This window comes from Streptomyces venezuelae (genome assembly GCF_008642315.1).
Taxonomy (GTDB): Bacteria; Actinomycetota; Actinomycetes; order Streptomycetales; family Streptomycetaceae; genus Streptomyces; species Streptomyces venezuelae_D.
In genome coordinates this window covers 7,556,220-7,610,630 of sequence record NZ_CP029192.1, presented here as the reverse complement: position 1 = coordinate 7,610,630, position 54,411 = coordinate 7,556,220, and the positions used below count along the sequence as shown (strand labels likewise).

Here is a 54,411-nt window from a genome sequence, read left to right as displayed (position 1 = left end):
TTCGCGGGCTTCCTCCGCAGGCAGGCGAGCGCGGTCGCCGGGTCGGGGCAGCCCGCCTTCTTCGCGAAGGCGGCGCCGTCGCGGACCGCGGGCCCGCGCTCGCGGGCCGCGCAGTCGCCGTACGCCCCGCTCTCCACGATGCCCGCGCCGTACAGGCCGCGGGCGGTGGGCGAGGCGAGCAGGGTGCAGACGGAGCGGCCGCCTGCGGACTCGCCCGCGATGGTGACGCGGTGCGCGTCGCCGCCGAACCGGCCGATGTTGGCGCGCACCCAGCGCAGGGCGGCCTGCTGGTCGAGCAGTCCGTAGTTGCCGGAGACGCCGTCGGACGCCTCGCCGTCGAGGCCCGCGGCGGCGAGGAACCCCATGGCTCCGAGGCGGTAGTTGACGGTCACGACGACGGTTCCGGTCCGGCGGGCGAAGGTGTCGGGCACGATGTCCTCGCCCGCGCCCGCGGTGAGCCCGCCGCCGTGCAGCCACACCATCACGGGCCGCGGTCCCGCCGTGCGGCCCGCGGGCGCGTACACGTTCAGGTCGAGGCAGTCCTCGGTGTGGCTGGGGTTCTCGTACCCGGGGTCCCAACTGGCGCTCTGCACACAGCGGTTGCCGAATGACGCAGCCCCGCGCACGCCGCCCCAGGGCTTCACGGGGCGGGGTTCCTTCCAGCGCAGGTCGCCGACGGGCTGCCGCGCGTAGGGGATGCCGAGGAACTGCCTTCCCTCGTCCGTGGTTTCACCCCGCACCCAGCCCGCGTCAGTGCGCACCAGCGTGGAGTCCGCGGCCCGGGCCGGGAGCGGGACGAGTGAGGACGCGGCGGCCGCCGCCAGGACGGCGACGGCGGACGCGGCGCGACGTATCGCGATTCTCATGAACCGGCTCCCTTGACGACGGTGTGCGCGGAGAGGACCGACTCGCCTGCCGACACACCCACTTGGATGGCGCGCCGACCGGTCCCGAGGACCCAGCCGTGGCGTTCGGCGTCCCAGGCCGACAGGGTCCTGCGGTCGACATGGACGGTGACGCGCCGCCGCTGCCCGGCGCGCAGCGCGACCCGTTCGAAGCCGCCGAGCACCCGCTCGGCCTGCTCCATCGCGAGGTCCGGCGAAGGACCGACGTACACCTGGGCGACGGTGACGCCGTCCCGCCTCCCGGTGTTGCGCACGGTGAAGGTCACGTCCAGCCCCCGGCCCACCCTGCGCACCGACAGATCCCGGTAGTCGAAGGTGGTGTACGAGAGCCCGTGCCCGAAGGGGAAGAGCGGCCGCACCCCTTCGGCGTCGTACCAGCGGTAGCCGACGAGGACGCCCTCCGAGTACTCCTCCACACCGCCCACCCCGGGATAGCGCAGCGGATTGCCCGCCATCGAGTGGTGGTCGTCGTCCACCGGGAAGGACTGGGTGAGCCGGCCGCCGGGGTCGCAGTCGCCGAACAGGACGGCGGCGGTGGCGGCCGCGCCCTCCTGCCCGGGGTAGTACATCTGGAGCACGGCGGCGGTCCGCTCCAGCCACGGCATGGAGGTGGCCGACGACGTGTTGAGGACCACGGTGGTCCGGGGATTGGCGGCGGTCACCGCCCTGATCAGGTCCTCCTGGTGGCCGGGGAGCGCGACGGTCGTGCGGTCCTGGCCCTCGGTCGCGTCCTCGTACGCGAAGAGGACGACGCTGTGCGCGCCCCGTGCCGCCCGCACCGCCGCGGCGACGTCCGCGGCACGGGTTGCGCCGGTGATCCTGCGCAACCGGAACGTCTGGCCGCGGTCGCCGCCCTCGGCCCTGATCCGCAGCCGGTGCCCGGCGGAGGTGAGGGGCAGCGTCGCGCGCCGGACGTTCAGCCCGTCGGGCGCGGAGGAGACGAGGCCGCCGGAGAAGAACTCGCCGACGCCGGGCTGCTTCGGATAGAGCTCGACGCCGTCGAGCTCGACCTTCGGCCGCTCGCCCGAGTAGTGGATGACGAGCGTCCACTCGTCCGACTCGGCCGGGGTCAGCGTCCCGTCGTACGTCCACTCCTTGCCCGCGGCGACCCGCTGGCCCTCGGCGTCGAGACCGGGGCTGAGTTCGCGCCGCGGGATCGCCTTGCCGTAGAGGTCCTCGCCCAGCGCGTACGTGACGTCGGCGCCGCGTCCGGCACGTGCCCTGATGGCGTGGAGGGGGCTGTCCGCCCGGTCGGGGACCACGTGGGCGCTGCCGCCGCCGCTGACGAACGGGTGGCGTCCGGTGGGCCCGATGACGGCGATGTCGCGGGCGGCCCGGCCCTTCAGCGGCAGGGTCCCGTGGGCGTTGCGCAGCAGGGTGGCGCCCGCCTTCGCGACGTCGAGCGCGACCGCCGCCCCCGCCTTCGGATCACGTGCCGGACGGGGCGGGGCGCTCTTGTCGAGCAGGCCGAACCGTTCCATGACGCCGAGGACACGGCGGACGGAGCGGTCGACGTGCGGTTCGGGAACGGTGCCGTTCCTGACGGCCTTCTTGAGGGCGGCGCCGAAGTAGACGCCCTCGGGCATCTCCATGTCGAGGCCCGCGGCGAGGGCGGCGGCCGTGCTGTGCTGGGCGGTCCAGTCGGTCATCACCCACCCCTCGAAGCCCCAGCGCTCGCGCAGGATGTCGCTCAGCAGCGTCCTGTTCTCGCAGGCGAAAGTGCCGTTGACCTTGTTGTACGCACCCATGACGGCGCCGGTGCCCGCGGCGACGGCCGCCTCGAACCCGCGCAGCTCCGTCTCGTGCATGGTGCGCTCGTCGACCCGCACGTCGATGGACATGCGGTCCTTCTCCTGGTTGTTCAGGGCGAAGTGCTTGACGGTGGCGATGAGGCCCTCGCCCTGGATTCCCTTGATCTCCGCGGACACCATGTCGGCGGCGAGCAGCGGGTCCTCGCCGAAGGTCTCGAAGTTGCGTCCCGCGTACGGGGTGCGGATCAGGTTGACCATCGGGGACAGCAGGACGTCCTGTTTCAGGGCGCGCCCTTCGCGGCCGATGACCTGGCCGTACCTGCGGGCGAGGGCCGGGTCGAAGGCGGCGGCGAGCATGACGGGGGCGGGCAGCGCGGTGGCGCGGGCCGCGACGCGCACGCCCGCGGGCCCGTCGGCGAGCCGCAGCGGCGGGATGCCGAGCCGCGGCACGCCGGGAACGTAACCCGCCTGCCCGAGGGCCTCGGGGTCGGTGGCGCCGTGCAGCAGGGAGATCTTCTCGTCGAGGGTGAGCCTGCCGACGAGGGACTCGACGCGGGGGCCCGCGCCGGGGCCCTGTCTTGTGCGGGCGGCCGCGTGCGAGGGCACCGCCACTCCGGCGGTGGCCGCGGCGGCCACGGCGATCGCACCGCCGGCCAGCCCGAGGGCCGACCGCCGGGACACGGAACGGGACATGAGCCGTCACTTCCTTCTGTGCCTGGTGCGCGAACACGACTGTGCGAAACGAAGCGTGTACACGTGCCAATGGCGGGTCGTCGTTCGCCCTTTGAACGCACTATGCGACAGAAGGACTTGACACGCCGTTAGACACCACGAGGGGCGGCGGGAAAACTATGTCCGTGGATGACTCGTGTCAATGAGTTGAACAAGGCCCGTGGTTGCGTCCGGGGGACACAACCACGGGCCTGTGCGCATCTGTTCGAGTGAGCGGGGCGCTCAGCTGGGATTGTTGGGCCGCAGCGTCCACACCACCGTCATCTCGCCGGTGACGGCGCCGTCCTCGCGGCGGATCTCGATCGTGACCGGGAACTCGGGGCGCTCGCCCGCGTCGAGTTCGGCGATCACGTCGGTGGCCGGGCGGCCGAGGGTGGCGGTCGCCGTCACGGGGCCCATGGCCAGCTTCTTGTACGCGATCTCGGCGCTGACGGCCAGCGGGACCGCCCGCGACAGCTCCGCGCCGAACGCGGCGAGGACGATGGCCCCGCTCGCGGACTCGCCCAGCGTGAACATGGCGCCGGCGTGGGGTCCGCCGACGTGGTTGTGGTAGTCGCTCTGGTCGGGCAGGGCCACCACGGCCCTGTCCGGAGAGGTCTCCCGGAACTCGAGGTTCAGGGTCCGGGCCATCGGAACCGTGGCGGCGAGCATCTCGCCGATCGACATCTGGTCTGCGCTCATGGCCGCGATGTTACCCACGGGTAGCGATCCTTGGCCAGGACCTGCGCGCACGTGGATCACCGTCACCTAAGGTTGACGCCCATGTGGCATGGAGAGCAGCCGCCCGGGGGCGAGCAGGGACAGCACCGGCAGGGCCGGGACCAGCAGGAGCAGAACCCGTACCGGCAGCCGGGGTACCAGCAGCCCACCCCCTACGGGCAGCAGGCCCCGTGGAACGCCCCGACGATGCCCGGGGGCCCGCGGGGAGCGGCGCCCGAGCCTCCCGGCGGCGGCAGGGGCGGCGGCGACCGCACGAAGCTGATCGCCCTGGTCGCGGCCGGCGTCGTCGTCGTCGCCTCGGGCGTCACCGGCGCCCTGCTCCTGGGCGGCGACAAGGACGACTCCGCGAAGCCCGGCCCTGCGAAGTCCAGCGCCTCGCCGGACCCCACCGCCACGGCCACCGCCACCGCCAATCCGCGCACCGGGGACGGCATGCCCGAGCCGACCGTTCCCGGCTGGAAAGTCGTCGTCAATCCCAAGCTCGGCATCGCGTTCGACGTGCCCGCCGACTGGTCCCTGGAATCGCGGGACTGGGCCGGCGGAGTCGTGGAGGACAAGGACGCCGAGGACGACACGGCGCCGTTCCTCGCCGCCTACGCCGCTCCCGCCTACTTCAAGGAGAAGTGGTGTGTGAGCGACGACGACAAGGACGGCATCAAGGAGGACACGGCACTGGCGGCCGCGGGCACGCGCGGCGGGCGCGGGGTGAAGAGCACCGAGGAGGCCGCGCGGCACGACGCGGTCAACTGGGTCTACGGCGTCTACACGCAGCCGGACCGGAAGAAGGTGACGATGGGGCCGACCGAGACGTACACCACGGAATCCGGCCTCAAGGGCACGCTGGTGAGGGCGAGTTCGGCGGGCGCGAAGAAGCGGGGCACGTGCGGCTCGGACGGCAAGGCCACGGTGTTCGCCTTCAAGAACTCCGACGGCCGGTTCGCCTCCTGGTCCTTCCACGGCGCGACCGGGGTCAAGGGCGAACTGCCGGACGAGACGGTACGGGAGATCACCGCGACGGTGCGTCTGTACGAGCCCGTCCAGGACTGATCCCCGGGGAGTCCGGCGTGCATCCGGGGCCGTTGTGATCTTGTATGACCGGTCCCCGTATCGTGTCCGGCCATGTGGTCAGGACAGCAGCCGCCCGGGGGCGAGCAGAACCCGCAGGAACAGGGTCAGAACCCGAGTCAGAACCCGTACCAGCAGCCGGGGTACCAGCAGCCGAACCCCTACCAGCAGCCGGGCTATCAGGCGCCGAACCCCTACCAGCAGCCCAACGCGGCGCAGGCGGGCCAGTGGAGCGCTCCGACCGCGCCCATGGGGGTCCCGCAGGCGAGCGGCAGCGGTGGCGGCGGCGACCGCGGCGGACGCAACAAGGTCAAGATCGTCTCGATGGTGACGGCGGCCGCCGTCGTCGTCGCCGCGGGCGTCACCGGATACCTGGTGCTGAGCGGCGGGGACGACAAGGACACCAAGGCCGACTCCCCCGCGTCCGGCTCCCGGCAGCCGAGCCCCACGACCGGCGAAGGCTCCGACAGCGGGCGCGGCACGGACGACGGTCCGAAGCCGACCATCAAGGGCTGGCACGTCGTGGTGAACCCGAAATGGGGCACCGCTTTCGACGTGCCGCCGGAGTGGGAGGTGCAGAACCCCGGCTCGGCGATCGCCTTCGAGGACAACGAGACCGGCAAGCCGCTGATGACCATGTCGGCGCCCGCGTACCTCAAGTCCAAGTGGTGCGTCACGGACGACGACAAGGACGGCAGGACCGAGGACCACGAACTCGCCGCCGTGGGCACGAAGGGCGCCAACGGCGCGAAGAACACCGACGAGGTCGCGGTCAACCAGGTCGGCTGGTGGATATTCGCCGGCTACACCCAGCCGGACAAGAAGAGCTTCACGTCCGACGAGAAGGCACAGCCGTACACCACCAAGTCCGGCATCAAGGGCAGCATCGCCCGCGCCCGGTCGACGGACACCCCGATGAAGGGCAAGTGCGCGACGGACGGCAAGGCGATCACCTTCGGGTTCAAGAACGCGGCGGGCGAGTACGTCGCCTGGAGCCTCTACGGCGCCAGGGGCGTGAAGGACGAGATCCCCGAGGAGACGGTGATGAAGATCCTCAGCACGGTGCGCACCCACGGGGACCCGACGGAATCCTGACGCATTCCCCCCTTGCGCTCCGGTTCCTCCACGTTCTGCACGGGTTCTCCCCGTGTCGCCCGGCAGAGGCCCGTCCCACCGGGGCCGCGCATGGCACCAGGTCCCCCGCCCCTCTATGGTTACTGGCCATGTGGCCAGAAAATCAGCCGCCCGGGGGCGAGCAGAACCCGCAGGACCAGAGTCCGAACCCGTACCAGCAGCCGGGGTACCAGCAGCCGAACCCGTATCAGCAGCCGGGATACCAGCAGTCCGCGGGTGGCTACCAGCAGCAGGCGGGGGGCTACCAGCAGCCTGCGGGCGGCCAGCAGCCGCAACCGGGCGCGTACTCGCAGCCCGAGCAGTCGCACTGGGCGGTCCCGACGCCGCCGCCGGTGCCGCAGCAGCAGCCCGTCGGCGGGCCGGGCGGGGGCGGCGGGAACAAGACGAAGGTCACCGCCATCGTGGCGGCGCTCGCCGTGGTGGTGGCGGCGGGCGTCACCGGTTTCCTGGTCTTCGGCGGCGATGACGACAAGAACGACGAGGCGGGCCCGTCGAAGCCCGCGAAGTCCGAGAAGAAGGACCCGAGCCCGGCGCCGAGCGACGACGGGAACGCGCGCGACGCCGACGACGAGAAGCCCATGATCGACGGGTGGCAGGTCGTCGTGAACCCCAAGTGGGGCACCGCGTTCGACGTCCCGCCGGACTGGAAGGTCCAGACGCCGGACACCTTCATCGCCTTCGACGACCGCAAGGACGACGGCGCCAAGACCATCATCGGCATGTCCGCGCCGGCGATCCTCAAGGACAAGTGGTGCACGTCCGACGACGACAAGGACGGCGAGCCCGACGACACCTCGCTCGCCGCGGTCGGCACGAAGGGCCAGAACGGCGCCAAGAACACCAAGGACATCGCGCGCAACGACTCGGCGTGGTGGGTCTTCGGCGGCTACACCGAGCAGACCAAGGCCGACAAGAAGAAGATCAAGATCGGCGAGATCAAGGACTTCACCACCAAGGCCGGGATCAAGGGCAGCGTCGCCACGTCGACGACGTCCGGTGCCGCCACGTCGGCCAAGTGCGACTCCGAGGGCAAGGCCACCACGTTCGCCTTCAAGAACGGCGCGGGTGAATTCGTCGCCTGGACCCTCTACGGCGCGAAGGGCGTCAAGGAGGAGGTCTCCGACGATCTCGTGCAGCAGATCCTCGGCACGGTGCGGCTGAGCAAGGAGACACCGGAGGAGTCCGGCCGCTGAGGACGCCTCACCCGCGCGGGAGGTGCCTGAAACGGTTTGGCAAGTCGGCCGCCCGCCGGGGATAGTCCCGGGGTGACGACTCCCGCCTCCGCGCCGCGCCGCAAGCCCTCCTGGGCCGGCCGCAACTACACACTGCTGACCGCCGCCGCGATCGTGACGAACCTCGGAAGCCACGGGGCGTTGATCGCGGCGGCGTTCGCGGTCCTCGACGCGGGCGGCGACGGCGGGGACGTCGGCCTCGTCGCCGCCGCACGGACGCTGCCGCTCGTGCTGTTCCTGCTCATCGGCGGGGCGATCGCCGACCGGCTGCCGCGCCACCACGTGATGGTCGCCGCCAACGTCCTCAACTGCGTGTCGCAGGCGGCCTTCGCCGTGCTCGTCCTCGCGGGCGAGCCGCAGCTGTGGCAGATGATGCTGCTCGGCGGGCTCGGCGGCGCCGGCCAGGCCTTCTTCGGTCCCGCCGCCGAGGGCATGCTGATGTCGTCGGTCAGCGGCGAGCAGGTGGGCCGCGCGTTCGCGCTGTACCGCATGGCGATGCAGGGGGCCGGGCTCGGCGGGGCCGCCCTCGGCGGTCTGCTGGTCGCGGCGATCGGTCCTGGCTGGGTGCTCGCGGTGGACGCCGCGGCGTTCGCGCTCGCGGGGGCGCTGCGGTCCTTCCTCGACGTGAGCCACATCCCCGAGCGCGCGCCGGGCGAGGGGCTCATCGCCGACCTGCGGGACGGCTGGCGCGAGTTCACCGGGCGGCCCTGGCTGTGGTCCATCGTGGCGCAGTTCTCGGTGGTGGTGGCGGTGGTCGGCGCCGCGGAGTCGGTGTTCGGACCACTGGTGGCGCGGGACGAGCTCGGCGGTGCGGGGCCGTGGGGACTGGCCCTCGGCGCGTTCGGCGCGGGCACGGTCTGCGGGGCGTTCCTCATGATGCGGTGGAAGCCGCGGCGCCTGCTCTTCGCCGGCACCCTCTGCGTCTTCCCGCTGGCCGCTCCCTCGGCGGCGCTCGCCGTGCCGCTGCCGGTCGCCGGTCTCGCCGCGGTGATGTTCGTCAGCGGCGTCGCGATCGAGGTGTTCGGCGTCTCCTGGATGACCGCGATGCACCAGGAGATCCCCGAGGAGAAGCTGTCGCGCGTCGCCGCCTACGACTGGTTCGGCTCGATCGCGATGGTCCCGCTGGCCACAGCGCTCGCGGGACCGGCGGAGTCCGCGTTCGGCAGGACCCCGTCGCTGTGGGGCTGTGCGGCGCTGGTGGTCCTGGTGACGGCGGCCGTCCTCTTCGTCCCTGACGTACGCAACCTGACGCGGCGCACGACGCACGTCGCGTCGGCCGGGACACCGGCGGATGCCGTGCCGGACCCGGTCGCCGCCGCGGCCGAGGCGTCACCCGATGGAGAAGGCGCCGTCGGGCGGCTCGGGTGAGGGGACCGCTTCGCCGTCCCGCACCGGTCGCGCGTCCCCGATGAAGCGGCGCAGCCCATCACCGTGCTCGACCCGGGCGGGGAAGACGTCGGAGGCCGTCCGCCGGGCCAGGGTCCCGACGTCGATGGGGTGGTGCGCGGCGATCAGCACGGCGTTCCCGAAGCGGCGTCCGCGCAGCACCGACGGCTCGGCGATCAGCGCGAGCTCCTCGAAGACCTCGGCGAACGTGGCGAGTTGGGAGCGGAGGAAGGCGAACGGCGCGCCGTCGGCGAGGTTCGCGGTGTAGTGCCCGCCCGGACGCAGCACCCGGTCGGCGGTGCGCGCGTACGCCACCGTGGTGAGGTGCGCGGGGACGCGTGAGCCGCCGAAGACGTCGGCGACGACGATGTCGGCGCTGTCGTCGGGCGCCGCGTCGAGCCACTCCCTGGCGTCGGCGCCGTGTATGTCGACCCCGCTCCCCTTCTCCAACGGCAGGCGTTCGGCGACCAGTCGGAGCAGTCCCCTGTCGGCTTCGACCACCTGCTGCCGGGAGCCGGGGCGGGTGGCGGCGAGGTAGCGGGGCAGGGTGAGGGCGCCGCCGCCGAGGTGGGTGACGTCGAGCGGGGCGCCCGGCTCGGCCGCGGTGTCGAGGACGTGGGCGAGGCGGCGCGCGTACTCGAACTCCAGGTGGGTCGGGTCGTCCAGGTCGATGTACGACTGAGGCGCGCCGTCGACCGTGAGCAGCCAGGCGTGCTGCCGGTCGATGTCCGGCATGAGTTTGGCCGTGCCGTGGTCGACCTCCCGGGTCACCGGAACGGCCTCGTCGGCCTCCGTGCCCGCACTCCCGCCCGGGGCGTCCGCCCCGGCCCCGCCCTCGAACTCGTGCTCGTCCACGCCGTCCATTGTGCCCGCCCGCCCCGGGGGGCCGATCCCCCCGGGGCGGGCGTGACGGGCCGCGACCCGTCAGGCGACTCCGGTCACGGTGCCCGCGCCGACGGTACGGCCGCCCTCGCGGATCGCGAAGCCGAGGCCGGTCTCCAGCGGTACGTCACGGCCCAGCTCGACCGTCATCGTGACGGTGTCGCCGGGGCGGGCCACGGCGGCCTCGCCGAGGTCGACGTCGCCGACCACGTCCGCGGTCCTGATGTAGAACTGCGGCCGGTACCCGGTGGCGATCGGTGTCGTACGGCCGCCCTCGCGGGCCGACAGGACGTACACCTGCGCGGTGAAGCGCCGCCGCGGGGTGACGCTGCCGGGCGCCGCGACGACATGGCCGCGCCGTACGGCGTCGCGTGGCAGACCGCGCAGCAGCAGCGCCACGTTGTCGCCGGCCTGCGCCTCCTCCATCGGCTTGCCGAAGGTCTCCAGGCCGGTGACCACCGTCTCCGTGTCGGCGCCGAGGACCTCCACGCGGTCGCCGAGGCGGACGGTGCCGCGCTCCACGGCGCCGGTGACGACGGTGCCGCGCCCGGTGATGGTGAGCACGTTCTCGACGGGCAGCAGGAACGGCGCGTCGAGATAGCGCTCCGGCATCGGCACGTAGGTGTCCACCGCGTCGAGGAGGGCCTCGATCGCGGACGTCCACCGCGGGTCGCCCTCCAGGGCCTTCAGCCCCGAGACCCGTACGACGGGGACGGAGTCGCCTCCGTACCCGTTCGCGGAGAGCAGGTCACGGACCTCCAGCTCGACGAGGTCGGTGAGCTCCTCGTCACCGGCGTCGGCCTTGTTGAGCGCGACGACGATGTGGTCGACGCCGACCTGCCGGGCGAGCAGCACGTGCTCGGCGGTCTGCGGCATGATCCCGTCGAGCGCCGACACGACGAGGATCGCCCCGTCGAGCTGGGCGGCGCCGGTGACCATGTTCTTCACGTAGTCCGCGTGGCCGGGCATGTCCACGTGCGCGTAGTGCCGGGTGTCCGTCTCGTACTCGACGTGCGCGATGTTGATGGTGATGCCCCGCTGCGCCTCCTCGGGGGCGCGGTCGATGCGGTCGAAGGACACGTACTGGGTGCTGCCGCCGGTGCCGCGCTCGCTGAGGACCTTGGTGATGGCGGCGGTCAGGGTGGTCTTGCCGTGGTCGACGTGGCCCATCGTGCCGATGTTCAGGTGCGGCTTCGTACGGACGTAAGCGGTCTTGGACATGGTCGTTCCTTCTCCGGAACTCGAAGCTGTTGTCCCGGACCGGCGGATGCGCGCGGTCGGGACGGGGACCCCGGGGGCCGGACCGACCCTCCCCCTCGGGGGTCCGCCGGAATGTCCGGGGAGGGTCAGCTTCGGGTGCCGCCGAAGGCGTCGGGTGCGAGGACGGCCGACGTGGGGACGGCCGAGGTGGGGATGTCCGGCGTGGGGACGGCAGCCTTCGCAGCGCCCGCGACTGCGGGCGTGGCTGCGTGGAAGGCGTACCGGAACATGGACTGATCCTCACCGAAGAAATCGCCCACGTCGAATGATTTTCGCGCGAACCACGCGCTCTGCCGGACGAGTTGCCGTCCGCCGGGACGTCGTCAGCGCACCCGAGGGCTGCCCGCCCACACGGCGGGCGTGCGTCCGGCCCACGGGCTCGCCTGTTCGAGCTGCCCGGCGAGGCGGAAGAGCAGGCCCTCCTCCCCGTATCCGGCGGCGAACTGCATGCCGACCGGCAGCCCCGTCTCCGCGTCGGACGTCACCGGCACGGACATGGCGGGCGTGCCCGCGACGTTGAACGCCATCGTGAACGGCGAGCGCTCGTTGAGACGTTCGATCCAGCCGAACCCGTCCAGCGCCTCCGCGCCCTGCCCGTACTCGCCGAGGAACATGGGCGGTTCCGGCACGGTCGGGGTGAGCAGCAGGTCGTACGTGCCGAAGTACTCCGCCAGGCTTCGGGCGACGAGGTTGCGGACCGCGAGGGCGGCGACGAGCTGAGGGCCGGTGACCAGTTGCCCGTACCGGTGTCCGGCCAGCGTCACCGGTTCGAGGGTGGAGGTGTCGACGGGCCTGCCGGACGCGGCGGCCAGCCCGTCGACGGAGGCGGCGAGGTTCGACGCCATGATCCGGGCGTTGGCGAGCACGAACTCGTCCCAGCCGACGCCGAGCCCGACGCGCGCCTCGGTCACCCGGTGGCCGAGGGATTCGAGCAGTCGCACGGTCCGGGAGACGGCGTCGGCCACGGGCGCGGTGGTGCGGCGCCCGCCCCACGCCTGAGCGAGGACGCCGATGCGCAGCCGGCCCGGCGACCGGCCGACTTCGTCGGCGTACGGCCTGGACGGTCGGGGCGCGGAGTAGGGGTCGCCCGGTTCGGGGCCGCTGATCCGGTCCAGCAGGACCGCGCTGTCGCGCACCGTGCGGCTGACGCTGCCCTGCACGCCCAGGCCGTTGAAGATCTCGTCGAAGTCGGGGCCCGCGGAGACGCGGCCGCGGGTGGGCTTCAGCCCGAAGAGGCCGTTGTAGGCGGCGGGTATGCGGAGCGAGCCCGCGGCGTCCGTGGCGTGCGCGACGGGGACGATCCCGGCGGCGACGGCCGCGCCCGCTCCCCCGCTGGATCCACCGGCGCTGCGCCGCGGGTCCCACGGGTTGCGGGTCGGCCCGTGGAAGGCCGACTCCGTGGTGATGCTGTAGGCCATCTCCGGTGTCGTGGTACGCCCGAACGTCACCAGGCCGGCCCGCCGCAGACGCACCATCAGCGAGGAGTCGGCGCCCGGGACGTGTCCGGCCGCGAGCCTGCTGCCGAGCTCCATCCGCCTGCCGGCCATGGCGACCCCGAGGTCCTTGATCAGGAACGGGACGCCGGCCAGCGGCGCGCTGCCGTTGTCGGGGGAGGTCTCGTCGTCGGTGGCCCACGTCTCGACGACCGCGTTGATCTCCGGGTTCACCGCCCCCGCCGCCTCGCGTGCGGCCGCCGCCACTTCGGCGGGCGTCACTTCGCCCGCGGCCATCAGCTCCGCGAGCCCGACCGCGTCGTACTGCACGTATTCAGAAACTTTCATTGCGCACTCCTGATCGTCGACCGAACCACGGACTCCGTATGGATACCGAACAGAACCATACGATACCGATCGGTATCGCAAGGACCTGGCTGGTACCGTAGCAGCCATGACAGCGACCCCCAGCAGGCCGAGCAGGGTGGCCAAGCTCCCGCCTCGCGAGCGCATCCTCGACGCGGCGGAGGAGCTCTTCCAGAGCGAGGGCATCCTTCGGGTGGGCGTCCAGGCGATCGCCGACCGGGCCGAGACCACGAAGGCGGCGATCTACCGGCACTTCGAGACGAAGGACGCGCTGGTCGCGGAGTGGCTGCGGATCGTCGCCGCCGAGTACCGGGCCGCATTCGACCGGGTCGGGGCCGCGCACCCCGACGACCCCGGGGAGCAGATCCTGGGACTGGCCCGCTTCATCGCCGAGGGACTGCCCACGCTGTCGTACCGGGGCTGCCCGTTCATCAACTCCCTCGCCGAACTGCCCGACCGCTCGCATCCCGCCCGGCAGGTGATCGAGGAGCACAAGGCAGACCAGACCCGGCGACTGATCGCCCTGTGCGAGAGGGCCGGACTGCCCGACCCCGGACAGACCGCGGCCGAGATCACGTTCCTGCTGGAAGGCGCGCAGGTCAGCACGCAGAACGGCAGTGTCGACCAGGTCGGGGAGCGCCTGATGCGCATCGTGGAGGGACTGCTCGACCGGCGTCGGGCCCAGGCGGAGTCCTGACGTCAGACATTCTTCAGCTGTTCTTCAGCCGTTCTCAGCTGTTCTTCAGCGCTTCCCGCATCGAGAGCGGCGACAGCCGGTCCCCTTCCCGGGCCACGAAGGCACGCACGGCCTCCGGGTCGGTCTTCGCGTACTCCCGCAGACACCAGCCGATGGCTTTCCTGATGAAGAAATCGGGGTGCCCCGACTGGCGTACGCAGTAGGCGAAGAGCCGCTCCACGTCAGTGTCCGCCTTGTGACGCAGCTGGTGGAGGAGGGCCGTCCGGGCCACCCACAGGTCGTCGTCCTCGATCCATTCGTCCATGACGGTCCGCAGCTCCGGATCCGCCGCGACCAGGCCGCCGACGACGTGCGCGGCGAGCGCGTCGACCGTGTCCCACCAGGAGTGCGTCGCCACGAGCTGCCGGACGACGGGCAGGAAACCGGACGAGCAGCGCTTCACATGGCGGCGCAGATAGTCGACGGCGAAGTAGGCGTACTCCCGCTCCGGCAGTTCCCAGCAGCGCAGCGCGATCGCCGTGCAGTCTTTTTCGTCGGGACGCGGCGTACCCGCGAGGACCGTTCGGGACAGGTCGCGGCGCACCGGTGAGGTCAGGCCGAGGAAGGGGGCGATGTCCTTCATGTACGCCCTCATCTGCACGGACCGTTCCGGATCGGCCGCCTCCGAGTAGGTCGTGACGAGCCGTTCGAGCACCGTGTCGGCGAGGTCGCTGCTCGGCACGGCCGTCGGGACTGTGACGCTCATGAGACGCACCATACGGCGATCAGTCACATGAGCCGGTTACTCTTCCCGAATGTTCGAGACCGCCACCGCCCGCCCGCAGGGCCTCGCCGTGCGCTGCGCCAGGGCTCTGCTCTCGCCGTGGTCGCGGCTGTCGCTGCTCCTGGTGCTGCTGGCCGCGGCGGCCACCTGCGTCCTGGTCTTCGAGCCGCAGCGCGTCCTCTCCGACGGCTGGCCCGCGCAGTTGGGCGGCGCCACGGCGGTGGCCCTGTACGCGGTGGCGTACGGAGTCTGCACCGCCGCGTTCGTGCCGCGTCCGCTGCTCAATCTGGCGGCGGGCGCGCTCTTCGGCTCGCAGGTGGGCCTCGTCGCGGCGATCGCCGGCACGGTGTTCGGCGCCGGCATCGCCTTCGGCCTCGGCCGGATGCTGGGCCAGGACGCGCTGCGGCCACTGCTGCGGGGGCGCTGGCTGAAGGCCGCGGACGGCCAGCTCAGCCGGCACGGGTTCCGCTCGATGCTGGCGGTGCGGCTGTTCCCCGGCGTGCCGTTCGCCGCGGCCAACTACTGCGCTGCGGTGTCCCGCATGGGCTGGCTGCCGTTCCTGCTCGCGACGGGCCTCGGGTCGATTCCCAACACGGCGGCGTACGTGATCGCCGGGGCCCGCGCGTCGACGCCGACGTCGCCCGTCTTCCTGATCGCGATGGGATTCATCGCGGTGACGGGCCTTGGCGGGGCGGCCGTGGCGTGGTTCAAGCGCCACCACTTCCGCGACCGCTGAGCTGACATTCACCTCTCCTTGTGCCTGCGACGGGTCCTCTGCCTGCGACGGGTCCTCGAACACCTCTTCGGCCATGAACTGGTCCCGGTGGTCACCTGTTCGGCCTGCGGCGACACGGTCCAGCACGACGGTCTCACCGCGCATCCGCAGGCACCGGGACGGACGACGGCGGGCCCGGCGCCACAGCCGCCGGTCGGCCCTGCCGCCGTCCCGTAACCCTGGCCCGCTACGCTGCCCCCACGACGGGGACGTGATCGCCCCGCGCTCCCACGTCCGCGAGCTCTCGACCCACCCTTCGGCCCCGCTTCCTTCAGCCCTGCCTCAGCCACGCCCCTATATGACCGCTACGACCGCACTTGCGGCCTGATGATCAGTACTTGGACGGCGCAGTTTTCATGTCTTGGCTTGAATCCTTCATCCTCGGGCTCGTCCAGGGGCTGACCGAGTTCCTCCCGATCTCCTCCAGCGCGCACCTGCGCCTGACCGCGGCGTTCGCGGGCTGGCACGATCCGGGGGCCGCGTTCACCGCGATCACCCAGATCGGCACGGAGGCCGCGGTGCTGATCTACTTCCGCAAGGACATCGCCCGCATCCTGTCGGCGTGGTTCGGTTCGCTCTTCGGCAAGGTGCCGCGCTCGGACCACGACGCGCAGATGGGCTGGCTGGTCATCGTCGGCTCGATCCCGATCGGCGTCCTCGGCGTGACATTCAAGGACCAGATCGAGGGCCCGTTCCGCGATCTGCGCCTGATCGCCACGACGCTGATCGTGATGGGCATCGTCCTCGGCATCGCCGACCGCCTGGCGGCCCGCGACGAGACGGGCGGCAAGCACCGGGCGGTCCGGGAACGCAAGAGCCTCAAGGAACTCGGCGTCAGGGACGGCCTGATCTACGGCCTCTGCCAGGCGATGGCCCTGATCCCCGGCGTCTCGCGCTCGGGCGCCACGATCAGCGGCGGCCTCCTCATGGGCTACACCCGCGAGGCCGCGGCCCGCTACTCCTTCCTCCTCGCCATCCCCGCGGTCCTGGCGTCCGGAGTCTTCGAACTGAAGGACGCGGGCGAGGGCCACGTCTCCTGGGGCCCGACGATCTTCGCCACGATCATCGCGTTCGTGGTCGGCTACGCGGTGATCGCCTGGTTCATGAAGTTCATCACCACGAAGAGCTTCATGCCGTTCGTCTACTACCGCGTCCTGCTCGGCATCGTGCTCTTCGTCCTGGTGGGCGTCGGGGAACTGAGCCCGCACGCGGGCGAGTCGGCGGGCTAGGGCCTGTGTCCACGGTGCTCGCCGTGGTCAGGTCCGCCTCCGCGACCGGCGCCGCAGTAGCCGGGTACACCACGAAGGCAGTCGCGGCTTCGCGACGCTCGGACGGTTGTCGTGTCGAGATCGCGGCGTCGGCTCCGTCCTGGGTGTATCAGTGGCCATAGACAGGCCACACGAACCGAAAGGGGCATCACCATGACGCTTCAGCGGATGGACAACATCGCCATCGTCGTCGAAGACCTGGACGCCGCCATCGCCTTCTTCGGCGAGATCGGCATGGAACTGGAGGGCACCGCGCAGATCGAGGGGCTCTACGCGGACCGCACCGTCGGACTCGACGGCGTACGCAGCGACATCGCCATGATGCGCGTCCCCGGCGGTCAGGGAAGCCGACTGGAGCTGACGAAGTTCCACGCACCCGCGGCGGTGGGCGGCGGATCCCCCAGTCCGTCGCCCAACACCCTGGGCCAGCACCGCGTCATGTTCGCCGTCGACGACATCGACGACACCATCGCCCGCCTGCGCCCCCACGGCGCCGAACTCCTCGGCGAGGTCGTCCGGTTCGAGAACAGCTACCGCCTCTGCTACCTCCGCGGTCCCGTGGGCATCATGGTCGCCCTGGCCGAACAGATCGGCTGATGTCGCGGCGCTCATTCGGTCACGTGGCGCAGGTGTGCGGTAGCTGACAGTTCCGATTGTCGTAGCCATCCCCTAGGCTTGGCGCCATGCCCTTAACCCCTCAACCCCATGGTTCCGTGCGCTCTTCCGCCGAGCTGAACGAGCGGATCCGCGGCCTGTGGCTGCGCGCAGGCGGTCGGCTCTCCGCCGAACAGCGCAGAGAGTACGAGCAGTTGGTGACGGAGTGGGCCGCCGCTGTCCGCGAGGAGATCGTGAAGGCCGCGTAGCCGCTCCTTCCGCGCGTATCCCTGCGCCCATTCCTGCACGCCCCTTGGCTCCCCACCTCCCGTGCCCAACACTGAGCCGATGACGCAGCGCGTGGAACTCGCCGCCGTGATCGACCGGTTGGCCGTCGATGCCCTCATCACCGAGTACGCGGTGGCAGTCGACGACGGCGACTGGACCGCCTACCGACAGCTCTTCGCTCCCGAAGGACGCGCCGACTACCGCTCCGCGGGCGGCATCGAAGGAGGAGCCGACGAGATCACCGCATGGCTGTCCGAGACGATGCGGATGTTCCCGATGCGCCAGCACCTGATCACCAACCGCAGGCTGGAGTTCGGGACGCTGGAACAGGACATCGACGACGTCGCCCGTGTCCAGGCCGACTACGTGAATCCGATGCGGTTCGCGCAGCAGCATGCGGGCTCGACAGCGGCCGCCGAGCCCGCGACCGCGCCGGACTTCGTCTGCGGCGGCCGCTATGCCTTCACCCTGGTGCGTACGCACAGTGGCTGGCGGTTGCGCCAAGTGGTGGTCACGGAGAAGTGGCGCCGACTGGCTGCCCGGCCCCGGGAAGCAGCCTCCGAGGCCTGAACCGCCTCGTCGGTCCTCCACTTGCTCGACCCACTGTCCTAGATCGTCTACGTCGCGCACACTGGTCGTACGACCGGGCGTCGGGGACCGAGGGAGGCGCTGCATGGAGCTGTCCGGCGACGACCGGCGGGAGCCGAAGGACGAACGAGGCGGGCCGGACGGACGACGCGAGCGGTACCGGCAGCGCGCCGCCCGGCTGCTCGCGTCCCGCTGGTGGCGCGGCGGCATCGCCGTCACCGTGGGCGCGCTGCCCGCTCTCGCCTTCCCCGCCCCGTCGCTGTGGTGGTTCGCGTACGTCGCTCTCGTGCCGTGGATGCTCCTGGCGCGGTCGGCCCCGACTCCCCGCCGCGCCGCGCTCGACGGCTGGCTGGGCGGCCTCGGCTTCATGGTGGCCGTGCACCACTGGCTGCTGCCGAGCCTTCACGTGTTCACCGTCGTGATCGCCGCGCTGCTCGGGCTGCTGTGGGCGCCCTGGGGTTGGCTGGTGCGGCGGCTGCTCGGCGGCGGTGCACCGGGGCCGGGCCGGGCCGCCGCCGCGCTCGTCGTGCTGCCCTCGGGATGGCTGATGGTCGAACTGGTCAGGTCCTGGGAGGGGCTCGGCGGGCCGTGGGGTCTGCTCGGCTCCAGCCAGTGGCAGGTGCCGCCCGCGCTGCGACTCGCCTCGGTGGGCGGAGTGTGGCTGGTCAGCGCGTTCGTCGTGGTCCTGAACACGGGGGTCGCGCTGCTCGCCGTGGCGGGGGCGGCGCGGGTGGCGACACCGCGGTCGGCCACTTCTCCCGCACGGTCCGGCGTGCCGACCGGGCGCACGTCCACCACCCTCCCAGCACGGGCCGACGTGCCGACCGGGCCCACGTCCACCGCTTTCCCCGCCCTCGCCGGCATCCTCACCGTCGCCACCGCCGCGGCGGCCGCCTGGGCCTGGGCTCCCCGCCCCGAACCCGCGGGCCACACCCGCGTCGCCGTCGTCCAGCCCAGCATCATCGCGGACGGCATCGCGAGCGCCGACAAGCGCCTGGCGCGCGAGGAGGCACTGACCCGGACGCTGGTGGGCCGCGACCCCGACCTCGTCGTCTGGGGCGAGAGCAGTGTCGGGTTCGACCTGGCCGACCGGCCGGACGTCGCCCGCCGAATAGCCGCGCTCTCCCGCGAGGTGGGCGCGGACATCCTGGTGAACGTCGACGCGCGCCGCTCCGACCGGCCCGGGATATTCAAGAGTTCCGTCCTGGTGGGGCCGGACGGGCCGACCGGCGACCGTTACGACAAGATGCGGCTCGTGCCCTTCGGCGAGTACATTCCGGCCCGCTCCCTGCTCGGCTGGGCCACATCCGTCGGCAAGGCCGCGGGCGAGGACCGCAGGCGCGGCGACCACCAGATGGTGATGCGCACCGGCCGCGACATCCGGCACGAGGAGGGCCACGGCCGCGATCACGGCCTCCGCATCGGCCCCCTCGTCTGCTTCGAGTCCGCGTTCCCCGACATGAGCCGCCGGCTCACCCGGGACGGGGCTCAGTTGCTGCTCGCCCAGTCCGCCACGTCGTCGTTCCAGAACAGCTGGGCGCCCCGGCAGCACGCGTCGCTCGCGGCGGTAAGGGCCGCGGAGACCGGGCGCCCCATGGTGCATGCCACGCTCACCGGCGTCTCCGCGGTGTACGGCCCGGAGGGTTCGCGCGTCGGCAGCACGATCGGCACCTCCGCGAGCGCTGCGGCCCTCTACGACGTGCCACTGGCCACCGGCGAGACGGCTTACGTCAAGTGGGGCGACTGGCCCGTGCACACCGCGCTGCTCGTACTCCTCGCGCTGGGCCTGACCGAGGGCCTGCGAACCCTCAGGCGGAACTCCGGCAGGACCGCTCCCGGAGCCCCCGGAACCCCCGGAGCCGGAGCCCCCGAGCCCCCTACCCCCGGCCCCGCTCCTGAGCCGCCCGCACCACACGCTCGCACAGCTCATGGGTCGCCAGCGCGTCCCGGGCGCTGAGCAGCTTGCCCGCGCGCACGGCGTCCAGGAAGGACAGCACGACCTGCTCGATGCCGCGCTGACGCGCCACCGGGACCCAGTCGCCGCGCCGCCGCACGCTGGGCTGGCCCTTGTGGTCGACGATCTCGGCGAGGTTGATCACCTGCCGCTTGGTGTCCTGGCCCGAGACTTCGAGGATCTCCTCGGTGGAGCCGCTCAGCCGGTTCATCATGCCGATCGCGACGAACCCGTCGCCCGCGAGCTGCACGACCACGTGGTGCATGAGCCCGTCCTCGACGCGGGACCGCACCGTGACGTCGTCGATCGGTCCCGGCGCCAGGAACCGCAGCGTGTCCAGGACGTGGATGAAGTCGTCGAGCACGAGCGTGCGCGGGTCCTCGGGCAGCCCCACGCGGTTCTTCTGCATGAGGATCATGTCGCGGGGGTGCTCGACGCACTGCGCGTAGCCGGGCGCGAAGCGGCGGTTGAAGCCGACCGCGAGGCTGACGCCGCGCTCCTCCGCGAGGCGCACGAGACGCTCGGAGTCGGCGAGTTCGTACGCGATGGGCTTGTCGACGTACGTCGGCACGCCCGCCTCGACGAGCCGGGTGACGATCTCCGGGTGCACGGCCGTCGGCGCGTGCACGAACGCGGCGTCGAGGTCCTGGGCGAGCAGGGCGTCGAGGTCGGTGTGGCAGCGGGAGTCCGGGACGTGGTGGACACCGGCGACCCGGGCGAGGGTGGCGGGCGTGCGCGTCTGCAGGTGCAGTTCGACCCCGGGCAGGGTGGTGAGGACGGGCAGGTACGCCTTCTGCGCGATGTCGCCGAGTCCGATGCAACCGATCTTCACCACTGTTCTCCATTCTGCTGTCCGCCTACCGACGACTGTCGCCCGCCTGCTGTCGCTCGGCGGCTCCGGTCGTCGTTCCCGCAGCATACGGGGGTCGCGGGGGACGCCAGTCGGCGATGGAGGAGAAGCTGCGCAGGACGAAGTCGGGGCCGAGACGCGTCGCCGTCGAGATCAGGGCGTTCCGTACGCCGATGAGCGGGCCGCTCGTGAGGTGCGTGAGGCGGGCGGCCCGCGCGGCACGCCGGACGATCCCGGTGGTGCGGGGGACGCGGGCCGCGCTGTAGGCGGCGAGGCACGCGGCGAGGTCGGCGCCGGGCACCACGTGGTGGGCGAGGACGACGGCGTCCTCGATGGCCTGGTTGCCGCCCTGGCCGAGGCTCGGTGCCATGGCGTGCGCGGCGTCGCCGAGGAGGGCGACGCGGCCGCGGTGGTACGCGGGGAGCGGCGTCGTCAGGTGACGGACGTCGTTGCGCAGGATGTCCTCGGTCCTGACGGCGGCGATCAGGCCGGGGATCGGGTCGTGCCAGTCGGCGAAGCGGCGTCGGAGCTCCGCCTTCTCGCTGTCGGGCGCCTTGCCTCCCTCGGGCAGCCGGGCGGTGGCGTACGCGTACACCCTGCCGTCCTTCAGCGGGTGCGTGCCCCAGACACCCCCGCGCCCCCAGGTCTCGTGCGGGGTGAAGGGCCGGTCAGGGGCCGGGATGACGAATCGCCAGGCGGTGAAGCCCGCGTACACGGGCCCGGGGTGGGCCGGGAACAATGCCGTGCGGACGCCGGAGTTGATGCCGTCGGCGCCGACGACGAGGTCCGCCTCGATGTCGCCGGCGTCCGTGGTGACGACGGCGGGGCGGTCGGCGGAGCCGGGATCCGTGAGGCGGGCCGCCGTGCCCGTGCGCAACGATTCCTCGGGCAGCGCGGAGACCAGCAGGTCGACGAGAGTCGCGCGGTGCAGCATGACGAGCGATCCGCCGTACGTCCCCTCGGCCGCGGCGGCGCTCGTCCGCACCAGCCACCGGCCGTTCTGCGCGCGCAGCCCGCCGTCGCCCTCCCAGGCGGCGAGCGCGCGGACCCTGCCACCGAGGCCGAGGACGTCCAGGGCGCGCTGGGAGTTGGGCGCGAGGCCGATGCCCGAGCCGACGGGCTCCAGGGAGGCCGCGCGCTCCAGGACGGTGACCCGCCAGCCCGATGCGTGCAGCCCGATGGCCGCGGCGAGTCCGCCGATGCCGCCGCCGACGACGACCGCGTGGGGCTGGCGGTTCCGGGCCTGGTCCATGGCTCCTCCTGGGCACTGCGGGTGCGATGCGCCCACTACAGGTGTAGTGAGCGATGACATGACCGTACTACACCTGTAGTGAGCCGGGTAAGGTTTCCGCCATGCCCGTACGCAGCGCGGGAGCTCCCCGCACCGAACTCATCGCCGACGCCGCCCTCGCCCTGCTCGCGGAACGCGGCATGCGCGGCCTGACCCACCGCGCCGTCGACGAGGCGGCGGGCCTCCCCCAGGGCTCCACGTCCAATCACGCGCGCACCCGGCTCGCCCTCCTGGAGGCCGCGGTACGACGGCAGGCCGAGCGCGAGGCGGAGGTGCTGACCCCCGCGGAGATCCCCCACCCGTCGGCGGGGCGCGAACAGCTGGCCGCCGGCCTGGCCCTGGCCCTGCACCGGTACCTGACCGGTGACAACCGTCAACTCCTCGTATCGCGCTACGAGTTGGCCATGGAAGCGACCCGCAGGCCGGAACTGCGGGCCTTCTACGACGCGGCGGGCGCCCAGTTCCGGGAGCCCCTGGAGTCCCTGCTCCGCGCTGCGGGCTCCACCGCGCCGCGACGCCACACGCTGTCCCTGGTGGCCTGGTGCGACGGGCTGATGTTCTCGTGCGTGGCGGGCTCGTACCATGCCGCGACGCCGACGGAGGATGAGCTGCGGAGCAGCGTGGGGGAACTGCTGCGGGGGATGCTGGACGAGTGAGCCGCGGCGCGCCCGTCACCCGTGCGGGGCAACCTCACGAGGTTCCGTCGCCAACTTCACCCCGAACCAGCAGTGTTGCGCAGATGCATCGATCGACGACCACCGCCGCGCTCCTCGTCAGCGTGGCCGTCTCGGCCGCCGCCTCGGCCGCCGTCACCGGCTGCACGAGCGTGGAGCGGCCCTCGGGCCCCGGCCCGGCAGTGGCCACCGCACCGCAGCCCGCGCCCCGCACCGACGGAGAGCAGCGGCCGAAGGTCGTGCAGGCCCCGGCCCGCGAGGCCCTGCAACGCATGGACCCGCCCCGCGTCCCGGCCCCACGCAAGACGGACACAGCCGTCGGCACCGGCCCCGAGTCCACCCCCTCCGCCCCGTCCCTCCCCCGCACCGACCGCCGGAACCCCGCCTCCGCAGCCGCTCCCGCACGCAGGCCCTCGCCCGCACGCCCCGACGCGGGAGCCACCCGCCCGGCCCCGGCCGGGGTCCCCGCCGCCCCGGTCACCGACGTCTGCGCCCTCGGCGAGGCCTACGGCAAGTGGCGGCCGAACAGCCCCGAAGCGGTCATCTGCCGCGACACCTACGGCCACTGACCGCGCCACGCACGCCCCACCGCCCCGCGACACGCACGCCCCACCCCGCGACGGCGTCCGTTCACTCCTCCTCGCTCCCCTCCCCCACCTCCCCCTCCAGTCGGGCGATGGCGTCCTTGATGCCCCTGCCGTAGCCGTCGTCCTCCAGTGCGCCCACCGCGCCGCGGGCACGGCGCAGATGGCTGCGGGCCGCACCCGGGCGGCCCAGTTTCACGTAGTCCGCGGCGAGGTTCAGGTGCAGCGAGGGGTAGAAGCCGCGCACCGCGAGCGACTGGTGGTGTTCGTTCAGGCGCTCGTCCGTGAGCTCGTCCGCCGCCGACAACGCCCGCAGGTCCCACGCCAGTTCGTCTGAGGGGTCGGCCTGGGTGTCCGCCATGTAGTGCGCGAGCGTGCAGCGGTGCAGCGGGTCGCCGTCCTCGCCGATCTCTCCCCACAGACCGAGGAAGCGGCCCTGAGCCTCCTCACGGTCGCCGCCGTGATGCAGCATGACCGCCTGCCCGATCCGCGTCATCATCGCGTCCTCCGCCGTCTGCTCCTGCTGCTCCGTCACCGGGTCCTCCGTGGTCGTACGGCCGTCGCCCCCATCTCTCACGACGCTAGCCGCCACCACTGACAATCACGGTCAGGCACGATCGCGGGCGGCGCTCTCACCCGTACCGCTGGGCCAGCCCGGTGACGCTCCTGGTCACCTCAGCGCGGAGCTCGGGCGGTGCGAGGACCTCCGCCTCCAGGCCGAGCCGGAGGATGTCGCTCACCGCCACCGGCAGCTCCTCCACCTCGAGGTCCACCTCCGTCCAGCCGTCCGCGTCCGGAGCGCCCACCCCGTCGGCGGCCCGCGCCCCCGCCGCCCCGAACATCGCGGGCAGCAGCCGCCTCCCCGCCGGGGACACCCTGAGCCGCGCCGTGCCCCGCAGCACCCGCGCCTCCAGGCCGCGCGAGGCCTCCTCCCAGTACGCCGCGAGGTCGAAGCCGTCGGGACGCTCGCAGGGGTCGTCCGCCACCGTCGCCGACAGGCACCGCGAACCCGGTACGTCCGCACGGCTCCGTCGACGGACGCCGCCAGGTACCAGTTGCCCGCCTTGAGGACCAGGCCCAACGGGTGGAGCTCGCGCCGGACTTCGCCGCCCCAGCGCCGGTAGTGCGCCCGCAGGACCCGCTGCCGCCAGACGGCGTCGGCGACGACTACGCCGGGGCCATCGAGGCGGCGGGCGCCTCCTGCGAGTACACCATCGCGTACACGAACGAGACGACCGGCGCCTTCGTCGGGTACGAGTTCGTCGACGGCACGCTCGACGGCCGCAGGGGCTCCTTCGTCCTGGAGCAGCGCGGTTCCTTCGGAGCCGACGGCGTCATCGAGTGCTCCTGCTCCGTGCTGTCCGGTTCGGCCACCGGTGAGCTGGCCGGTCTCACCGGTACCGGCACGTTCACGGCGCGGGAGGGGCAGCCCGCCACCCCGTACTCCCTCGCCTACGCCCTGCCGGACTGACGTCAGCCGATGTCCGGGATCCGCCAGTCGATCGGCTCGTGCCCCTGCGCCGCGACCGCCTCGTCGATCTGCGTGAACGGGCGCGAGCCGAAGAACTTCTTCGCGGAGAGCGGCGAGGGGTGGGCGCCCTGCACGACGATGTGCCGCTCCTCGTCGATGAGCGGGAGCTTCTTCTTCGCGTAGTTGCCCCAGAGGACGAAGACGGCGGGGTCGGGGCGGTCGGCCACCGCCCGGATCACCGCGTCCGTGAACTTCTCCCAGCCCTTGCCCTTGTGGGAGTTGGCCTCGCCGGAGCGGACGGTGAGAACCGCGTTGAGCAGGAGGACACCCTGTCGGGCCCACGGCATCAGATAGCCGTTGTCGGGAACGGGGTGGCCGAGCTCCTCCTTCATCTCCTTGTAGATGTTCCGCAAGGAGGGCGGCGTCTTCACACCGGGCCGCACGGAGAAGCACAGGCCGTGACCCTGGCCCTCCCCGTGATAGGGATCCTGGCCGAGGACGAGGACCTTCACCTGGTCGTACGGCGTCGCGTCGAGCGCGGCGAAGACCTCGTCGCGCGGAGGATAGACGGGACCCTTCGCCCGCTCCTCCTCGACGAACTCGGTGAGCTCCTTGAAGTAGGGCTTCTGGAGCTCCTCGCCGAGGACTCCGCGCCAGGACGCGGGCAGCATGGCGATGTCGGTCACGTCAACAACCTCCGGTGTGCGGTCACTTCTCACCACAGAACCTACCGGCGACCACTGACAACCGCCCCGCCCCCCGCGGGTCACCAGCTGGTCTTGCGCTGCAGCTCCCACATCATCATGATCGCCGACGGGTCGAGGGCCCGTTCGCCGCCCGCGATCTCCTCGCTGGACATGATGTACTGCTTGCCCTGCCAGAGCGGCAGCAGCCGGACGTCGTCGACGAGGATCTCCTGGGCCCGCTCGAACTCGTCGATCACCGCACCCCGGTCGGCCTCCCTGCGTTCGCGCGGCAGCACCTCGTCCGTGATCTCCTTGGACGGGTAGGGCGTGTTGAGCACGTTCTTCGGGCCGACGAACGGGGCGATGAAGTTGTCGGCGTCCGGGAAGTCGGGGAACCATCCGCGGCCGAAGACGGGGTACTCACCGTTGCTGTACCCCTCCTGGAACTCCGTCCAGGGGCGGCTCTTGAGGGTGATCTTGAAGAGTCCCGAGCCCTCCAGCTGGCGCTTGAGCTCGGCGAACTCCGGCTCGGTCGCCGAGCCGTACCGGTCGGTGGTGTACCAGAGCGTGAGCGGCACCGGCTCGTTGATGCCGGCGTCGGTGAGGATCTTCCTGGCCTTGGTGACGCTCGGGTTTCCGTAGTCGTCGAAGAACCCGGTGGCGTGTCCGGTGAGACCCCTGGGGACCATCGAGTACAGCGGCTCGACGGTGTCCTTGTAGATCTTGTGGGCGATGGCGCCGCGGTCGACGATCTGCGCGAAGGCACGCCTGACCGGCAGTTTCCGTGCCCACGGGTCCTTGGTGTTGAACACCAGGTAGCGGATCTCGGTGCCTGAGCCCTCGACGAGTTCGATGTCCTGCTCGCGCCTGCCCCTGCCCTGCATGGCGACGATGTCCTCGGAGGCCAGGCCTCGGAAGGTCACATCGATCTGCTTGTCCTTGAGGGCGTCGACCATGGCCGAGGACTTCTTGAAGTAGCGGATGGTCACGGCGTCGTTCTTGACGTCGGCCGCGCCTTCGTAGTGGTCGTTCTTGACCAGCTCGGCCTTGTCGTTCGGCGTGTACGCGTCCAGGGAGTAGGGGCCCGAGCCGGTCAGCTGGTTGCCCTCGCGGAGCTTGTCCGCCGGGTACTCCTTCGGGTCGACGATCGACATGGCGGGGGTCGCGAGCACGAAGGGGAAGGTCGCGTCGGCCTTCTTGAGGCGGAAGACGACGGTCAGATCCCCCTTGGTCTCGACCTTGTCGAGCGAGCCGAGCAGACCCGTGGGGCCGCCCTTGGCGTTGATGGTCCGCATGCGGTCGAAGGAGTACTTCACGGCGGCCGCGTCCAGTGTGTCGCCGTCGGAGAACTTCAGACCCTCGCGCAGCTCGCAGGTGTAGACCGTGCTGGAGGCATCGCTGAACTTGCAGGACTCGGCGGCGTCCGGCTCCGGCTCGGTGGCCCCGGAGGGGAAGCTCAGCAGCGTCTGAAAAACGTTTCTGTAGAGCTCCCAGGAGCTGTCCCAGGCTTTCGCCGGGTCCAGGGTGCTGGGCGCGCTCATCGTGCCGACGGTGATCCGCTCCTCTTCGTCCGACCCTTCGGACGACAGCATCCCGCAGCCGGCGAGCAGCGACATGGACGCGATCGCCGCCACCGGACGCAGACCCCTGATCCGCTTAGCAGGGGGAACTTCACTGAACACGCGCACGCTCCTCGATCGGCCATGCCATGGGGTCGGGAGACAATATCGCAGTGCCCTGTCGGGCCAAGTCCTGGCGCCGACAGGGCACTTGATGCGGAGAACGTCACCGAAAGGGATTCTCCGCCGGGTGTGCGGCCTTCGTCAGCCGACGCCCGCATTGAGGAAGATGCCGCCATCGACCACGAGTGTCTGGCCTGTGATCCAGTCGGACTGGGCGGACGTGAGGAACGCGGCCGCGCCCCCGATGTCCTCCGGCACCCCGAGCCTGCCGAGCGGGTAGGAGGCCGCCGCCTCGGCCTCGCGGCCCTCGTACAGCGCCTGGGCGAACCTGGTCTTGACGACCGCGGGCGCGATCGAGTTCACGCGCACCTTGGGGGCGAACTCATGGGCGAGCTGCAGGGTGAGGTTGACCATGGCGGCCTTGCTCATCCCGTACGCGCCGATGAACGGCGACGCGGAGACGCCTGCGACGGAGGCGATGTTCACGATCGCGCCGCCGTTCTCGCTCTGCCAGGCGTGCCAGGTCCGCTGGGCGAAGCCGAGCGCCGAGACGACGTTGGTCTCGAACACCTTGCGGGCCACGTTGAGGTCGAGATCGGCCATCGGGCCGAAGACCGGGTTCGTACCCGCGTTGTTGATCAGGAAGTCGACGCGGCCGAAGGCCTCCATGGCGCGCTCGACGGCGACCGCCTGGTGGGCCTCATCGTGCGCCTTTCCCGCGACTCCGATGACGCGGTCGGCGCCGAGCTTCTCGACGGCCTCCTTGAGGGCGTCCTCGTTGCGTCCCGTGATGCAGACCCGGTCGCCGCGGGCGACCAGCGCCTCGGCGATGCCGTATCCGATGCCGCGGCTCGCTCCCGTGACGAGCGCGGCCTTTCCGCTGTCCTGCACAGCCATGATCTCTGCCTCTCGCCTTCCAGGTCAGTTGAGCGGGCCGCCGGCCACGTACATGACCTGTCCGGAGACGAACCCGGCCGCGTCGCCTGTGAAGAAGGCGATGGCGTTGGCGATGTCCTCGGGGCGGCCGACGCGCTGGACCGGGATCTGGGTGGCGGCCGCGGCCTGGAAGTCCTCGAAGCCCATGCCGACGCGCTCGGCGGTGGCCTTGGTCATCTCGGTGACGATGAAGCCGGGGGCGACGGAGTTGGCGGTGACGCCGAACTTGCCGAGCTCCTTGGCGAGGGTCTTGGTGAAGCCCTGCAGGCCGGCCTTGGCGGCGGCGTAGTTGACCTGGCCGCGGTTGCCGAGCGCGGAGGACGAGGAGAGGTTGACGATGCGGCCGAACTTGGCGTCCACCATGTGCTTCTGGCAGGCCTTCGACATCAGGAAGGCGCCGCGCAGGTGCACGTTCATGACCGTGTCCCAGTCGCTCGCGCTCATCTTGAAGAGGAGGTTGTCGCGGAGCACACCGGCGTTGTTGACGAGAATCGTCGGCGCGCCGAGCTCCTCGGCGATACGGGCGACGGCGGCCTCGACCTGGGCCTCGTCGGACACGTCGCAGCCGACCGCGATCGCCTTGCCACCGGCCGCGGTGATCTGCGCGACGGTGTCCTTGCAGGCGGCCTCGTCGAGGTCGATGACGGCCACGGCGCGGCCCTCGGCGGCGAGCCGTACGGCGGTCGCCGCGCCGATGCCTCGCGCCGCGCCGGTCACGACAGCGACGCGCTGCTCTGTGGTGGACATGCTGGTTCTCCTCGCCCTTGGGATGCGGCTCTACGGGATGGAGCTCTACGGAGGCCAACGGTACGCCCCCATGGTGAGCGACCGCTTAGTACCTTCGGCAGGACGAGACGCTAGAAGCCCTGGCACCGGGTGTCAACGGCCCACAGGAGAGGTGTGACTCTTTACCGCACCAACAGGTCGACGAGCCGGTTCAGCTCGGCCTCGGGATCCGCGGTGAGACCGGTGTGCACCGGGCCCGGCTGGAGCACCGTGGAGCGCGGCGCGATCAGCCACCGGAAGCGGCGTCCCGCGTCGTCGCGCTCGGCCTGGCCCGCGGCCTCGCCGCCCTCGCAGATCCGCTCGACGGCGCCCAGCGCGGCCCGGATGCCCGCCGCGTCGGCCGCCGGGTCCAGGGCGAGGAGCTTCGCCTCGTCCAGGTGCGTGCGGGCGGCGACGTAGGACTTGGCGCGGCAGTAGAGCACGACGCCCGCGTTGAACTGCTCGCCGCGCTCCACACGCGGCACGACGCGCACCAGCGCGTACTCGAAGACGTCCCGTACGGGCGCGGTCTGCTCGGTCACCGGTCGGCGCCCTTCGGTCCGGCACCCGGCAGGGTGATCCGCTCGTGAATGGTCTTGGCACGCGGCAGGAGAGCCGCCACGTAGGCACGGCGCACGTCGTCGGGTCCTTCGAAGCCCGGCTCGTCGGCAAGCCACTCGTCGGGCACCTCGGCGGCGACCTCGGTGAGCAGCTCCTCGGTGACGAGGGGGGCGAGCTCGGCGGCGGCCGCCGCGATGTCGGGGCCGTAGGGGGCGAGGACGTGGTCCGACGCGTCGTACGGCTTGGCGGCCGCGGTCTCGGCGGTGCGCCAGTTGTGGTGCCAGATCATGCTCGCCCCGTGGTCGATCAGCCATGGGTCGCCGTGCCACACGAGCAGGTTCGGATTGCGCCAGGAGCGGTCCACGTTGTTGATCAGCGCGTCGAACCAGACGACGCGGCCCGCCTCGGCCGCGTCCACCGCGTGGGCGAGCGGGTCGAAGCCGAGGGCGCCCGACAGGAACTCCATGCCGAGGTTGAGCCCGCCGCTCGCCTTGAGCAGCGCCTGCACCCGCTCGTCCGGCTCGCCGAGGCCGAGGACCGGGTCGAGCAGGACGCCCGTCAGCCGCGGCATCCGCAGGCCGAGCCCGCGGGCCAGCTCCCCGCAGATCACCTCGGCGACGAGTGTCTTGCGGCCCTGTCCCGCGCCGGCGAACTTGAGGACGTACGTTCCGTACGTCCCGTGGTCGTCGGTCTCGACGAGCCCGGGCAGTGATCCGCCTTCCCGCAAGGGAGTGACGTATCGGACCGCGGTGACGTGGCTGAGCATTGGCCCAGATTACAGAGTTGAACGGAGTGACCCGCCGCCCCGTACCACTGGACATGACGACAGACGAAGTGACGCTCCGCGAACCCGACCGCCGCACGGTCGTGGCCACGATCGGCGCCGCGGGCCTGGCCGCCGCCCTCACCGCCTGCGGGGGCGGCAAGAGCTCCGCCGGGGACGGCGACGACGGCGGCGAGGGCGGTGACGCGGGCGGCGTCCTGGCCAAGACCTCCGACATTCCCGTGGGCGGCGGCAAGATCTTCAAGGACGCGGAGGTGGTGGTCACCCAGCCCGCGAAGGGCGAGTTCAAGGCATTCTCCAGCCTCTGCACCCACAAGGGGTGTCCGGTGACGAGCGTCGAGGGCGGCACCGTCAACTGCCCCTGTCACGGCAGCAAGTACGACATCGCCGACGGCAGCGTGCGGGGCGGGCCCGCGCCGAAGCCGCTGCCCGCCGTCGCGATCACGGTGACGGGCGGCTCGATCAAGCGGGCCTGACCGGCCGGCCCGGCAGCTTCCAGGCGGCCAGCACGTCCTGCGTGGCCGTGATCGTGGCGACGAGCGCGAGGGTGTTGCGGACCATGGCCGGCGTGTAGTCGGCGGGGACCCCCGCGATGGCGTCGGCGGGCACGACGGCGGTGTAGCCGAGGTTCACCGCGTCGAACACGGCGTTCGGGATCGCGACGTTCGCCGAGACTCCGGTGATCAGCAGGGTGCGGCAGCCGAGGTTGCGCAGCAGCGGGTCCACGTCGGTGCCCGCGAGGGGTGACAGGCCGTGCAGGCGGCGTACGACGAAGTCCTCGTCGGCCACCTCGACCGGCGGCGCGATCCGCACGGCGGCGGTGCCCGAGAGCTGCTGCACGGGCAGGCGCTCGGCGGCCCGGAACAGCCGGGCGTTGTGGCTCGCCCCGCGCCCGTCGGGCCGCCGCTCGGCCACCGCGTGCAGCACCTGGACGCCGCACTCGTGCGCGGCGGCCACCAGCCGGGCGACGTTGGCGAGGGCGCCCGAGGACCGCGCCTCGGCGGCGAGTTCGGGCAGGGCGCTCTCGGTGCCGACAACGCCCTGCTGGCACTCGACGGTCAGCAGGGCGGTGGTGGCGGGGTCGAGGATCTCCCTGAGCTTTTCGTACGACGGCATGGCTTCCCCTCGTCGCGGACGTCCCGGGCACCGGCCGGCGAGAGGCTAACGGCCATTGCGCCACTAAGGAAGAGCGTCCATGCTTTCCCGACAGCATTCCTGACGCACAGTCAGGCAGTCGGAACGGGAGGGCACATGGCCGCCACGCAGCGCCGGGGTCGTCGGATCATGATGACGCCGGAGGAGCTCGACGCGTTCCTCGCCGCGGAGCGCACGTGCCGGGTGGCGACCGTGTCACCCGACGGCGCCCCGCACGCCGGCACGCTCTGGTTCGCGTGGGACGGCACGTCGCTCTGGCTGTACTCGACCACCCGCAGCAAGCGCTGGGCCCACCTGCGCAAGGACCCGCGGATCGCCGTGGTCGTCGACGCCGGTGAGGAGTACGGCGAACTGCGCGGCGTGGAGCTCTCCGGCACGGTGGAGTTCGTGGGCGAGATCCCCCGCACGGGCGACCCCTGCCCGGAACTCGTCGCGCCGGAGCGCCTGTTCGCGCGCAAGGTCTTCGGGCTCGACGAGATGCCGCACGACGGCCGTCACGCGTGGCTGCGCCTGACGCCGGACGCCATCGCTTCCTGGGACTTCCGGAAGCTGGCGGGCCTCGGTCGGCCGTCGTAGCTCCACCGGCATCACCGACAGGGGAATCCCGGGGGGCTCACCGGCCCAACGCGGACCCCCGTTCGAGGGCGAAGAGACGTTTCTGCCGGTAGCGGGCACGTACAGCCTGGAAGGACAGGACCTCGGTGCCCCGACCCTCGGGGCGCGACCTACCCCCATCCGGAGGTGGCCGTTCGTGGTCCTGATCATCGTCGTCGCCGTCCTGGCCCTGCTCGCGGGCCTGGCCGCCAACCGCTACCTGCGGCCCCGCCTCATGAGCGAGGACGACGACACCGGCATGGCCGTCAAGGACCTGGTCGGCCCGCTGCTCACCCTGACCGTGCTGCTGCTCGCCTTCGTGCTGGTCACCGCCAACGGCTCCTACGGCAAGGCCGAGGTCGCCGCACGCGGCGAGGCGCGAGCCGTCGACCAGCTCGTGGAATCCGCCGAGTACGCACCCGCTGAACAGCGTGCCGAGATCCAGGCGGACACCGTCTGCTACGCCCGCGCCGTACGCGAGCGGGAGTGGCCCGCCATGGCCGACGGGAAGGGCTCACCGGCCCCCAGCGTCTGGTCGACCGATCTGCGCCGCGTCTTCCGCGAAGTCGAGGGCAAACCGGTGTTCGGCATGCTGGTCTCCGCCGACAACAAGCGCTCCGAGGAGCGCGAGGAACGCCTGACCCAGGCCACCGCGAGCATCCCCGGCGCCATTCTGTGGTTCCTGCTCGCCACTCTGGTCATCACCGTGGCGGCCCTGGGAGTCTGTCTGCCCCGTCGCAACAACCGCGGCCAGATCATCACTCTGACCGTCATCACCGCCCTGCTGACCACCACGTTGTGCATCATCCGAGACGTCGACCGGCCCTTCGGCGGCATCATCGACGTCGAGCCCACCGCCATCACCGAGGTGCAGCGCCAGGCCACCCGCGACTTCCTCGCCCACCACACCGCCGCCGATCTGCCGTGCGACGACAAGGGCAGCCGCCGCCCCGGCTGACCCCGCTATCGCAGCCCGGCCCCCGCTCCCCTCAGCGCCTCCGCCGCCGCCCTGATCGACGGGCGGCGGTCCGCGTCCGCCCGCCACACCACGTACACGTGCCGCCGCACCCGATGCCGCACCGGAACCGTCCGCACGCCCGCCGGCATCGGGTCGCGGCCCAGTTGCGGCGCCACGCACACACCGAGGCCGGCGGCGACCAGGGCGAGCTGGGTGTGGTGCTCCTCCGCGCGGTGCGCGATGCGCGGTTCGATGCCCTTGCCGCGCAGGGTGAACATGAGCCACTCGTGGCAGAACTCGCCCTCCGCCCAGGTGATCCACTCGTCGTCCGCGAACTCCTCCAGGTCCACTTCGGCGCGATCGGCGAGGGGGTGCGCGGCGGGCAGGGCCACGTCGGCGGGGTCGTCGAGGAGGGGGGCCTTGACCAGGCCTTCCGGAACCGGCAGGGGTTTGTTGTACCAGTCGAGGACGACCGCCATGTCGATGTCGCCGCGCACCACGGCCGCGACGGCCGGCGTCGGTTCCATCTCCTGGCAGCCCACCCTCAGCCCGGGGTGGTCGACGCGGAGCGCGGAGAGCGTGGCCGGCATCAGGCCGCGCACGGCCGTGGGGAACGCGGCGATCCGCAGCTCCCCCACCGCCTTGCCGCGCTGTTCCTCCAGGTCGGCCTGGGCGAGCTCCACCTGCGAGAGGATCCGCGCCGCGTGCTGCGCGAGCAGCCGTCCCGCGTCGGTCAGGCGCACGCCTCTGCCGTTCTTGGCGAGCAGTTGCTGGCCGACCTCGCGCTCCAGCTTCGTCATCTGCTGCGAGACCGCGGAGGTCGTCACGTGCAGACCGGCGGCCGCGCCGCTGACGGATCCGTGCCGGGCGAGGGCATCGAGCGTACGCAGGCGCTCCAGGTTCAACATGTAAGCGATGCTACGCGGTACCGCGCACAAAGTCTCGCTTGTGCTACGAGATGACCGGGTTCATCGTGAGACCCATGACCACCGCCCCCGCTCCACCGCGATCAGCGACAACACCCTCACCGTCGGCCTCGGGCCCCGTTCTCGATTGGCGCATCCGCTTCGGCGTGCTCTCGCTGATCTGGGGCTTCAGCTTCCTCCTGATCAAGGTGGGCACGGAGGGGTACGCCCCGTTCCAGGTCACCCTGGGGCGGCTGGCGTTCGGCACTCTCGTCGTCGCCGCCGTGCTCGTGGTGAAGCGGGAGCGGCTGCCGCGCTCCCCGCGGATCTGGCTGCACCTGACGGTGTCGGCGCTGCTGCTCAACGCTCTGCCGTTCTCGCTCTTCGCGTACGCGGAACTGTCGATCCCCTCGACGCTCGCCGGGATCTGCAACGCGACGTCGCCCCTCTGGGGGATGGCACTGTCGCTCGTGGCGCTCTCGGAGGACCGTCCGACGCGGCGCCGTGTCGCGGGTCTGGGCGTCGGATTCTTCGGAGTACTGACCGTGCTCGGCGCCTGGCAGGGCTTCAGCGGCCTCGATCTCGGCGGCACGGCGATGGCACTGCTCGCCTCGCTCAGCTACCCGATCGGCTGGATCTACGTACGTCGCACGCTGGCCGGCACCGGTCACTCCAACCTGTCGCTCTCGGGCGCCCAGTTGCTGGTCGCGACCGTCGAACTGGCCGTGGTGACCCCGCTGTTCACCACGTTCCCGTCGCACTTCCCCGTCGTGCCGCTGCTGGCGATCGTGGCGCTGGGCGCGCTCGGCACCGGACTCGCCTTCCTGTTGCAGTACGCGCTGGTCGCCGAGGTGGGCCCGACCACCGCCCAGATGGTCACGTACTTCATTCCGGTCATCGCGACCGGCGCGGGCGTCGCCGTTCTCGGCGAGTCCCTGAGCTGGTCGACACCGGTCGGCGCGGTGATCGTCCTGGCGGGCGCGGCGCTCACCCAGTCCCGGCCTCGGGCGGCTACGGCTGGTGGGGGCGGAGCGACAGCGACGGCACCAGTACCGATGCCGATACCGGCATCGGCATCGGCATCGGCATCGGCATCGGCATCGGCATCGGCCGAGCGTCCGCCCCGTCAGTCGTAACGCCGCGCGGGAGCGGGCCCGGTGGCGGAGGCGACGGCGTCCGCCACCGCGGCGATCTCCTCGTCCTCCAGCGCCGCCACGGTGATCCGCACCGCGGGCGGCGCGTTCAGCCGGAACCTCGCCCCCGGAGCCACCGCCCACCCCGCGTGCAGCAGCCGCGCGACCGCCCCCGTCTCGTCCGGGACCGGCACCCACGCGTTCATGCCACTGCGTCCGTACGCGGTGATGCCCCGCTCGGCGAGCGCCGCGATCAGCGCCTCGCGCCGCCGCGCGTAGGACGCAGCCACCACGCGCGGGTCGACCGCGTCCTCGGCCCAGAGCCGCGCGACGGCGCGCTGCAGCAACCGGCTCACCCAGCCGGGTCCGAGCCGCTGGCGCCCGCGCAGCCGGTCGATGGTGACGTGGTCGCCGGTGACCACGGCCAGCCGCAGGTCGGGGCCGTACGCCTTGGCGGTCGAGCGGGTGAGGGCCCAGTGTCGGGTCGATCCCGCCAGCGGGTGCAGCGGCAGGTCGACGATGCCATGGCCGTGGTCGTCCTCGATGAGCAGCACGTCCTCGTGGGCGGCGAACACATCCCGCAGGGCACGCGCGCGTGAAGCGGTGACAGCGGCGCCCGTGGGGTTCTGCGCGCGGTCCGTCACGATGGCGGCGCGTGCGCCGGAGGCGAGCGCCCGTTCCATGTCGGCGGGCAAGGGGCCCTCGTCGTCCACGCCCACGGGAATCGCGCGCAGGCCGAGGGCGGAGACGAGGTCGAGCACGCTCCCCCAGCCGGGGTCTTCCAGGGCGACGCCGTCGCCCGGCTTGAGGTGGACGGCCAGCACCCGCTCGATGGCGTCGAGCGATCCGGAGGTGACGGCGAGCGGGGCGTGCGGGACGCCGTCGGCCGCGAACGCCGCGCGTGCGTACCGTTCGAGCTCCGGATCCACCGCACTCTCTCCGTAGAGGACGGGTTGTGCGTCGTTCTGTGCCGCGGCCGCCACGAAGGCCCCGGAGAGCGCGGGCAGCAGCTTCGGGTCCGGATTGCCCATGGACACGTCGCGCACGCCGGGCGGCGCGTCCACCCTGATGAGTTCACGTGTCGTGGTGGCGGGCTTGGGGCGCACCCGGCTGCCGCGCCGCCCGGCCGTCTCGATGACGCCTCGTTCGCGCAGCGTGCGGTAGGCGGCCGCCACCGTGTTGGGATTCACCCCGAGGCGCGTCGCCAACTCGCGCATGGGCGGCAGCAGTTGCCCCGGTTCGAGGTCACCATCGCCCACGGCCCGCTCGACACTGGCCGCAATCTCGGCTGCACGCCGCCCGCTGATCGGATACTCTCCTAGCACAAAGCAAAGTATGCACTAGTGCAATAACGCTCGCAAGTCGATGAGCAGGGCAGCGCCGCCCGGGACTCGTCGCCGACGGGCGGCTTCAGTACAGGTTCAGCACAGGGAGAGCCATGCAGACGACGCCGGGCACCACCGACACCACTTCGCCGGACAGCGCCGCCTACGCACCGACCGACCGCACGATCCCCACGCGTTCCGCGGATCGTGCCGCGTACGACCGGGAGACGGTGCACGCGATACTCGACGAGGCCTACGTCTGCCATCTCGGGTTCGTGCGCGACGGCTCCCCCGTCGTGCTCCCGACGCTCTACGGACGGGTGGGCGAGCGCCTCTACGTGCACGGGTCGACCGGTTCCCGGCCGTTGCGCATGGCGCGTGCCACGTCCGACGAGCGGGACCCCGGCCTGGAGGTGTGCCTGACCGTCACGCACGTCGACGGCCTGGTCCTGGCCCGGTCGGCCTTCCACCACTCCATCAACTACCGCTCCGTGGTGATCCACGGCACCGCCCATCAGGTCACGGACCCCGAGGAGAAGCGGCTCGCGCTGGACGCACTGGTCGACCACGTGGTGCCGGGGCGGTCGGCCGACTCCCGCCCCGCCAACACCAAGGAACTCGCGGCGACCGCCGTGCTCAGCCTCGACCTGAACGAGGTGTCGGCGAAGGCGCGCACCGGCGGCCCGAACGACGACCCGGAGGACACGGGGCTCCCCCACTGGGCGGGCGTCGTCCCGCTCCGCAAGGGACACGACGCTCTCATCCCCTCGGAGGACCTGGCAGCCGACATCAAGGTGCCCGACTACCTGGTCGAGCTGTGATGCGGAGCCACGCCGGGCAGGCCTGATCCGGTCAGCCACGCCTTGTCCGGCCCGCCCAGGGCAGCGGGCCGGACAAGGCGTGCAGGCGGCGGGCCTCACACCGTCACAGCGAGACCCGTCCCTCCACCGTCGCGCCCCGCCGCTGCGCCACCGCGCCCCGCGTCTCCGCGACCGCGAGGCCCGTCACGGCGGCCAGCATCAGAGCCGTGCCCGCCACGGTCGCGGCCGTCAGGTCCTCCCCGAGCAGCGCGACGGCGATGACCGCGGCTCCCACCGGCTCCAGGAGCATGATCACGGAGACGGTCGCGGACCGCACGACCGCGGCCCCCGCGAAGTAGAGGGCGTACGCGACCGCTGTCGGCACGGCGGCGATGTACAGCAAATACACCGCCGCGCGCGCGGGGTCGGCCGTGTGCGGGACGAGGCCCTCGGCCGCCGCGAGCGGCAACAGGCAGAGCGAGACGACGGCGAACGCCCAGACGGTGGTGTCGGACGAGTCCGCCGTGCCGCTCCTGCCCCACCGGCGCGTGAGCAGCGTCATGGCGGCGTACGCGGCCGCCGAGACGAGCCCCCAGACCACACCGGCCGGCCGCACGGTCGCGCCCCCGCCGCCCTCATCCCCGAGGACGAGGACGACGAGACCTGTAAGGGCGCCCAACACGGCGACGACACCGCCGTGCCCGAGCCGCTCCCCCAGGGTGAGCCGTGCGCCGAGCGCGATGAGGACGGGGCCCGAGCCCATGGTGACGACGGTGCCGACCGCGAGGCCGGTCGCCTCGACCGAGGCGAAGTAGGCGGTCTGGAAGACCGCGAGGGCCACGCCGGTCACGAGGATCCGGCGCACCCTGCGGCGCACCGGCTCGGCGTCCGCCACACGCGCGGTCGACAGGCGTGCGGCCGAGGCGCGCGGTGATGCGAGGCGGGTGGCCCCACGCGCGGCGAGCAGCAGCACGAAGCCGCCCGCGCACCGCCAGAAGGACAGGCTGACGGGCCCCATGTCGCTGTCCCGGAAGACCAGCGCGGCGGCGGCACCGGCGGTCCCCCAGGCGATTCCGGCGACGATCAGATAGAACAGTCCGCGCCCGACGCCGAGGCCACCGGCGGCGACTCCCGATTCGGCGGGGTTCGGGACAGTGGGCACGTCGGACGTGCGCAACGAGTTCGACACGTGTTTTCTCCGCAGCAGAGAGGGATGACTGGCTCCGTCTGCGGGCAGCACCGTTCCGCCCGGCCACCGGCTCGGGCGAGATCCGTGAGCGCCCCGCGCTTAAGCGGCGGGAGGCGGGAGAACGAGTGCGCGTGCGTGCATGACCGGCACCCTAGGACCGGCTTCCGCTGTGCGACAACTCCGTTTCGGGTGCTGGGACGGCGTCCGGCACGGCGGGCCCGGCCGGTGCCGACGACTGGGCGATGAACGCACCCACCAGTACGACCGCGCCGCCCACGACCTGCGGCGCGGAGAGGTGTTCGCCCAGGACGACCCAGGCCAGGGCGGTCGCGATGACCGCTTCGAGGCAGGCCACGACGCCGGCCACCTGGGGCGAGAGCCGACGCACCGACAGCACCCCGGTGACGTACGCGACGACCGTCGCGATGAGCACGATCCAGGTGAGGAGGGTCCAGGCCGGTACCACGGAGCCGTCGAGGTCCGCGTCGCCGGCGAGCACCGACCAGTCCATGCCCCACGGTCGCGCGACGGCGGTGAGCACGAGGGTGCCGACCAGCAGCCCGTACGCGATGACGCCGAGCGGGTCGGGGGCGTCGGCGCCCGCGTCGCTGCCCTGGTCGGACAGGACGAAGTAGCCGACCTGGCAGCAGGCCGCGCCGAGCGCGAGCAGGAGTCCGACGGCGTCGAAGCTCAGCCCCGCCCACACCTCGACGACGCAGGCGAGACCGCCGACGGCGAGGACCACGCCGAGCGCGGCGGCCCGCGTCACCGGGCGTCGCTGCACGAAGCGCACCCAGCCGAGGACGAGCGCGGGAGCGAGGTACTCGATCAGCAGGGCGACGCCGACCGGGATACGGGAGAGCGCCGCGAAGTAGCAGGCCTGGACGCCCGCGACGGCGAGAAGGCCGAAGCCGGCGAGCAGCGCGGGCCGGCTCCGCAGCAGTCCGCGGTGGCGCCACGCCACGGGCAGCATCACCAGGGCCGCGCCCGCCACCCGCAGCCACACCACGTGCAGCGGGTCCAGACCCGCCTCGATCAGCGGCTTCGCCGCGACACCGGAGCCGCCGAAGGCGACGGCCGACAGCAGGGCGAGCCCGAGTCCGACGCCCCTGCCGGGCTTTACCTGTATCCCCTCAGACGCTTGCACCGGCACATCATGGCAGGCGACGTCATGAGCGTCACGCCGCTAGACCCCTGTCTCAATCGGCGGACATCACTGGGCGCTCTGCCTGCACCCCGCCTCTATGCGGGACAGCAGCGCGGGAACGTCGACGCGTGCCCGCGCGAGGACCTCGACGGCCCGGCACTCCCGGTCGGCGACGAGTCCCGCGAGCAGGTCCATGCCGAGGGGACGCGGTTCACCGCGCCGTTCGGCACGCTCCAGGGCCACGTCCATCGCGGTGGTGGCGGCCGGCGACCACCCGGTCTCGCGCACGGGCGTCACGACCGGGACGGCACCGGAGTCCTCGACGGTGCCCTGCCACTGAAGTCCGTAGCCGATGCTGCGCTGCACGAGATAGCCGAAGATCCGCACGGTCTGCGCACCGCTCTCGAAGACGGCACGCACCTCGGGGTCGGCCTCAAGGAGGGAGTGCAGCAGATGTGCCGTGTCGATCTGCCGGTCCCCGTCACGGACGGCGCGACGACGCGCCCCGGACACCACTGACGCCATCTCCGCGGTGAGTCCGGAGTCGAGTTCTTCTCGGATCGGGCCGGGCTCGGCGCCCGACGGGGTACGACTATGCACATCTCCCACCACATCAACCCCCAGGGGCATATGCATCGGCGGCGGGAAGCATTTCGGCGTCCGACACAGGGTGGGCAAACGACCATGGGTTGTCCTCCTTACGGATGAGATCCGACGAACCGCGCGGACGTTCGCGCGCCGCCTTGCCTCACCACCTCGCGCGCGCCGGGCGCCCGCCTCCGGCGCGCAACCATCACGCCGCTTCGCTCGTCCCACAAGCATGGAGAGCAGGTGCTGGATGGTCGCCCTGCCTGCGGTCGACGGCAGGCAGTACGTCTACCGGGTGTACGCACCCGACGACGCGCTGCCCGCCGACCTCTTCTGGGACGCCTGGCACTGCCACGACGAGAGCCCGTTCCCGAGGGCGTCGGACCTGTTCGACGCTGCGGTCATACGACGGGTCGGCTAGGGCCTGTGTCGGGAGTCGCGGGGCAGGCGGGACTTCCGACACAGGCCCTAGGACCCGCGTCAGGCCCGCTTCCGCCCCGCACGCTCAGAGCCCGCCCGCTCCGGCCCCCGGCCACGTCCCGATGACCACCGTCGCGTACCCCTCCTCGTCGCTCACCACCCGCGCCGCCAAGCCCGCGCGTTCGACGGCGTCGACGGCTGCGGGCACCTGCCCCTCGCTCGTCTCGAAGAGGAGGTGACCGCCGGGCGCCAGCCACGCGGGCGCCTCCTCGGTCACCCGGCGCAGCACGTCGAGCCCGTCCGCGCCACCGTCGAGGGCCACGCGCGCCTCGTGGACGCGGGCCTCCGCGGGCAGCAGACCCACCTCTTCGGAGGGGACGTACGGGACGTTCGCGAGGAGGATGTCGACGCGCCCCCGCAGGGCGTCGGGAAGCGGGGCGTAGAGGTCTCCTTCGTAGACCTCGCCTCCGGCGTGGGCGACGTTGCGGCGGGCGCAGCGGACCGCCGCGGGGTCGATGTCGGCCGCGTACAGCTCGACTTCGGCGAGACCCGCGGCGAGCGCGGCCCCGAGGGCTCCCGACCCGCAGCACAGGTCGACGACGACGGCCGCGCGACCGGCGGGTTCGGCAGCCCGGTCGACGAGTTCCGCGGCACGGTCGACGAGGAACTCGGTACGACGGCGCGGTACGAACACTCCCGGGTCCACGACCATCCGCAGGCCCCGGAACTCCGCCCACCCCAGGACGTGTTCGAGCGGCAGACCGGCCGCGCGGCGCTCGACCATGGCGGCCGCTTCGGAGGGGGTGCGTGCGGTGGAGAGGATCAACTCCGCCTCGTCCTCGGCGAAGACGCAGCCTGCGGCACGCAACGTACTGACGATGGAGGAGTGGTGTGACGTGGAGAAAGCGGAGACCGACATGTGAGGAATACCTTTCGGGAACCCGATGGGGCTCCCTCGGTCACCTGCGCCGGTACGCCGGGGGGACCGCGCGGTCGCGAGAGGGGAGCACCCGACCTGCTACTGCGGTAATGGGTCTCACCTCCTGGGTGCGCCGCCTGTGTCCGTCACAGGGCAGAGGGAACAGTACCTCACCCCTCACCGGGCAGAACATACGAGGCCGCGGCCCCGGCCTCGCCCCGCACCAAACCTGACGGTTCATCAGTATTGAATGTTCCGGAGCCTGCGGCTACGTTCCGCGACACCGTAGCTGCGGCCGTCGCAGCGCCCGACGGGAAGAGGTGGCCGCATGGCCGAAGTCAGCGCGGAGGCAAGGATCGAGGCGCCCGCCGAGAAGGTCTGGGCCCGGCTCACCGACTTCTCCTCCTGGAGCGAGTGGAACGCCACGCACACGAGCTTCCCCCAGGGCGGCCCCACGACGCTGGAAGCAGGCGGCACCTTCGTGGAGAACATGAAGCTGATGGGCTTCCCCGCCGAGGTCAACTGGACCATCGGCGAACTGGAGACCGCCCGCACCCTGGCCATCGCGGGCAAGGGCCCGATGGGCGTCAACGTCGGCACCCGCTACTCCCTCTCCCCCGAGGGTTCGGCGACGGTGGTCCGCATCGAGGGAGAGTTCACCGGGGCAGCGGTCTCGCTGATGGCGGGCAAGCTGAAGGACTCGGCGACCGCGGCGCTCAACGAATCGCTGCGCAAGCTGGACGGCCTGCTGACCTGACCGACCTGCCTCGACCTGACCGACCTGCTCCACGCCGCCCCGACCTGCTCCGCCCCGCCCCACATCACGACAGAGAGGCGCCCCACACGATGCGTGCGGGGCGCCTCATCTGTGGTGGGGGCCGTCGGCCCCGACCACGTCAGTCCTCATCGGCGAGGATCAGGTACAGCTTCTTGCGGGCGTCGTTGATGACCGTCAGCGCCTTCTCGCGCTGCTCCTTGCTGCCGGTCTTCCAGACCTGCCCGAACGCCTCCATCAGACCGAAGCCGGCCTGTCGGATCTCGTTCAGCGCGTCCCAGTCGACCCCGCGGCCGGCCTCTTCCCACGGCGCCTCGGGACCCTCTTCGGCCGCCTCGCGCCCGGCGTCGGTGAGCGAGAACAGCTTCTTGCCGCCTTCGCTCGCACTGCTGATCAGGCCCTCGTCCTCCAGCAGCTGGAGGGTCGGGTAGACCGAACCCGGGCTGGGCTTCCACGCCCCGCCGCTGCGCTCGGCGATCTCCTGGATCATTTCGTAGCCGTGCATGGGCCGGGCCTTCAGCAGGGCCAGGATCGACGCGCGTACGTCGCCACGCCTCGCCCTGCCGCGCGGGCCGCCTCCGCGTCCGCCCCGGCCGCCACCCCAGGGGCCACCGGGCCCGCCGAAGCCGGGACCGAAGGGACCGAACGCGCCGCGCCGCCCCTCGAAGCCACCGAAACCACCGAAACCTTCGCGGCCGAAGCCCTCACGGCCCTCGGGGCCGCCTCGACGACCGTGTCCGTGGCCGCGACCGTGCTCGTGTTCAAAACCATGGGTACGCATGGTGATCACTCCTGTCTTTGATCGTTCGTGTATCAGTCGCGAATCTGTCGCGATGCCTCAACGATATATCGGAACAGTTCGGCTGGCAACCCGCTGACGGAGGTGGGGTGTGTCGTGGGCGCGTGGGCGTGTACGAGGGTGCACCGACGGGAGCGTCGATATGTGGGCAAGCACCGGCCCCGCGACCGGGGCAAGCTGGATGCATGATGACCGTGCTGATCGTGGCCGAGGACGCCGTGGCCGCGGCGTTGCGTCCCCTGGTGCAGGACGGCCCGCACTTCCGGGTGATCTCACATGCGGACGGGCCCGCTCAGGCCCTGGCCCTGGCCCGTGTGCTGCTGCCCGACATCGTTCTGATCGACAGCGCCGTACCCGGCGCGGAGCAGGGGCTGGGCACGCTGTTCCAGGGCGTCCGCGGGCTGCTGCCGCCCAGCGGCGTCATCTGGCACCTGTCCTCGAAGGCGCCGGTCGCCTCCGCGCTCCTGGAGGACGTCGACGGCAGCGTGCACGCCGTCCGCCACGGCGACCAGGCGGCCCTTCGCGCGGCCCTGGTGTCCATCGGCCGGCGCCGGGCGAGCTGCGACCCCGACCAGCCCGCCTGAGCGAGGTCGGGCGGGCTGGTCGGAGGCGTTGCGTCGCGGGGTGGCGGGGGCGTCAGATGCCCTGCATCGCGGCGGAGACCTTCTTGCGGGTGGCCAGCAGGCCCAGGCCCGCGAGGACGGCGAGGGACGCCTCCGTGGCGACCACGCCGACTCCGGAGAGGTCGACTCCGGCGATGGCGAGCAGCCCCGTCACGGAATCGCCCGCGGTCACGGCGAGGAACCACACGCCCAGCAGCTGCGAGGCGTACTTGGCCGGGGCCAGCTTGGTGGAGATGGACAGGCCCACGGGGGAAAGGCACAGCTCGCCGATGGTCTGCACGAGGAAGAGCAGGACGATCCACCACATCGTCGGGTGGGCGCCGTCGGCGGCACGGGAGAGCGGCACGCAGAAGGTGAAGAACGACAACGCGATGAAGAACAGGCCGAAGGCGAACTTCGTCATCGTCCGCGCCTCCTTGCCGCGGCGGATGAGAACGGTCCACAGAGCGGCGAAGACGGGGGCCAGCAGGATGATGAAGAACGAGTTGAACGACTGGTACCAGGTCGAGGGCATCTCCCAGCCGAAGACGGCGTTGTCGGCCTTCGTCTCGCCGAACGCCTGCACCGTGGACGCGCCCTGGTCGTAGATCATCCAGAACACCGCGGCGGCGGCGAAGATCCAGATGAAGCTCGTCATCCGCGACTGCTCGACGTCGGTGAGGTCGCTGTCACGCTTGATGCGCACGAGCACCAGGAGCGGGATGACCAGACCGGCCACGGTCATCGGCAGCAGCACCCAGTTGATGGTGAAGTGGTCCGTGACGACCACGACGGTGTAGAAGACGGCCGCCACCACTGCCCACAGGAGGGCCTTCGTGGCGAGCTTCTTCTTCTCCGCGGCGCTTGCGGGGTTGACCACCACGTCGGAGTGCTCGGGCAGATGGCGCGTGCCGAGCAGGAACTGCGTCAGCCCCAGGGCCATGCCGAGGGCGGCGAGGGCGAAGCCCAGGTGCCAGTTGACGGTCTGGCCGACGGTGCCGATCACGTAGGGCGCGAGGAAACCGCCGAGGTTGATGCCCATGTAGAAGACGGTGAAGCCGCCGTCCCTGCGCACGTCGTTGTCGGCGTACAGCTGGCCGACCATGGTGGAGATGTTGCTCTTGAGCAGGCCCGAGCCCAGGGCCACCAGGCCGAGGCCCACGAAGAAGCCGGCCGAGCCGGGGACGGCCAGGCAGAGGTGGCCGAGCATGATGACGCCCGCGCCGATGGCCACCGTCTTGCGGGGACCCCACAGCCGGTCGCCGAACCAGCTGCCGGGCATGGCCAGCAGGTAGACCATGGCGACGTAGACGGAGTAGATCGCCGTCGCGGTGGCCGCGTCGTAGGCCAGGCCGCCGCCCTGGGCACCCGCCTTGGCGTCGGAACCGCCGGATATCAAGTAGATGACGAGGAGGGCGCGCAGGCCGTAGTAGCTGAAGCGCTCCCACATCTCGGTCATGAACAACGTGGCCAGGCCGCGGGGGTGGCCGAAGAACGCCTTCCCGCCGCCGGCGGGTGCATCCTTGGTCAGGCTGGACGCCATGGAGTCTGTCCTTGTGGCTCGGGGCGCACCGCAAGAGGGCCGGTGCCGTAGGCACGCGCACGCGTCACAGCAGAGGAACGGAAAAGCGGCACGCCCGTGTGCGGGCGGTGCGACCGGCCCTCACCCTCGTCGGCTCGGGTCGGCCCGGGCGTACGGGCGGCCGACCCCAAGTAGTTGCATGGGCCAGCTACCAACACCCGGACACCCTAGAGCAGCGTGTCCGCTGAGCGAACACTCTGAGACCCGGGTCACACGCCCGGCTGTTGCGACGCGCCGGGCAGCGTCACACGTCACGCTGTTCCGACGCGCCGGGCAGCTCGGTCGTACCGAAGATCTGGCGCACCGCCCCCCGCAGCCACTGATGCGCGCCGTCGGCCGTGTGCCGGGGATGCCAGGCCATGCCGATGGTCAACGGCGGCAGGGACAGCGGGATGTCGAGCACGTGCAGCCCCAGGACGGACGCGGGCGCGGTGATGGGGGAAGGAGGCTCACCGACGGGCGCCGCGGGGACGAGGCAGACGACGTCGCTGACAGCCGCGAAGGTCATAGCGGCCAAGTGACTGGGCAGGACCGCGATCACACGCCGCTGCAGACCGTGTCCGGCCAGGGCCGCGTCCATCGCGCCCGAGAAGCGGCCGCGGCGGCTGACCACCACGTGTTCGGCCGCGGCGAGCCGGGCAGGGGTCAGCGGCTTGCCGGTGAGGGGGTGGCCGGGGCGGACGGCCGCCGCCATCCGCAGGGTCACCAGATCCTCCACCCGCGTCTCGGGGTCGACATGATCGATGGATCCGATCTCCAGGTCGACGCGGCCGTCACGGAGCGCCGGTCCCGCCTCCAGCTCCTCGGCCCGCATCCGTAGGGAGACCCCCGGCGCCTCCTGACGCGACAGCCGCAGCAGGGCGGGCGCCAGCGCGGCGCCGATCAGGTCGGCGGCCTGGACGGTGAACGTGCTGCTCAAGGTGGCCGGATCGACGGGAGTCTCGGGGGTGAGCAGCGCCGTGAGGCGCCGCACGACTCCGGCGGCCTCCTCGCGCAGGGCGATGGCACGGGGCGTGGGGACCATGACCTGCCCCGCGCGGACCAGGAGCGGGTCGCGGAGGATGCGCCGGAGGCGGCCGAGCGTACGGCTCATGGCGGCAGGCGACGTATGCAGACGAGCGGCGGCCTTCGTGACGCTCTCCTCCGTCAGAAGGGCGTCCAACGCGATGGCGAGATTGGCGTCGAGAACTGGATTTGAGCCACTGACCTGCATCATTCCACCCCAGGCAATAATCACTTGCTGAAGTGCCCATTGTGGCAATGCCTGGCGCGTTCGCAGGATGGGGCTGTCCCGATCAGGCACTGACCCACCAGGAACCCCTCATGATCGTCATCACCGCACCCACCGGGAACATAGGCAGTGCACTGTTGACCCGGCTCCTCGACTCCAGCACGGCTCCGGAAGACCTCCGCGTGGTCGTGCGCGATCCGGCACGGCTCCCCGACGACGTACGCGAACGCGTCGAGGTGATCACCGGCTCGCACGGCGACCCCGAGACCGTCGACCGCGCCTTCGAGGGCGCGGACGCCGTCTTCTGGCTCGTCCCGCCGGACTCCTCCCTCACCCCGGAGGCGGCCTTCAGCGGTTTCACCCGCCCCGCCGTGAAGGCACTGGCCACGCACGGCGTCGGGCACGTCGTCGGCGTCTCCGCGCTCGGCCGCGGCACTTCGGTCGCCGACCGCGCCGGGCTCGTGACCGCCTCCCTCGCCATGGACGACCTCATCGCCTCGTCCGGCGCGGCCTACCGCGCCCTCGCCAACCCGTCGTTCTTCGAGAACTTCCTGGAGGAGGCCGACACGATCCGGGAGAACGGCGTCTTCGTCGACTGCCTCGACGCGGATCGCAAGGCGCCCCTGGTGGCCATCGCCGACATCGCCGCCGCGGCCGCGTCCCTGCTGCTCGACCGCTCGTGGACCGGCGTCGGCAGCGTCCCTGTCCTCGGCCCGCGGGACCTGTCCCTCAACGACCTCGCACGGATCATGTCCGAGCAGCTCGGCCGACCCGTCCGCTACGAACGCCAGTCCTACGACGACCTGCTCACCGCCCTCGTCGGCTACGGCCTCGACAAGGAGTTCGCCCGAGGCGTCGTGGACATGAAGCGGGCCAAGGACGACGGGCTGGACGCGGGCGCCTCGCGCACCGATGCGTCCGCCCATCCCGCGAGCACCACCTTCGAGGAGTGGTGCGCCCGCGTGCTCAAGCCCGCCGTCATCGCCTGAACCACGCCCAGTCCGCCCCGCAGGAAAGGCACCCCATGTCCGTCACCACAACGGAGACCACGACTCAGACGCCGGTCACGGCGTTCATGCTCGTCAAGACCAACCCCGAATGGCTGGCCATGACCGTCGAACAGCGGATCGAGGCCTTCAACACCGACATCGTCCCCTTGGTCAAGGAGAAGACGTCCGGGGTCCGCTCCCGCTTCTACGACACGGAGTTCTACTCCGCGCGCGTCACCGACGTCTGGGTCTGGGAGGCGGACAGCCACAGCGCCTACCAGGTCCTGATCGACGCGCTCCGCGAAACCCCGTTCTGGGACCGCTACTTCGAGGTGGTCGACCTCATCGTCGGCACCGAGAACGGCTACGCGCGCAACTACGGCGTCGAGCCCGTGGCGACCATCACCACCTGATCCACCGCCAGGGAGGCAGGCGTGTGCCGCGAGCAAGCCTCGCGGCCTATGCCTGCCCGCCCCACCATGAGGGCCAATCACCCTCCCCAACCAGTCCAGCGATCCCGAATTGGCCTTACCCGGCGCCCTCCGCACCCCTCTACCGTGAAACGCATGCCGACTTCCCACCGCATCCGCGTCGTCGACGCCTTCACGGACCGCCCCTTCGCCGGCAACCCGGCCGGAGTCCTGCTCCTCGACGCCTTCCCCGACGACACCTGGCTGCAGAACGTGGCCAAGGAGGTCAACCACGCCGAGACCGCCTTCGCCCACCCGCTGCCCCCGGGCGGGGACGCCGACTGGGCGCTGCGCTGGTTCACGCCCGCCACCGAGGTCGACCTCTGCGGCCATGCCACTTTGGCCACGGCGCACGTCCTCCACGCCACCGGCGCCGCCTCCGGCACCGTCCGCTTCACGACCCGCAGCGGCGTGCTCACCGCGACCGCGCACGAGGACGGCACCCTCACCCTCGACTTCCCGACCGCCCCGCTCACCGCGGCCGAGATTCCCGACGGCATCGCAGAGGCCCTGGGCGCCGAGCCCCTCCTCGCGTACGACACGGGCCGGAACGTCGGCGACCTGCTGGTCGAGCTCGCCGACGAGAAGACGGTCAGGTCGCTCACCCCCGACCACAAGGCACTCGTCCGCCACTCCGAGCGCGGCATCATCGCCACGGCCAGGGCCGAGGGCCCCGCCCGCGGCTACGACTTCGTCTCCCGCTGCTTCTTCCCACGCGTCGGCATCGACGAGGACCCGGTGACGGGCAGCGCCCACACGGCCCTCGCCCCCTTCTGGTCCGAGCGCCTCGGCCGCGCCGAACTGACCGGCCTGCAGGCATCGGCCCGCACCGGCCTGGTCCGCACCCGGGTGCAGGGCGACCGCACCCTCCTGACCGGCCGCGCGGTCACGGTCATCGAGGGCGAACTGTTCGCCTGACCCGACACTGACCCGAAACCGAAACCGGGCGAGGCGGGGCTGCCCACCCCTGCGCTACGGAGGCGTGGGCAGCCAGTCCACCTTCCCCGCCAGCAGCGCGTATCCGACGAACGCGCCGATGTCGAGCAGCGAGTGGGCCACGACCAACGGGCCGACCCGCCCCCACCTGCGGTAGAGCAGCACGAACACCACACCCATCGCGAAGTTCCCCAGGAACCCGCCGATGCCCTGGTAGAGGTGGTACGAACCCCGCAGCACCGAACTGCCCACCAGCGCCGCCATCGGGGTCCACCCCAACTGCCCGCACCTGCGCAGCAGGTACCCGAGGACGATGACTTCCTCCAGCACCGCGTTCTGCACCGCGGACAGCACGAGGACCGGGTACTTCCACCACACGTCGGGCAGCGCCTCGGGCACCACCGTGAGGTTGAAGCCGAGCCCGCGGGCCGCCAGATAGAAGGCGATCCCGGTGCTGCCGATCACCGCCGCGATCGCCGCGCCGCGCCCCGAATCCGGCCAGGGCCGCGTCCGGTCGAAACCGATCGTTCCGAGGCCCGCCCGCTCGCGCAGCAGGAAGTGCGCCACGAGCGCCACCGGCACCAACGCGGTCGTGATGCCGAACAGTTGCCACGCGAGATCAAGCCACGGGCGCCCCGGCGCGGCCGACGCGTTCAGCGTGGCCGCCTGGTCCTTCAGACCCCCCGGCTTGGTGACCGACCCGACAAAGCTGATCAGCGCGGACACCCCGCTCGCGCCGAGCGAGAGGGCCAGGACGAGCAGCGTCTCGTCCCTCAGGGTCCGCCGCGAAGGACCGTCCGCCGGAAAAGAACCGGCCATCGGCCCCGGCTCCGCTTGCACTTACGCCTCCAGTTGAGTAATCCCGCCTCATCCCCATCCTCGTCCCGCTAGGGTCTCGAAAGAAGTTACGAAGATCGTGCGCGACAGGCCGAGGGGGACGGACGCCGCGTTCCTGGCGCACAGCCCCCTCTTTCCTTGCTTCATCGTTCAAGGAGGGGCACCACCGCATGGGACGTCACAGCTTGCCCGATGAGCGCGGGACGGCAACGTCCGGCCCCCGGCCGCGGTCGCGCGGACGCACGGTCGCCATCGCCACGGCGCTCGTCCTGGTGGTGGCGGGAGGCGCGGCGGCCGCGGTCGGCGCCGGACTGCTCGCGCTCGGCGGCTCGTGCGGCGACGACGCGGTGCGCCTGGACGTCGTGGCCGCGCCGGCGGTGTCCCCGGCCCTGCGCGAGGCGGCCGACGAGGCCCGTGAGCAGGAGATCACCTCGGACGGACACTGCATCGACGTGCGGGTGACCGCGCGCGACTCGTACGAGGTGGCGGCCGAACTCCGCTCGGGCAAGGGCGGTCCGGAGTACGACGTGTGGGTGCCGGACTCCGATGTGTGGGTGCAGCGCGTCGGCCTCGGGGGCAGACAGAGCAAGATCGCCCCCGCGGGCAACATAGCCTCCTCGCCCGTCGGCATCGGCATGGTGCCGTCCGCCGCCGAGTCGCTGGGCTGGCCGAGGAAGACGTACAGCTGGCCGGAGTTGACCACGGCCGCGACGAAGGGCGACAAGCTGCGGCTCGGCACGGCCGATCCGGCGCGCAGCGCGAGCGGTCTGCTCGCCCTCGCCAAGATGGGCGCGTCCGCGAAGAAGCAGGGCGGCAAGGAGGGCGGCACCCGGGCCGCCGCCCTGGCCAAGGCCCTGGCGTCCCGCACCACCGACGACGACGGGCGGCTCCTGGACACACTGGTCCGCGACGGCTCCGGCGCCGAGCGGGGCAACCCGCGCCGCAACCAGGCCCTGATCCTCTCCGAACAGGCCGCGTACACGCACAACGCGTCGGCGGGCGAGGAGAACAGCCTCGACCTGTTCTACCCGAAGGACGGTTCGCCGCGGCTCGACTATCCGTACACGCTCGTCGAGGACGGCCGCATGTCCACCGACACGAGCCGCGCGGCCCTGCGCTTCATGACGATGTTCGGCGAGGACGACGGCCGGCGGATCCTGGCCGAGCACGGTTTCAGGACCGACCTCGACCGGCCGTCGAAGAGGCTGGTCACCGCTGCCGGCGGCCGCACCCCGCAGCCGTACGCGGACGAGGCCACGGACCCGCCCTCGGACAAGGAGCTCCAGGAGACCCTGGGCATGTGGACGATCACCGTCCAGAGCGCACGGCTGAACACCGTCGTCGACGCCTCGGAGTCCATGCGACAGCTGGTGCCGGGCCGTGACCAGTCCCGGATGGAGGTCACCAAGGCCTCGCTGCTGCGGGCCCTCGCGGGTTTCACCGACGAGGACGAGATCGGCCTGTGGGAGTTCGCCACCCGGCTCGACGGAGCCCGCGACTACCGCGAACTGGAGCCGACCCGGCGGCTGGGCGACCGCAAGGGCGGCGTGACCCACCGCGACGAACTGTCCGACGCCTTCGCCGGCCTGCAGCCCGTGCCGGGCGGCGCCACGGGCCTGTACGACACGACGCTCGCCGCCTACAAGGAAGCCAGGTCGACCTACGCGCGCGGCAGGTTCAACGCCCTGGTGATCCTGACCGACGGCGCCAACCAGGACCCGGGCAGCATCTCGCGCAGTTCCCTGATCGCACAGCTGGAGGAGATCTCCGACCGCGACCACCCGGTGCCGATCATCGCCATCGCGGTCGGCCCCGAGGCGGACAAGGACGAGGTGCAGCAGATCGCGGAGGCGACCGGCGGCTCGGGGCACCAGGTCGACGACCCGGCCCAGATCCACGCGGTCATCCTCAAGGCGATCATGGAGGCGGGCAGCAACCAGGGCTGACCGTCCCGGACGGCGCCGCCGCCTCCGCCCGTCGTCTCAGCGCAGCCGTACCGCCGGCTCCCGCAGCCCCACCGGCCAGGTGTGCACCGGCTCCCCGGTGTGCATCAGCTCGCTGTACCGCTTGGTCGTCGCGGCCAGCGCCTCCTCCCTGGACATGCCGCCGTCCCGGGCCCGGTGGTACGTGGTCGCCTGCCAGGACGCGCCGTTGACCCGCCGCCGGCACCGCTCCTCGATGACCCCGAGGTACAGGTCGCGGTCGGCGGGCTCCACGCCCCACGCGTCGAGGCCCGCCGCGGCGAGCGGCAGCAGTTCGTCGCGTACGAGGTCGACGGCCGCCACCTCCGCGGTGCCGCCGAGCCTGCCGCGCCGCGGCCACTGCAGCGTGGCGTCGATGCCGTGGCGGCAGGCGACGTCGAAGTTGCGGGCCGCGGTCTCGAAGGGCAGCCGGGACCACACGGGACGCGCCTCCTCGGCGAGCGCCCGCACGAGCCCGTAGTAGAAGGCGGCGTTGGCGATGACGTCGGTGATGGTGGGGCCCGCGGGCAGGACGCGGTTCTCGACGCGCAGGTGCGGGACGCCGTCGGCGATGCCGTACACCGGGCGGTTCCAGCGGTACACGGTGCCGTTGTGCAGGACGAGTTCGCCGAGCCGTGGCACGCCGCCCGCGTCGAGGACGCCCAGCGGGTCCTCCTCCTCCATCAGGGGCAGCAGCGCGGGGAAGTACCGCAGGTTCTCCTCGAAAAGCTCCAGCGGCTCGGTGATCCAGCGCTCCCCGAACCAGGTGCGCGGCCGCACGCCCTGGGCCTGCAATTCGGGTGGCCGCGTATCCGTGGACTGCAGGAACAGCGGCGGTCGCGACTCGCGCCACAGTTCACGGCCGAACAGGAAGGGCGCGTTGGCGCCGACGGCGATCTGTGCGGCGGCGATGGCCTGCGCCGCGTTCCACACGTCGGCGAACCGGCCGGGCGTGACCTGGAGGTGCAACTGCACCGAGGTGCAGGCCGCTTCGGGCGCTATCGACGTCGAGGTGCAGGTCAGCCGCTCCACGCCCTGGATGTCCAGCGCGAAGTGTTCGCCGCGCGCGGCCACGATCTGGTCGTTCAGCAGGGCGTAGCGGTCGACGTCGGAGAGGTTCGCGGAGACCAGGTCGGCGCGGTTCAGGGTCGGCAGAATTCCGATCATGACAATTCCGGCGGAGAGCTCGGTCGCTTTCCTCTGTGCATAGTTGAGGCCCGTGCGCAGTTCCTCGGCGAGCCGGTCGAGAACGCGTCCGCCGAGGCGGTGCGGGGCGATGTTGACTTCAAGATTGAACATTCCGAGTTCCGTCTGGAAATCCCGGCTCGCGATGCGCTCCAGTACCTGCGCATTCAACATTCTCGGCAGTCCGTCGGGCCCTACGAGATTCAGCTCGATCTCCATGCCCATCAGATTCTTGGGCCTGTCGAATCGCTCCTCGGCCAGCATCCGCTCCAGCCCCGCGAGACACTCTCGGAGCTTGCCTCGGTAGTGGTGCCTGTCGGCCAGGTCGAACGTGCCCGCCACGACCTTCTCCCCCATCGAAGCGTCCCTCCTCGAACGGGCAGCCAAGGGTCCGGCCGCTGTGTACGCATGATGATGCCCAGGCAATGTGATCGATAACGCCCCGCGGGAGGCCGCCGACCAGTACGCTCGACGCGTCGCGTGCCGGGCACATTCACCGGGCATGCGGCACGGTGAAGATTCCGTTCCGAAGCACCTGGTCAAAAGCACCGGCAAAATTCGGCCGACCGCGCGGAACAGGGAATACGAGGTCGCGACGCCGGGGCCCGTACTAAATCGGGGTAAAGGCCCGCACAAGGACGGCTCGTTAAGTCCTTGCTCGCAATACGCGGTGCGTCTAGATGAAACACCGCTCGAACACGGCTCGTATAAACTCCGCAATCTAGGCAGAGAGTTGGCGCTCGCGGCCCCAGCCCCCGCCCCTCTGACCCAGAGCTGACAGCGCCGTCACGCACCTGCCCCCGCTCCACTGTGCCTGTCGAATGAGAGAGGCGACCCACCATGCCGCTGCATGTCCCCCCGGCTCCCGCGCCCGCCCTGCGCTGCGTCCTTGCCGCACTCGGTTCCCCCACCGCCGTGCGTGAGGCGCGTACGCCGTCCCTGCGTACCGCACAGGGACCGGCAAGCCCCGAACTCCCGCTGCCCGTCCACGTGTTGGACCACATCACCCCTCAGGCCACATCACCCACCCGGCTGGCCGGCTGGCGCTTCCTGATCCGCTGCGCCGAGCGTTCCGTCGCCGCGGCCGACACGATCCTCACGCCGGACGGGTGGGCGTTCTCCCACTTCTTCGAGGGGCCCTACATCACCTCGACGGAGCGGGCCCTGCGCCACGCGGAGGCCATGCCGATGCCGTGCCAGCCGCGGCTGCTCTCCGTACCCGAGCTGTACATGCTCACGCTCTGGCTCCATCGCGACTGCACGGACGACGGCGCCGAGGGCACACTGGCCGCCACCGATCTGCTCGTGCCGCTCGCGCCCGCTCCGCCCGGCATCGCGGCCCACCGCCCGCACCGCGTCGCCGAACTCCTGCCGATGCTCAACCACCGCCTGACGCCGGCACCGCTGCTGAGCTCACCCGCCTGACAGCGCCCCGCACGCTTCCCGTGCCCCGCCGCCCACCGGCCGCGGGGCACAGCGCTGCGCGCACCCACTCAAGTGGACTAGCCCGGTCGGGCTACCCCGAACCACCCGAAGAGACAGGGAAGTTGGGCTGAACCGTCCGGGCGGGTGATACGTCATTAAGCAGTAGGAGCCGCTGCGGCAAAATCCCTGCGGATTGACGCCCGTAGGGCAACACTGGGATCGGACCGACTACAACGGGGGGCGGTTATGAATACCGCATCGAGCCACAGGACCGACGTCACAGCCATCACATCGCAGCGAAAGAACCCTTCCATGTGCCAGCACCAGCCACCGTGCCCGACAGCCGACTCCGCCGACCGGGAAGCCGCGCTCCTCACGGCCAGCCACCCGGAGCAGGGCTGGAGCCTGC

Annotated in this window: 57 protein-coding genes and 1 pseudogene (2 of these 58 running past the window's edge); 28 read left to right on the top strand and 30 right to left on the bottom strand. The window is 71.6% G+C overall.

Annotation, left to right across the window (positions count from 1 at the left end; translation table 11 throughout):
• The 3 genes from DEJ48_RS33690 to DEJ48_RS33680 form a co-directional block, all read right to left on the bottom strand.
• Window positions 1–866, bottom strand: partial view of a carboxylesterase/lipase family protein gene (locus tag DEJ48_RS33690; RefSeq protein WP_150219919.1) — the 5' portion only. 739 nt of this gene lie to the left of the window's left edge; only the first 866 of its 1,605 coding nucleotides appear in the window; the start codon lies at window positions 864–866; its stop codon lies beyond the left edge, outside the window.
• Complete coding sequence (locus DEJ48_RS33685) at window positions 863–3,349, bottom strand: beta-glucosidase family protein (protein ID WP_150219918.1); 2,487 nt, start codon at window positions 3,347–3,349, stop codon at window positions 863–865. The genes DEJ48_RS33690 and DEJ48_RS33685 overlap by 4 nt, the downstream gene beginning before the upstream one ends.
• Before the next feature lie 261 nt (window positions 3,350–3,610).
• A complete protein-coding gene (locus DEJ48_RS33680) occupies window positions 3,611–4,069 on the bottom strand; it encodes a DUF4442 domain-containing protein (protein ID WP_190537754.1) in 459 nt (152 codons plus the stop codon).
• 81 nt (window positions 4,070–4,150) lie between these two features.
• On the opposite strand from DEJ48_RS33680, the gene DEJ48_RS33675 reads away from it, so the two are divergent.
• The 4 genes from DEJ48_RS33675 (at window position 4,151) to DEJ48_RS33660 (ending at window position 8,907) form a co-directional block, all read left to right on the top strand.
• Entirely contained in the window at window positions 4,151–5,155 is a 1,005-nt protein-coding gene (locus DEJ48_RS33675) for a hypothetical protein (RefSeq protein WP_150219917.1), read from the top strand.
• A gap of 72 nt (window positions 5,156–5,227) precedes the next feature.
• Entirely contained in the window at window positions 5,228–6,268 is a 1,041-nt protein-coding gene (locus tag DEJ48_RS33670) for a hypothetical protein (RefSeq protein ID WP_150219916.1), read from the top strand.
• Window positions 6,269–6,396: 128 nt separating this feature from the next.
• Window positions 6,397–7,500: a hypothetical protein gene (locus tag DEJ48_RS33665; protein ID WP_150219915.1), complete on the top strand. Its 1,104-nt coding sequence runs from the start codon at window positions 6,397–6,399 to the stop codon at window positions 7,498–7,500.
• A gap of 36 nt (window positions 7,501–7,536) precedes the next feature.
• Complete coding sequence (locus tag DEJ48_RS33660) at window positions 7,537–8,907, top strand: MFS transporter (RefSeq protein WP_411757506.1); 1,371 nt, start codon at window positions 7,537–7,539, stop codon at window positions 8,905–8,907.
• Here DEJ48_RS33660 and DEJ48_RS33655 read toward each other — a convergent pair.
• The 4 genes from DEJ48_RS33655 to DEJ48_RS33645 form a co-directional block, all read right to left on the bottom strand.
• Window positions 8,869–9,660, bottom strand: coding sequence for a spermidine synthase (locus DEJ48_RS33655; RefSeq protein ID WP_150221548.1), 792 nt, complete (start codon window positions 9,658–9,660; stop codon window positions 8,869–8,871). The two genes, DEJ48_RS33660 and DEJ48_RS33655, sit on opposite strands and share 39 nt — an antisense overlap.
• Window positions 9,661–9,849: 189 nt before the next feature.
• Window positions 9,850–11,028 carry an elongation factor Tu gene (tuf, locus tag DEJ48_RS33650; RefSeq protein ID WP_150219913.1) on the bottom strand — a complete coding sequence of 393 codons (1,179 nt, stop codon included), beginning with the start codon at window positions 11,026–11,028 and terminating at the stop codon, window positions 9,850–9,852.
• Between the two features lie 125 nt (window positions 11,029–11,153).
• Window positions 11,154–11,297: a hypothetical protein gene (locus tag DEJ48_RS39910; RefSeq protein WP_190537749.1), complete on the bottom strand. Its 144-nt coding sequence runs from the start codon at window positions 11,295–11,297 to the stop codon at window positions 11,154–11,156.
• 93 nt (window positions 11,298–11,390) lie between these two features.
• Window positions 11,391–12,848, bottom strand: a complete 1,458-nt coding sequence (locus DEJ48_RS33645; RefSeq protein WP_150219912.1) for an amidase — start codon at window positions 12,846–12,848, stop codon at window positions 11,391–11,393.
• Window positions 12,849–12,954: 106 nt separating this feature from the next.
• Here DEJ48_RS33645 and DEJ48_RS33640 point away from each other — a divergent pair, with 106 nt between their 5' ends.
• On the top strand, window positions 12,955–13,563 hold the full coding sequence (locus tag DEJ48_RS33640; protein WP_150219911.1) for a TetR/AcrR family transcriptional regulator: 609 nt from the start codon (window positions 12,955–12,957) through the stop codon (window positions 13,561–13,563).
• 34 nt (window positions 13,564–13,597) lie between these two features.
• Here DEJ48_RS33640 and DEJ48_RS33635 read toward each other — a convergent pair whose 3' ends face one another.
• Window positions 13,598–14,308, bottom strand: a complete 711-nt coding sequence (locus DEJ48_RS33635) for a DNA alkylation repair protein (protein WP_150219910.1) — start codon at window positions 14,306–14,308, stop codon at window positions 13,598–13,600.
• A 49-nt stretch (window positions 14,309–14,357) separates the two neighbouring features.
• On the opposite strand from DEJ48_RS33635, the gene DEJ48_RS33630 reads away from it, so the two are divergent.
• The 6 genes from DEJ48_RS33630 (at window position 14,358) to lnt (ending at window position 19,796) form a co-directional block, all read left to right on the top strand.
• Window positions 14,358–15,062 carry a TVP38/TMEM64 family protein gene (locus DEJ48_RS33630; RefSeq protein WP_150219909.1) on the top strand — a complete coding sequence of 235 codons (705 nt, stop codon included), beginning with the start codon at window positions 14,358–14,360 and terminating at the stop codon, window positions 15,060–15,062.
• 395 nt (window positions 15,063–15,457) lie between these two features.
• Window positions 15,458–16,330 (top strand): undecaprenyl-diphosphate phosphatase, encoded by an 873-nt coding sequence (locus DEJ48_RS33620; RefSeq protein ID WP_150219907.1) that lies wholly within the window; start codon window positions 15,458–15,460, stop codon window positions 16,328–16,330.
• 192 nt (window positions 16,331–16,522) lie between these two features.
• Complete coding sequence (locus DEJ48_RS33615) at window positions 16,523–16,966, top strand: VOC family protein (RefSeq protein WP_150219906.1); 444 nt, start codon at window positions 16,523–16,525, stop codon at window positions 16,964–16,966.
• A 116-nt stretch (window positions 16,967–17,082) separates the two neighbouring features.
• The gene (locus DEJ48_RS33610; protein WP_385938417.1) at window positions 17,083–17,232 is read left to right on the top strand and encodes a hypothetical protein; all 150 of its coding nucleotides are present in this window, start codon (window positions 17,083–17,085) and stop codon (window positions 17,230–17,232) included.
• Between the two features lie 79 nt (window positions 17,233–17,311).
• Complete coding sequence (locus DEJ48_RS33605; protein ID WP_150219904.1) at window positions 17,312–17,821, top strand: nuclear transport factor 2 family protein; 510 nt, start codon at window positions 17,312–17,314, stop codon at window positions 17,819–17,821.
• Between the two features lie 103 nt (window positions 17,822–17,924).
• Window positions 17,925–19,796, top strand: coding sequence for an apolipoprotein N-acyltransferase (gene lnt, locus DEJ48_RS33600; protein ID WP_150219903.1), 1,872 nt, complete (start codon window positions 17,925–17,927; stop codon window positions 19,794–19,796).
• Here the strand turns inward: lnt and DEJ48_RS33595 are convergent.
• Window positions 19,717–20,625: a Gfo/Idh/MocA family protein gene (locus DEJ48_RS33595; RefSeq protein ID WP_150219902.1), complete on the bottom strand. Its 909-nt coding sequence runs from the start codon at window positions 20,623–20,625 to the stop codon at window positions 19,717–19,719. The two genes, lnt and DEJ48_RS33595, sit on opposite strands and share 80 nt — an antisense overlap.
• 25 nt (window positions 20,626–20,650) lie before the next feature.
• Window positions 20,651–21,895 carry an FAD-dependent monooxygenase gene (locus tag DEJ48_RS33590; protein ID WP_150219901.1) on the bottom strand — a complete coding sequence of 415 codons (1,245 nt, stop codon included), beginning with the start codon at window positions 21,893–21,895 and terminating at the stop codon, window positions 20,651–20,653.
• 101 nt (window positions 21,896–21,996) lie between these two features.
• Here DEJ48_RS33590 and DEJ48_RS33585 point away from each other — a divergent pair, with 101 nt between their 5' ends.
• Together DEJ48_RS33585 and DEJ48_RS33580 are read left to right on the top strand one after the other, a co-directional pair.
• A complete protein-coding gene (locus DEJ48_RS33585; protein ID WP_150219900.1) occupies window positions 21,997–22,590 on the top strand; it encodes a TetR/AcrR family transcriptional regulator in 594 nt (197 codons plus the stop codon).
• 83 nt (window positions 22,591–22,673) lie between these two features.
• Window positions 22,674–23,177, top strand: coding sequence for a hypothetical protein (locus DEJ48_RS33580; RefSeq protein WP_150219899.1), 504 nt, complete (start codon window positions 22,674–22,676; stop codon window positions 23,175–23,177).
• Between the two features lie 61 nt (window positions 23,178–23,238).
• Here the strand turns inward: DEJ48_RS33580 and DEJ48_RS33575 are convergent, their stop codons facing one another.
• Both DEJ48_RS33575 and DEJ48_RS40495 read right to left on the bottom strand, forming a co-directional pair.
• On the bottom strand, window positions 23,239–23,727 hold the full coding sequence (locus DEJ48_RS33575) for a tetratricopeptide repeat protein (protein WP_150219898.1): 489 nt from the start codon (window positions 23,725–23,727) through the stop codon (window positions 23,239–23,241).
• Between the two features lie 97 nt (window positions 23,728–23,824).
• Window positions 23,825–24,327, bottom strand: a pseudogene (locus tag DEJ48_RS40495) (helix-turn-helix transcriptional regulator).
• Here DEJ48_RS40495 and DEJ48_RS40490 point away from each other — a divergent pair.
• Window positions 24,277–24,663 carry a DUF3224 domain-containing protein gene (locus tag DEJ48_RS40490; RefSeq protein WP_317850942.1) on the top strand — a complete coding sequence of 129 codons (387 nt, stop codon included), beginning with the start codon at window positions 24,277–24,279 and terminating at the stop codon, window positions 24,661–24,663. The pseudogene DEJ48_RS40495 and the gene DEJ48_RS40490 overlap by 51 nt on opposite strands.
• A gap of 2 nt (window positions 24,664–24,665) precedes the next feature.
• On the opposite strand, the gene ung is transcribed toward DEJ48_RS40490, so the two are convergent.
• The 6 genes from ung to DEJ48_RS33540 form a co-directional block, all read right to left on the bottom strand.
• A complete protein-coding gene (gene ung / locus DEJ48_RS33565; protein ID WP_150219897.1) occupies window positions 24,666–25,349 on the bottom strand; it encodes a uracil-DNA glycosylase in 684 nt (227 codons plus the stop codon).
• Between the two features lie 80 nt (window positions 25,350–25,429).
• A complete protein-coding gene (locus tag DEJ48_RS33560) occupies window positions 25,430–26,965 on the bottom strand; it encodes an ABC transporter substrate-binding protein (protein ID WP_150221547.1) in 1,536 nt (511 codons plus the stop codon).
• 207 nt (window positions 26,966–27,172) lie between these two features.
• Window positions 27,173–27,928 carry an SDR family oxidoreductase gene (locus DEJ48_RS33555; protein ID WP_150219896.1) on the bottom strand — a complete coding sequence of 252 codons (756 nt, stop codon included), beginning with the start codon at window positions 27,926–27,928 and terminating at the stop codon, window positions 27,173–27,175.
• A 24-nt stretch (window positions 27,929–27,952) separates the two neighbouring features.
• Window positions 27,953–28,714, bottom strand: a complete 762-nt coding sequence (gene fabG / locus DEJ48_RS33550; protein ID WP_150219895.1) for a 3-oxoacyl-ACP reductase FabG — start codon at window positions 28,712–28,714, stop codon at window positions 27,953–27,955.
• Window positions 28,715–28,875: 161 nt separating this feature from the next.
• Entirely contained in the window at window positions 28,876–29,274 is a 399-nt protein-coding gene (locus tag DEJ48_RS33545; RefSeq protein ID WP_150219894.1) for a DUF3037 domain-containing protein, read from the bottom strand.
• Complete coding sequence (locus tag DEJ48_RS33540; RefSeq protein WP_150219893.1) at window positions 29,271–30,059, bottom strand: HipA family kinase; 789 nt, start codon at window positions 30,057–30,059, stop codon at window positions 29,271–29,273. The genes DEJ48_RS33545 and DEJ48_RS33540 overlap by 4 nt, the downstream gene beginning before the upstream one ends.
• 53 nt (window positions 30,060–30,112) lie before the next feature.
• On the opposite strand from DEJ48_RS33540, the gene DEJ48_RS33535 reads away from it, so the two are divergent.
• Window positions 30,113–30,553, top strand: a complete 441-nt coding sequence (locus DEJ48_RS33535) for a Rieske (2Fe-2S) protein (protein ID WP_150219892.1) — start codon at window positions 30,113–30,115, stop codon at window positions 30,551–30,553.
• Here DEJ48_RS33535 and DEJ48_RS33530 read toward each other — a convergent pair.
• Window positions 30,540–31,193 (bottom strand): cysteine hydrolase, encoded by a 654-nt coding sequence (locus DEJ48_RS33530; RefSeq protein WP_150219891.1) that lies wholly within the window; start codon window positions 31,191–31,193, stop codon window positions 30,540–30,542. The two genes, DEJ48_RS33535 and DEJ48_RS33530, sit on opposite strands and share 14 nt — an antisense overlap.
• Before the next feature lie 135 nt (window positions 31,194–31,328).
• Between DEJ48_RS33530 and DEJ48_RS33525 the strand changes: the two genes are divergently transcribed.
• Both DEJ48_RS33525 and DEJ48_RS33520 read left to right on the top strand, forming a co-directional pair.
• Window positions 31,329–31,808: a pyridoxamine 5'-phosphate oxidase family protein gene (locus DEJ48_RS33525; RefSeq protein ID WP_150219890.1), complete on the top strand. Its 480-nt coding sequence runs from the start codon at window positions 31,329–31,331 to the stop codon at window positions 31,806–31,808.
• A 175-nt stretch (window positions 31,809–31,983) separates the two neighbouring features.
• Window positions 31,984–32,784, top strand: coding sequence for a DUF4239 domain-containing protein (locus tag DEJ48_RS33520; protein ID WP_150219889.1), 801 nt, complete (start codon window positions 31,984–31,986; stop codon window positions 32,782–32,784).
• A gap of 5 nt (window positions 32,785–32,789) precedes the next feature.
• Here the strand turns inward: DEJ48_RS33520 and DEJ48_RS33515 are convergent, their stop codons facing one another.
• A complete protein-coding gene (locus DEJ48_RS33515; RefSeq protein ID WP_150219888.1) occupies window positions 32,790–33,692 on the bottom strand; it encodes a LysR family transcriptional regulator in 903 nt (300 codons plus the stop codon).
• A gap of 38 nt (window positions 33,693–33,730) precedes the next feature.
• Between DEJ48_RS33515 and DEJ48_RS33510 the strand changes: the two genes are divergently transcribed.
• On the top strand, window positions 33,731–34,825 hold the full coding sequence (locus DEJ48_RS33510; protein ID WP_150219887.1) for a DMT family transporter: 1,095 nt from the start codon (window positions 33,731–33,733) through the stop codon (window positions 34,823–34,825).
• Here DEJ48_RS33510 and DEJ48_RS33505 read toward each other — a convergent pair.
• Window positions 34,816–36,147 (bottom strand): aminotransferase class I/II-fold pyridoxal phosphate-dependent enzyme, encoded by a 1,332-nt coding sequence (locus tag DEJ48_RS33505; protein ID WP_150219886.1) that lies wholly within the window; start codon window positions 36,145–36,147, stop codon window positions 34,816–34,818. The two genes, DEJ48_RS33510 and DEJ48_RS33505, sit on opposite strands and share 10 nt — an antisense overlap.
• Window positions 36,148–36,260: 113 nt before the next feature.
• Here DEJ48_RS33505 and DEJ48_RS33500 point away from each other — a divergent pair, with 113 nt between their 5' ends.
• A complete protein-coding gene (locus DEJ48_RS33500; protein WP_150219885.1) occupies window positions 36,261–36,968 on the top strand; it encodes a pyridoxamine 5'-phosphate oxidase family protein in 708 nt (235 codons plus the stop codon).
• Between the two features lie 103 nt (window positions 36,969–37,071).
• Here the strand turns inward: DEJ48_RS33500 and DEJ48_RS33495 are convergent, their stop codons facing one another.
• The 3 genes from DEJ48_RS33495 to DEJ48_RS33485 form a co-directional block, all read right to left on the bottom strand.
• Complete coding sequence (locus tag DEJ48_RS33495) at window positions 37,072–38,109, bottom strand: DMT family transporter (protein ID WP_150221546.1); 1,038 nt, start codon at window positions 38,107–38,109, stop codon at window positions 37,072–37,074.
• Window positions 38,110–38,287: 178 nt separating this feature from the next.
• On the bottom strand, window positions 38,288–39,289 hold the full coding sequence (locus DEJ48_RS33490) for an EamA family transporter (RefSeq protein ID WP_150219884.1): 1,002 nt from the start codon (window positions 39,287–39,289) through the stop codon (window positions 38,288–38,290).
• A 60-nt stretch (window positions 39,290–39,349) separates the two neighbouring features.
• A complete protein-coding gene (locus DEJ48_RS33485; RefSeq protein WP_411757505.1) occupies window positions 39,350–39,883 on the bottom strand; it encodes a Clp protease N-terminal domain-containing protein in 534 nt (177 codons plus the stop codon).
• A gap of 220 nt (window positions 39,884–40,103) precedes the next feature.
• Here DEJ48_RS33485 and DEJ48_RS39905 point away from each other — a divergent pair, with 220 nt between their 5' ends.
• A complete protein-coding gene (locus DEJ48_RS39905) occupies window positions 40,104–40,292 on the top strand; it encodes a hypothetical protein (RefSeq protein WP_190537747.1) in 189 nt (62 codons plus the stop codon).
• An 84-nt stretch (window positions 40,293–40,376) separates the two neighbouring features.
• Here DEJ48_RS39905 and DEJ48_RS33480 read toward each other — a convergent pair whose 3' ends face one another.
• A complete protein-coding gene (locus DEJ48_RS33480) occupies window positions 40,377–41,210 on the bottom strand; it encodes a putative protein N(5)-glutamine methyltransferase (protein WP_150219883.1) in 834 nt (277 codons plus the stop codon).
• Between the two features lie 328 nt (window positions 41,211–41,538).
• Here DEJ48_RS33480 and DEJ48_RS33475 point away from each other — a divergent pair, with 328 nt between their 5' ends.
• Window positions 41,539–41,967, top strand: coding sequence for an SRPBCC family protein (locus DEJ48_RS33475; RefSeq protein ID WP_150219882.1), 429 nt, complete (start codon window positions 41,539–41,541; stop codon window positions 41,965–41,967).
• A gap of 139 nt (window positions 41,968–42,106) precedes the next feature.
• Here DEJ48_RS33475 and DEJ48_RS33470 read toward each other — a convergent pair whose 3' ends face one another.
• Window positions 42,107–42,766 carry a PadR family transcriptional regulator gene (locus DEJ48_RS33470; protein WP_150219881.1) on the bottom strand — a complete coding sequence of 220 codons (660 nt, stop codon included), beginning with the start codon at window positions 42,764–42,766 and terminating at the stop codon, window positions 42,107–42,109.
• A gap of 203 nt (window positions 42,767–42,969) precedes the next feature.
• Here DEJ48_RS33470 and DEJ48_RS33465 point away from each other — a divergent pair, with 203 nt between their 5' ends.
• Window positions 42,970–43,368, top strand: coding sequence for a hypothetical protein (locus tag DEJ48_RS33465; RefSeq protein ID WP_150219880.1), 399 nt, complete (start codon window positions 42,970–42,972; stop codon window positions 43,366–43,368).
• Window positions 43,369–43,420: 52 nt separating this feature from the next.
• On the opposite strand, the gene DEJ48_RS33460 is transcribed toward DEJ48_RS33465, so the two are convergent.
• Window positions 43,421–44,929, bottom strand: a complete 1,509-nt coding sequence (locus DEJ48_RS33460) for a peptide MFS transporter (protein ID WP_150219879.1) — start codon at window positions 44,927–44,929, stop codon at window positions 43,421–43,423.
• Window positions 44,930–45,212: 283 nt separating this feature from the next.
• On the bottom strand, window positions 45,213–46,184 hold the full coding sequence (locus DEJ48_RS33455; protein WP_150219878.1) for a LysR family transcriptional regulator: 972 nt from the start codon (window positions 46,182–46,184) through the stop codon (window positions 45,213–45,215).
• A 107-nt stretch (window positions 46,185–46,291) separates the two neighbouring features.
• On the opposite strand from DEJ48_RS33455, the gene DEJ48_RS33450 reads away from it, so the two are divergent.
• The 3 genes from DEJ48_RS33450 (at window position 46,292) to DEJ48_RS33440 (ending at window position 48,576) form a co-directional block, all read left to right on the top strand.
• Window positions 46,292–47,188 (top strand): NAD(P)H-binding protein, encoded by an 897-nt coding sequence (locus DEJ48_RS33450; protein ID WP_150219877.1) that lies wholly within the window; start codon window positions 46,292–46,294, stop codon window positions 47,186–47,188.
• A 35-nt stretch (window positions 47,189–47,223) separates the two neighbouring features.
• The gene (locus DEJ48_RS33445; RefSeq protein WP_150219876.1) at window positions 47,224–47,601 is read left to right on the top strand and encodes a darcynin family protein; all 378 of its coding nucleotides are present in this window, start codon (window positions 47,224–47,226) and stop codon (window positions 47,599–47,601) included.
• Window positions 47,602–47,754: 153 nt separating this feature from the next.
• Window positions 47,755–48,576: a PhzF family phenazine biosynthesis protein gene (locus DEJ48_RS33440; RefSeq protein WP_150219875.1), complete on the top strand. Its 822-nt coding sequence runs from the start codon at window positions 47,755–47,757 to the stop codon at window positions 48,574–48,576.
• A 54-nt stretch (window positions 48,577–48,630) separates the two neighbouring features.
• Here DEJ48_RS33440 and DEJ48_RS33435 read toward each other — a convergent pair whose 3' ends face one another.
• A complete protein-coding gene (locus DEJ48_RS33435; protein WP_150219874.1) occupies window positions 48,631–49,434 on the bottom strand; it encodes a CPBP family intramembrane glutamic endopeptidase in 804 nt (267 codons plus the stop codon).
• Between the two features lie 167 nt (window positions 49,435–49,601).
• On the opposite strand from DEJ48_RS33435, the gene DEJ48_RS33430 reads away from it, so the two are divergent.
• Window positions 49,602–51,377, top strand: a complete 1,776-nt coding sequence (locus DEJ48_RS33430) for a substrate-binding and VWA domain-containing protein (protein ID WP_150219873.1) — start codon at window positions 49,602–49,604, stop codon at window positions 51,375–51,377.
• A 36-nt stretch (window positions 51,378–51,413) separates the two neighbouring features.
• On the opposite strand, the gene DEJ48_RS33425 is transcribed toward DEJ48_RS33430, so the two are convergent.
• Entirely contained in the window at window positions 51,414–52,934 is a 1,521-nt protein-coding gene (locus DEJ48_RS33425; RefSeq protein ID WP_150219872.1) for a glutamate--cysteine ligase, read from the bottom strand.
• A gap of 483 nt (window positions 52,935–53,417) precedes the next feature.
• Between DEJ48_RS33425 and DEJ48_RS33420 the strand changes: the two genes are divergently transcribed.
• Together DEJ48_RS33420 and DEJ48_RS33415 are read left to right on the top strand one after the other, a co-directional pair.
• The gene (locus DEJ48_RS33420) at window positions 53,418–54,002 is read left to right on the top strand and encodes a hypothetical protein (RefSeq protein ID WP_150219871.1); all 585 of its coding nucleotides are present in this window, start codon (window positions 53,418–53,420) and stop codon (window positions 54,000–54,002) included.
• Window positions 54,003–54,314: 312 nt separating this feature from the next.
• Window positions 54,315–54,411: the start of a DUF5999 family protein gene (locus DEJ48_RS33415; protein ID WP_150219870.1), read on the top strand. It continues 110 nt past the right edge of the window; only the first 97 of its 207 coding nucleotides appear in the window; it begins with the start codon at window positions 54,315–54,317; its stop codon lies off the right edge, out of view.

Excerpts from the sequence above, each read along its gene's own strand:
- DEJ48_RS33685 (WP_150219918.1), bottom strand. The coding sequence starts at position 3,349 with ATGTCCCGTTCCGTGTCCCGGCGGTCGGCCCTCGGGCTGGCCGGCGGT.
- DEJ48_RS33680 (WP_190537754.1), bottom strand. The coding sequence starts at position 4,069 with ATGAGCGCAGACCAGATGTCGATCGGCGAGATGCTCGCCGCCACGGTT.
- DEJ48_RS33675 (WP_150219917.1), top strand. The coding sequence starts at position 4,151 with ATGTGGCATGGAGAGCAGCCGCCCGGGGGCGAGCAGGGACAGCACCGG.
- DEJ48_RS33670 (WP_150219916.1), top strand. The coding sequence starts at position 5,228 with ATGTGGTCAGGACAGCAGCCGCCCGGGGGCGAGCAGAACCCGCAGGAA.
- DEJ48_RS33665 (WP_150219915.1), top strand. The coding sequence starts at position 6,397 with ATGTGGCCAGAAAATCAGCCGCCCGGGGGCGAGCAGAACCCGCAGGAC.
- DEJ48_RS33655 (WP_150221548.1), bottom strand. The coding sequence starts at position 9,660 with ATGCCGGACATCGACCGGCAGCACGCCTGGCTGCTCACGGTCGACGGC.
- tuf (WP_150219913.1), bottom strand. The coding sequence starts at position 11,028 with ATGTCCAAGACCGCTTACGTCCGTACGAAGCCGCACCTGAACATCGGC.
- DEJ48_RS39910 (WP_190537749.1), bottom strand. The coding sequence starts at position 11,297 with ATGTTCCGGTACGCCTTCCACGCAGCCACGCCCGCAGTCGCGGGCGCT.
- DEJ48_RS33645 (WP_150219912.1), bottom strand. The coding sequence starts at position 12,848 with ATGAAAGTTTCTGAATACGTGCAGTACGACGCGGTCGGGCTCGCGGAG.
- DEJ48_RS33640 (WP_150219911.1), top strand. The coding sequence starts at position 12,955 with ATGACAGCGACCCCCAGCAGGCCGAGCAGGGTGGCCAAGCTCCCGCCT.
- DEJ48_RS33635 (WP_150219910.1), bottom strand. The coding sequence starts at position 14,308 with ATGAGCGTCACAGTCCCGACGGCCGTGCCGAGCAGCGACCTCGCCGAC.
- DEJ48_RS33630 (WP_150219909.1), top strand. The coding sequence starts at position 14,358 with ATGTTCGAGACCGCCACCGCCCGCCCGCAGGGCCTCGCCGTGCGCTGC.
- DEJ48_RS33620 (WP_150219907.1), top strand. The coding sequence starts at position 15,458 with ATGTCTTGGCTTGAATCCTTCATCCTCGGGCTCGTCCAGGGGCTGACC.
- DEJ48_RS33615 (WP_150219906.1), top strand. The coding sequence starts at position 16,523 with ATGACGCTTCAGCGGATGGACAACATCGCCATCGTCGTCGAAGACCTG.
- DEJ48_RS33605 (WP_150219904.1), top strand. The coding sequence starts at position 17,312 with ATGACGCAGCGCGTGGAACTCGCCGCCGTGATCGACCGGTTGGCCGTC.
- lnt (WP_150219903.1), top strand. The coding sequence starts at position 17,925 with ATGGAGCTGTCCGGCGACGACCGGCGGGAGCCGAAGGACGAACGAGGC.
- DEJ48_RS33590 (WP_150219901.1), bottom strand. The coding sequence starts at position 21,895 with ATGGACCAGGCCCGGAACCGCCAGCCCCACGCGGTCGTCGTCGGCGGC.
- DEJ48_RS33585 (WP_150219900.1), top strand. The coding sequence starts at position 21,997 with ATGCCCGTACGCAGCGCGGGAGCTCCCCGCACCGAACTCATCGCCGAC.
- DEJ48_RS33580 (WP_150219899.1), top strand. The coding sequence starts at position 22,674 with ATGCATCGATCGACGACCACCGCCGCGCTCCTCGTCAGCGTGGCCGTC.
- DEJ48_RS33560 (WP_150221547.1), bottom strand. The coding sequence starts at position 26,965 with ATGTCGCTGCTCGCCGGCTGCGGGATGCTGTCGTCCGAAGGGTCGGAC.
- DEJ48_RS33555 (WP_150219896.1), bottom strand. The coding sequence starts at position 27,928 with ATGGCTGTGCAGGACAGCGGAAAGGCCGCGCTCGTCACGGGAGCGAGC.
- fabG (WP_150219895.1), bottom strand. The coding sequence starts at position 28,714 with ATGTCCACCACAGAGCAGCGCGTCGCTGTCGTGACCGGCGCGGCGCGA.
- DEJ48_RS33540 (WP_150219893.1), bottom strand. The coding sequence starts at position 30,059 with ATGCTCAGCCACGTCACCGCGGTCCGATACGTCACTCCCTTGCGGGAA.
- DEJ48_RS33535 (WP_150219892.1), top strand. The coding sequence starts at position 30,113 with ATGACGACAGACGAAGTGACGCTCCGCGAACCCGACCGCCGCACGGTC.
- DEJ48_RS33530 (WP_150219891.1), bottom strand. The coding sequence starts at position 31,193 with ATGCCGTCGTACGAAAAGCTCAGGGAGATCCTCGACCCCGCCACCACC.
- DEJ48_RS33525 (WP_150219890.1), top strand. The coding sequence starts at position 31,329 with ATGGCCGCCACGCAGCGCCGGGGTCGTCGGATCATGATGACGCCGGAG.
- DEJ48_RS33515 (WP_150219888.1), bottom strand. The coding sequence starts at position 33,692 with ATGTTGAACCTGGAGCGCCTGCGTACGCTCGATGCCCTCGCCCGGCAC.
- DEJ48_RS33500 (WP_150219885.1), top strand. The coding sequence starts at position 36,261 with ATGCAGACGACGCCGGGCACCACCGACACCACTTCGCCGGACAGCGCC.
- DEJ48_RS39905 (WP_190537747.1), top strand. The coding sequence starts at position 40,104 with ATGGAGAGCAGGTGCTGGATGGTCGCCCTGCCTGCGGTCGACGGCAGG.
- DEJ48_RS33480 (WP_150219883.1), bottom strand. The coding sequence starts at position 41,210 with ATGTCGGTCTCCGCTTTCTCCACGTCACACCACTCCTCCATCGTCAGT.
- DEJ48_RS33475 (WP_150219882.1), top strand. The coding sequence starts at position 41,539 with ATGGCCGAAGTCAGCGCGGAGGCAAGGATCGAGGCGCCCGCCGAGAAG.
- DEJ48_RS33470 (WP_150219881.1), bottom strand. The coding sequence starts at position 42,766 with ATGCGTACCCATGGTTTTGAACACGAGCACGGTCGCGGCCACGGACAC.
- DEJ48_RS33465 (WP_150219880.1), top strand. The coding sequence starts at position 42,970 with ATGATGACCGTGCTGATCGTGGCCGAGGACGCCGTGGCCGCGGCGTTG.
- DEJ48_RS33460 (WP_150219879.1), bottom strand. The coding sequence starts at position 44,929 with ATGGCGTCCAGCCTGACCAAGGATGCACCCGCCGGCGGCGGGAAGGCG.
- DEJ48_RS33455 (WP_150219878.1), bottom strand. The coding sequence starts at position 46,184 with ATGATGCAGGTCAGTGGCTCAAATCCAGTTCTCGACGCCAATCTCGCC.
- DEJ48_RS33450 (WP_150219877.1), top strand. The coding sequence starts at position 46,292 with ATGATCGTCATCACCGCACCCACCGGGAACATAGGCAGTGCACTGTTG.
- DEJ48_RS33445 (WP_150219876.1), top strand. The coding sequence starts at position 47,224 with ATGTCCGTCACCACAACGGAGACCACGACTCAGACGCCGGTCACGGCG.
- DEJ48_RS33440 (WP_150219875.1), top strand. The coding sequence starts at position 47,755 with ATGCCGACTTCCCACCGCATCCGCGTCGTCGACGCCTTCACGGACCGC.
- DEJ48_RS33430 (WP_150219873.1), top strand. The coding sequence starts at position 49,602 with ATGGGACGTCACAGCTTGCCCGATGAGCGCGGGACGGCAACGTCCGGC.
- DEJ48_RS33425 (WP_150219872.1), bottom strand. The coding sequence starts at position 52,934 with ATGGGGGAGAAGGTCGTGGCGGGCACGTTCGACCTGGCCGACAGGCAC.
- DEJ48_RS33420 (WP_150219871.1), top strand. The coding sequence starts at position 53,418 with ATGCCGCTGCATGTCCCCCCGGCTCCCGCGCCCGCCCTGCGCTGCGTC.